Annotated in this window: 48 protein-coding genes, 4 pseudogenes and 1 riboswitch (2 of these 53 only partly in view); of the genes and pseudogenes, 22 read left to right on the top strand and 30 right to left on the bottom strand. The window is 71.4% G+C overall.

Features of this window, described 5'->3' with window-relative positions; genetic code table 11:
• The 5 genes from OJ254_RS17430 to OJ254_RS17410 all read right to left on the bottom strand — a co-directional run.
• A protein-coding gene (locus OJ254_RS17430) for a hypothetical protein (RefSeq protein WP_265363069.1) crosses the window boundary here: on the bottom strand, positions 1-883 show its 5' portion. 506 nt of this gene lie to the left of the window's left edge; only the first 883 of its 1,389 coding nucleotides appear in the window; the start codon lies at positions 881-883; the stop codon falls past the left edge of the window.
• Positions 884-935: 52 nt separating this feature from the next.
• Positions 936-1,982, bottom strand: a complete 1,047-nt coding sequence (locus OJ254_RS17425) for a C40 family peptidase (protein ID WP_265363068.1) — start codon at positions 1,980-1,982, stop codon at positions 936-938.
• A gap of 307 nt (positions 1,983-2,289) precedes the next feature.
• Positions 2,290-3,315, bottom strand: coding sequence for a C40 family peptidase (locus tag OJ254_RS17420; RefSeq protein WP_265363067.1), 1,026 nt, complete (start codon positions 3,313-3,315; stop codon positions 2,290-2,292).
• 311 nt (positions 3,316-3,626) lie between these two features.
• The gene (locus OJ254_RS17415) at positions 3,627-5,000 is read right to left on the bottom strand and encodes an NYN domain-containing protein (protein WP_265363066.1); all 1,374 of its coding nucleotides are present in this window, start codon (positions 4,998-5,000) and stop codon (positions 3,627-3,629) included.
• A gap of 18 nt (positions 5,001-5,018) precedes the next feature.
• A complete protein-coding gene (locus OJ254_RS17410) occupies positions 5,019-5,258 on the bottom strand; it encodes a hypothetical protein (RefSeq protein WP_261951962.1) in 240 nt (79 codons plus the stop codon).
• Positions 5,259-5,597: 339 nt separating this feature from the next.
• On the opposite strand from OJ254_RS17410, the gene OJ254_RS17405 reads away from it, so the two are divergent.
• Both OJ254_RS17405 and OJ254_RS17400 read left to right on the top strand, forming a co-directional pair.
• Positions 5,598-6,278, top strand: a complete 681-nt coding sequence (locus OJ254_RS17405) for a rhomboid family intramembrane serine protease (RefSeq protein ID WP_265365202.1) — start codon at positions 5,598-5,600, stop codon at positions 6,276-6,278.
• Positions 6,275-6,556, top strand: a complete 282-nt coding sequence (locus tag OJ254_RS17400) for an Lrp/AsnC family transcriptional regulator (RefSeq protein ID WP_030415457.1) — start codon at positions 6,275-6,277, stop codon at positions 6,554-6,556. Before OJ254_RS17405 ends, OJ254_RS17400 begins: the two co-directional genes overlap by 4 nt.
• A gap of 491 nt (positions 6,557-7,047) precedes the next feature.
• Here the strand turns inward: OJ254_RS17400 and OJ254_RS17395 are convergent, their stop codons facing one another.
• The 6 genes and pseudogenes from OJ254_RS17395 to ctaE all read right to left on the bottom strand — a co-directional run bounded on the left by OJ254_RS17395 (position 7,048) and on the right by ctaE (position 14,278).
• Entirely contained in the window at positions 7,048-8,475 is a 1,428-nt protein-coding gene (locus OJ254_RS17395) for an aminotransferase class V-fold PLP-dependent enzyme (RefSeq protein ID WP_265363065.1), read from the bottom strand.
• A gap of 192 nt (positions 8,476-8,667) precedes the next feature.
• Positions 8,668-8,785: riboswitch (SAM riboswitch) on the bottom strand.
• Positions 8,786-8,877: 92 nt separating this feature from the next.
• Positions 8,878-9,942, bottom strand: a complete 1,065-nt coding sequence (trpD, locus tag OJ254_RS17390; RefSeq protein ID WP_265363064.1) for an anthranilate phosphoribosyltransferase — start codon at positions 9,940-9,942, stop codon at positions 8,878-8,880.
• Between the two features lie 140 nt (positions 9,943-10,082).
• A complete protein-coding gene (gene qcrB / locus OJ254_RS17385; protein ID WP_265363063.1) occupies positions 10,083-11,717 on the bottom strand; it encodes a cytochrome bc1 complex cytochrome b subunit in 1,635 nt (544 codons plus the stop codon).
• Positions 11,714-12,775 (bottom strand): cytochrome bc1 complex Rieske iron-sulfur subunit, encoded by a 1,062-nt coding sequence (gene qcrA, locus OJ254_RS17380; RefSeq protein WP_265363062.1) that lies wholly within the window; start codon positions 12,773-12,775, stop codon positions 11,714-11,716. Before qcrA ends, qcrB begins: the two co-directional genes overlap by 4 nt.
• Positions 12,772-13,580: pseudogene (gene qcrC / locus OJ254_RS17375) on the bottom strand (cytochrome bc1 complex diheme cytochrome c subunit). The gene qcrA and the pseudogene qcrC overlap by 4 nt, the downstream one beginning before the upstream one ends.
• A gap of 77 nt (positions 13,581-13,657) precedes the next feature.
• Entirely contained in the window at positions 13,658-14,278 is a 621-nt protein-coding gene (gene ctaE, locus OJ254_RS17370) for an aa3-type cytochrome oxidase subunit III (RefSeq protein WP_201801954.1), read from the bottom strand.
• Positions 14,279-14,552: 274 nt separating this feature from the next.
• On the opposite strand from ctaE, the gene OJ254_RS17365 reads away from it, so the two are divergent.
• Positions 14,553-14,954 (top strand): DNA-binding transcriptional response regulator, encoded by a 402-nt coding sequence (locus OJ254_RS17365; protein ID WP_261951956.1) that lies wholly within the window; start codon positions 14,553-14,555, stop codon positions 14,952-14,954.
• A gap of 42 nt (positions 14,955-14,996) precedes the next feature.
• Here the strand turns inward: OJ254_RS17365 and OJ254_RS17360 are convergent, their stop codons facing one another.
• The 4 genes from OJ254_RS17360 to ctaC form a co-directional block, all read right to left on the bottom strand.
• The gene (locus OJ254_RS17360) at positions 14,997-16,268 is read right to left on the bottom strand and encodes a L,D-transpeptidase (RefSeq protein ID WP_265363061.1); all 1,272 of its coding nucleotides are present in this window, start codon (positions 16,266-16,268) and stop codon (positions 14,997-14,999) included.
• 152 nt (positions 16,269-16,420) lie between these two features.
• Positions 16,421-16,819: a cytochrome c oxidase subunit 4 gene (locus OJ254_RS17355; protein ID WP_030083935.1), complete on the bottom strand. Its 399-nt coding sequence runs from the start codon at positions 16,817-16,819 to the stop codon at positions 16,421-16,423.
• Positions 16,816-18,552, bottom strand: coding sequence for an aa3-type cytochrome oxidase subunit I (gene ctaD / locus OJ254_RS17350; RefSeq protein WP_265363060.1), 1,737 nt, complete (start codon positions 18,550-18,552; stop codon positions 16,816-16,818). Before ctaD ends, OJ254_RS17355 begins: the two co-directional genes overlap by 4 nt.
• Complete coding sequence (gene ctaC, locus OJ254_RS17345; protein WP_265363059.1) at positions 18,549-19,511, bottom strand: aa3-type cytochrome oxidase subunit II; 963 nt, start codon at positions 19,509-19,511, stop codon at positions 18,549-18,551. Before ctaC ends, ctaD begins: the two co-directional genes overlap by 4 nt.
• A gap of 329 nt (positions 19,512-19,840) precedes the next feature.
• Between ctaC and OJ254_RS17340 the strand changes: the two genes are divergently transcribed.
• Positions 19,841-21,292 carry a cysteine desulfurase/sulfurtransferase TusA family protein gene (locus OJ254_RS17340; protein ID WP_265363058.1) on the top strand — a complete coding sequence of 484 codons (1,452 nt, stop codon included), beginning with the start codon at positions 19,841-19,843 and terminating at the stop codon, positions 21,290-21,292.
• A gap of 43 nt (positions 21,293-21,335) precedes the next feature.
• Here OJ254_RS17340 and OJ254_RS17335 read toward each other — a convergent pair whose 3' ends face one another.
• Positions 21,336-22,313, bottom strand: a complete 978-nt coding sequence (locus OJ254_RS17335; protein WP_265363057.1) for a carbohydrate kinase family protein — start codon at positions 22,311-22,313, stop codon at positions 21,336-21,338.
• A 255-nt stretch (positions 22,314-22,568) separates the two neighbouring features.
• Here OJ254_RS17335 and OJ254_RS31095 point away from each other — a divergent pair, with 255 nt between their 5' ends.
• Positions 22,569-23,249 carry a hypothetical protein gene (locus tag OJ254_RS31095; protein WP_341483625.1) on the top strand — a complete coding sequence of 227 codons (681 nt, stop codon included), beginning with the start codon at positions 22,569-22,571 and terminating at the stop codon, positions 23,247-23,249.
• Positions 23,207-24,076: a hypothetical protein gene (locus tag OJ254_RS31090; RefSeq protein ID WP_341483624.1), complete on the top strand. Its 870-nt coding sequence runs from the start codon at positions 23,207-23,209 to the stop codon at positions 24,074-24,076. Before OJ254_RS31095 ends, OJ254_RS31090 begins: the two co-directional genes overlap by 43 nt.
• Before the next feature lie 138 nt (positions 24,077-24,214).
• Here the strand turns inward: OJ254_RS31090 and OJ254_RS17325 are convergent, their stop codons facing one another.
• Positions 24,215-24,571 carry a HesB/IscA family protein gene (locus tag OJ254_RS17325; RefSeq protein WP_069568125.1) on the bottom strand — a complete coding sequence of 119 codons (357 nt, stop codon included), beginning with the start codon at positions 24,569-24,571 and terminating at the stop codon, positions 24,215-24,217.
• Positions 24,572-24,859: 288 nt separating this feature from the next.
• Here OJ254_RS17325 and nadA point away from each other — a divergent pair, with 288 nt between their 5' ends.
• Positions 24,860-26,047 (top strand): quinolinate synthase NadA, encoded by a 1,188-nt coding sequence (gene nadA, locus OJ254_RS17320; protein ID WP_261951950.1) that lies wholly within the window; start codon positions 24,860-24,862, stop codon positions 26,045-26,047.
• Positions 26,048-26,098: 51 nt separating this feature from the next.
• On the opposite strand, the gene OJ254_RS17315 is transcribed toward nadA, so the two are convergent.
• Together OJ254_RS17315 and OJ254_RS17310 are read right to left on the bottom strand one after the other, a co-directional pair.
• Positions 26,099-26,611 (bottom strand): hypothetical protein, encoded by a 513-nt coding sequence (locus tag OJ254_RS17315; RefSeq protein WP_265363056.1) that lies wholly within the window; start codon positions 26,609-26,611, stop codon positions 26,099-26,101.
• A 72-nt stretch (positions 26,612-26,683) separates the two neighbouring features.
• Positions 26,684-26,935, bottom strand: coding sequence for a hypothetical protein (locus OJ254_RS17310; protein ID WP_265363055.1), 252 nt, complete (start codon positions 26,933-26,935; stop codon positions 26,684-26,686).
• Between the two features lie 129 nt (positions 26,936-27,064).
• Here OJ254_RS17310 and OJ254_RS17305 point away from each other — a divergent pair, with 129 nt between their 5' ends.
• A complete protein-coding gene (locus OJ254_RS17305) occupies positions 27,065-27,910 on the top strand; it encodes a helix-turn-helix domain-containing protein (RefSeq protein ID WP_265363054.1) in 846 nt (281 codons plus the stop codon).
• Entirely contained in the window at positions 27,889-28,104 is a 216-nt protein-coding gene (locus OJ254_RS17300) for a DUF397 domain-containing protein (RefSeq protein ID WP_265363053.1), read from the top strand. The genes OJ254_RS17305 and OJ254_RS17300 overlap by 22 nt, the downstream gene beginning before the upstream one ends.
• On the opposite strand, the gene OJ254_RS17295 is transcribed toward OJ254_RS17300, so the two are convergent.
• The 8 genes and pseudogenes from OJ254_RS17295 to OJ254_RS17260 all read right to left on the bottom strand — a co-directional run bounded on the left by OJ254_RS17295 (position 28,101) and on the right by OJ254_RS17260 (position 38,856).
• On the bottom strand, positions 28,101-29,273 hold the full coding sequence (locus tag OJ254_RS17295; RefSeq protein WP_265363052.1) for a ferritin-like domain-containing protein: 1,173 nt from the start codon (positions 29,271-29,273) through the stop codon (positions 28,101-28,103). The genes OJ254_RS17300 and OJ254_RS17295 overlap by 4 nt on opposite strands.
• A complete protein-coding gene (locus tag OJ254_RS17290) occupies positions 29,270-30,400 on the bottom strand; it encodes a GMC oxidoreductase (RefSeq protein ID WP_341483781.1) in 1,131 nt (376 codons plus the stop codon). Before OJ254_RS17290 ends, OJ254_RS17295 begins: the two co-directional genes overlap by 4 nt.
• Positions 30,310-31,248, bottom strand: a complete 939-nt coding sequence (locus tag OJ254_RS17285) for an NAD(P)-binding protein (protein ID WP_265363050.1) — start codon at positions 31,246-31,248, stop codon at positions 30,310-30,312. Before OJ254_RS17285 ends, OJ254_RS17290 begins: the two co-directional genes overlap by 91 nt.
• 982 nt (positions 31,249-32,230) lie before the next feature.
• Positions 32,231-35,403: pseudogene (locus tag OJ254_RS17280) on the bottom strand (efflux RND transporter permease subunit).
• 200 nt (positions 35,404-35,603) lie between these two features.
• Positions 35,604-36,290: a response regulator gene (locus tag OJ254_RS17275; protein ID WP_265363049.1), complete on the bottom strand. Its 687-nt coding sequence runs from the start codon at positions 36,288-36,290 to the stop codon at positions 35,604-35,606.
• A complete protein-coding gene (locus OJ254_RS17270; RefSeq protein ID WP_265363048.1) occupies positions 36,287-37,585 on the bottom strand; it encodes a sensor histidine kinase in 1,299 nt (432 codons plus the stop codon). Before OJ254_RS17270 ends, OJ254_RS17275 begins: the two co-directional genes overlap by 4 nt.
• A gap of 127 nt (positions 37,586-37,712) precedes the next feature.
• A complete protein-coding gene (gene pspAA, locus OJ254_RS17265; protein WP_030415434.1) occupies positions 37,713-37,991 on the bottom strand; it encodes a PspA-associated protein PspAA in 279 nt (92 codons plus the stop codon).
• A 64-nt stretch (positions 37,992-38,055) separates the two neighbouring features.
• Positions 38,056-38,856 carry a PspA/IM30 family protein gene (locus OJ254_RS17260; protein WP_279350977.1) on the bottom strand — a complete coding sequence of 267 codons (801 nt, stop codon included), beginning with the start codon at positions 38,854-38,856 and terminating at the stop codon, positions 38,056-38,058.
• A gap of 283 nt (positions 38,857-39,139) precedes the next feature.
• Here OJ254_RS17260 and OJ254_RS17255 point away from each other — a divergent pair.
• Positions 39,140-39,735 (top strand): annotated as a pseudogene (locus OJ254_RS17255) (DUF3043 domain-containing protein).
• A gap of 72 nt (positions 39,736-39,807) precedes the next feature.
• Here the strand turns inward: OJ254_RS17255 and OJ254_RS17250 are convergent.
• The gene (locus OJ254_RS17250; RefSeq protein ID WP_265363047.1) at positions 39,808-40,023 is read right to left on the bottom strand and encodes a hypothetical protein; all 216 of its coding nucleotides are present in this window, start codon (positions 40,021-40,023) and stop codon (positions 39,808-39,810) included.
• Between the two features lie 122 nt (positions 40,024-40,145).
• Between OJ254_RS17250 and OJ254_RS17245 the strand changes: the two genes are divergently transcribed.
• The 5 genes from OJ254_RS17245 to OJ254_RS17225 all read left to right on the top strand — a co-directional run bounded on the left by OJ254_RS17245 (position 40,146) and on the right by OJ254_RS17225 (position 45,761).
• A complete protein-coding gene (locus OJ254_RS17245; RefSeq protein ID WP_265363046.1) occupies positions 40,146-41,423 on the top strand; it encodes a bifunctional adenosylcobinamide kinase/adenosylcobinamide-phosphate guanylyltransferase in 1,278 nt (425 codons plus the stop codon).
• Positions 41,424-41,485: 62 nt separating this feature from the next.
• On the top strand, positions 41,486-42,112 hold the full coding sequence (locus OJ254_RS17240; protein WP_265363045.1) for a class I SAM-dependent methyltransferase: 627 nt from the start codon (positions 41,486-41,488) through the stop codon (positions 42,110-42,112).
• Between the two features lie 10 nt (positions 42,113-42,122).
• Positions 42,123-43,169 carry a nicotinate-nucleotide--dimethylbenzimidazole phosphoribosyltransferase gene (gene cobT / locus OJ254_RS17235; protein WP_265363044.1) on the top strand — a complete coding sequence of 349 codons (1,047 nt, stop codon included), beginning with the start codon at positions 42,123-42,125 and terminating at the stop codon, positions 43,167-43,169.
• Between the two features lie 106 nt (positions 43,170-43,275).
• Positions 43,276-45,036: a phosphatidylglycerol lysyltransferase domain-containing protein gene (locus tag OJ254_RS17230; protein ID WP_265363042.1), complete on the top strand. Its 1,761-nt coding sequence runs from the start codon at positions 43,276-43,278 to the stop codon at positions 45,034-45,036.
• Positions 45,033-45,761, top strand: a complete 729-nt coding sequence (locus OJ254_RS17225) for a hypothetical protein (RefSeq protein WP_265363041.1) — start codon at positions 45,033-45,035, stop codon at positions 45,759-45,761. Before OJ254_RS17230 ends, OJ254_RS17225 begins: the two co-directional genes overlap by 4 nt.
• Here OJ254_RS17225 and OJ254_RS17220 read toward each other — a convergent pair.
• Entirely contained in the window at positions 45,736-46,473 is a 738-nt protein-coding gene (locus OJ254_RS17220) for a hypothetical protein (RefSeq protein WP_265365200.1), read from the bottom strand. The two genes, OJ254_RS17225 and OJ254_RS17220, sit on opposite strands and share 26 nt — an antisense overlap.
• A gap of 74 nt (positions 46,474-46,547) precedes the next feature.
• On the opposite strand from OJ254_RS17220, the gene OJ254_RS17215 reads away from it, so the two are divergent.
• From OJ254_RS17215 to OJ254_RS17185, 7 genes and pseudogenes are all read left to right on the top strand, one after another.
• A complete protein-coding gene (locus OJ254_RS17215) occupies positions 46,548-47,342 on the top strand; it encodes an adenosylcobinamide-GDP ribazoletransferase (protein WP_265363040.1) in 795 nt (264 codons plus the stop codon).
• 188 nt (positions 47,343-47,530) lie between these two features.
• Positions 47,531-49,072 (top strand): leucyl aminopeptidase, encoded by a 1,542-nt coding sequence (locus OJ254_RS17210; protein ID WP_265363039.1) that lies wholly within the window; start codon positions 47,531-47,533, stop codon positions 49,070-49,072.
• Between the two features lie 320 nt (positions 49,073-49,392).
• Positions 49,393-50,781, top strand: coding sequence for a dihydrolipoyl dehydrogenase (gene lpdA, locus OJ254_RS17205; protein WP_261951927.1), 1,389 nt, complete (start codon positions 49,393-49,395; stop codon positions 50,779-50,781).
• 55 nt (positions 50,782-50,836) lie between these two features.
• Positions 50,837-52,588 carry a 2-oxoglutarate dehydrogenase, E2 component, dihydrolipoamide succinyltransferase gene (gene sucB / locus OJ254_RS17200; protein WP_265363038.1) on the top strand — a complete coding sequence of 584 codons (1,752 nt, stop codon included), beginning with the start codon at positions 50,837-50,839 and terminating at the stop codon, positions 52,586-52,588.
• Between the two features lie 155 nt (positions 52,589-52,743).
• Positions 52,744-53,367, top strand: a complete 624-nt coding sequence (locus OJ254_RS17195) for a GntR family transcriptional regulator (RefSeq protein ID WP_030414848.1) — start codon at positions 52,744-52,746, stop codon at positions 53,365-53,367.
• Positions 53,368-53,664: 297 nt separating this feature from the next.
• A pseudogene (aceE, locus tag OJ254_RS17190) lies at positions 53,665-56,350 on the top strand (pyruvate dehydrogenase (acetyl-transferring), homodimeric type).
• Positions 56,351-56,583: 233 nt separating this feature from the next.
• A complete protein-coding gene (locus tag OJ254_RS17185) occupies positions 56,584-57,633 on the top strand; it encodes a helix-turn-helix transcriptional regulator (RefSeq protein WP_265363037.1) in 1,050 nt (349 codons plus the stop codon).
• Here the strand turns inward: OJ254_RS17185 and OJ254_RS17180 are convergent.
• Positions 57,630-57,671, bottom strand: partial view of an SDR family oxidoreductase gene (locus OJ254_RS17180; protein ID WP_265365199.1) — the end only. Its footprint extends 873 nt past the window's final position; 42 of the gene's 915 nt are visible here — the last part of the coding sequence; its start codon lies off the right edge, out of view — the gene reads right to left on this strand; the stop codon is at positions 57,630-57,632. The genes OJ254_RS17185 and OJ254_RS17180 overlap by 4 nt on opposite strands.

Here is a 57,671-nt window from a genome sequence, read left to right as displayed (position 1 = left end):
CCGTACGGGTGGCGACATGGGTGGTCTCGTGGGTGAGGACCACCTTGCGCCCGAGGTCGTTGAGCTCCTCGTAGGCGTCGGGGTTGACGATCACGCGGTCCGCCGGCGCGTTGGTGGTGACCCCCGCCTCGCCGGTGGTGACCGCCGCGATGCCGGTGTAGCCGGACGGGTCGTCGCTGCCCATCAGCTGCGCCATCCGCTCGACCGAGTCCGGCGCCTCCACCACGACCTTCTCGGACCACGTGCCCTTCCAGGCGGCGGAGACCGCGGGCACCGCCCGGTCCACCCGGCGCGCCAGGTCCCGCAGCCGCGCGGGGTGGGAGGCACCGCCCAGCACCACGCTGTGCCGGCCACGGACCACCCGTACCGGCCCCTGGTCCCACAGCTGGCGGTTGCCGCTGCGGCCGGCCGGTGCGCCGTCGCGGTCCGAGGAGATCAGCCAGCGGCCGTCCCGCTCGGTGAGGGTGAGGTACTGGACGGCGTTGACCGGCGCGGTGTCGTAGCCCTTGAGGCGGTAGCGCAGCCGGACCTTGGCGGCCAGCCGCTCGCCGCCGTTGCCGGGCGGCAGCGGGAAGGCGTCGGTGGCGTCGAGGTCGTAGTGCCAGTCGGTCACCGGGACGCCGGAGAGGTTGCCGAAGACGCCGCGCTGGCGGGCGCGGAAGGCGGTGGCCCGCGGGTCGACGGCGGCCAGGAAGCCGGCCTCGTCGCGCTGCTCGACGGCGTGCGCCCGGCTGTCGAGCATCCGCTGGACGTCCGGGAAGCGGGCCGACGACGAGGGTCCGGGGGCGCAGCCGGCCAGCGGGGCGAGCAGCGCGAGGCCGCTCAGGGCGGCGCAGGCCGCCGCCCCGGCCCGTACCGGCCGTTTCGCCCGCTGGTCTGACATGCGGACGATCGTAGAGCGGGCCCGGCCGGGGCAAAAACGCAGGAAGCGGCGTTCAGGGCCGGGTGACCGCCGAGATCGGCATCATCCCGACCGGGTCGTAGCGCACCCGGGCGCCGGGATAGGGCGCGTGCACGACCTGGCCATGGCCGACGTACATCCCGACGTGGCTGCCGTCCGAGCGGTAGATGACCAGGTCCCCGGGCCGGATCCGGCCGAGCGGCACCCGGTGTCCGGCGCCGCGCTGGGCCTGTGACGTACGGGGCAGCGAGACGCCGGCCCGGCGGTAGGCCCATTGGGTGAGTCCGGAGCAGTCGAAGGCGCCGGGGCCGGCGCTCCCCCAGGCGTACGGGGAGCCGACCGCGGCGCGTACCGCGGCGACGGCCGCGGCGGCCCGTCCGGAGACCGGCACCGACCCGGCCGGGTCGCGCACCGCCCCGGCGTGCCCCTCGCTGCGGGCGGCCCGCTCCCAGGCCTCCCGGTCCGCCCGCGGCAGCGCGTTCCGCAGCCGCTGGGCGGTGGCCAGCTTGCGCTGGACGTCCTTCTTGTGGCGGGCGACCTGCTCGCGGCTCGCCTCCAGCTCGGCGAGCTTGGCGGCGGTCTCCCGGCGCTGCTGTTCCAGGGAGCGCTGCGCGGCCCGCAGTTCGTGCAGCCGGCCGGCCTGGTGGCGGCCGAGGCGGTCCAGCGCGGAGGCCTTCTCCAGGTAGCTGTCGGGGCGCTCGGAGAGCATCAGCTTCAGGGCCGGGTCCATGCCGCCGGCACGGTACTGGGCGGCGGCCAGCGCGCCGAGCCGGCCGCGCATCCGGTTGACCCGCTCCTGGGCGCGGGCGGTGCGGTCCTGGAGGTCGGCCACCTCGGCCCGCAGCTTCCTGGTCCGGGCGTCCGCGCCGTCGTACTTCTCGGTGGCCCGCTCCGCCTGCTCGTAGAGGGCGTCGACCCGGGCGGTGGCCGCGCCCCGGCCGGCGGCCGGACGGGCGGCGGGGTCGGCGGACGCCGGCGGTGCCGACAGCGCGGCGGCCGCGGTCGCCAGAGCGGCCGACAGAACGGTGACCCCGGCGAGGGTGGCCGGGCCGTGCTGCGGGATACGGCGGTGGGACACCACGGGAGCCGCACTCCTTCCCCTGTGCAGCCCCTGCCGCCCGGGAGGGCGGTCGGTGACCGGATGCTGCGAGGGCAGACAGTAACGGCGCCGGTCCACACCGGCCAAAGACCCCATTTCGTACGCAAAAAGCCGCCCCGCCGGTGACTGTGCAGGTCACCGGCGGGGCGGCAGGTCAGCCGTGGAGGCCGCAATTCGCCCGTTCGGGCGGCAGGTTGAGAGGGTTGTGAGGCTTTTCAGACCCGTTCACCGGCGCATTGGTCACACCGGTGAACAGCGGCCTCGTACGTTCTCAGAGCCTCGTACGTTCTCAGACGCGCACGCCGAATGCGAACGGCATGTTGTTGATCGACTCGTAGCGCACCGAGGCACCGGGCTTCGGGGCGTGCAGCACCGTGCCGTTGCCGGCGTAGAGGCCGATGTGGTGCAGGTCGCTGTAGAAGAGCACCAGGTCGCCGGGCTTGAGGGCGCTCTCCGAGGCGATCCGGGTACCGGCGTTGGCCTGCTGCTGCGAGGTGCGCGGCAGCGACTGGCCGGCCTGCGCGTAGGCCCAGGAGGTCAGACCGGAGCAGTCGAAGGACGACGGGCCGGTGGCGCCCCAGACGTAGGGCGAACCTATCTTGGACTGGGCGGCGGCGAGGGCGGCCGCCCCGCGCTGCGAAGCCGGCACGTCGTCGCCGAGGTTGACCCGCTCGTTGCTGCGGTTGGCGCGGTCCTCCTTGGCCTGCATGGCCGCCCGCTCCTTGGCGGTCATGGAGTTGAGCAGCGCCTGCGCCTTGGCGAGCTTGCCCTTGATCTCGTCCTTCTTGTCGCCGAGCGCCTTACGGGTGTCGGCGAGGTCCTTGATCTTGGCGGCGGCCTCGGCGCGCTCCTGGGCGAGCTGGCGCTGCTTCTCCGCGATGACCTTGAGCTGCTCGGCCTGCTTGCCGCTCAACTGGTCGAGGGTGGCGGCCTTTTCGAGGTAACTGTCCGGATCGCCGGAGAGGAACAGCTGGACCGAGGGGTCGATGGACCCGCTGCGGTACTGGCCGGAGGCGACCGCACCCACGCTCTTGCGGAGCTGGTTCAGGTCGCCCTGCCCACGGGCCACCTTGTCCTGGAGGTCGTCGACCTCCTTCTGGAGCTTGTCCTGCTGCTCCTTGACGCCGTCGTACTTCTCGGTGGCCTGCTCCGCCTCGTTGTAGAGCTTGTCGACCTCGGACTTGACGTCCTTCTTCGACTGGTGGGGGTCGGCCTGGGCGACCTGGGACGACAGGGCGACGGCCGCCGCGGCGGTGGCGGTGAGCACGGTGACGCGAGTACGGCTCGGCTGCTTGGGTCGACGGTGGGACGCCACGGGGGCGAGCTCCTTCTTCCTCCAGCCGCCTACCGGGTGGGGGGGTGAACCCCGGCTCCGCGGGAACGCTGCGGACTCGGCGGTACCTTCACTGTTCATCCCGGGTGGATGATCACCTTAATGAAGGCTCGGGCCCTGACCTTAGTAACCGAGCTGTGATCGCTTCAAATCCTCAGGGGAAAAAACTGCGCCACCAGCCCCATCCTTTACCAACATCACACAGGCAGTGAGCACCAATTGACGCTCAGATACGGAGTGGTGGCGCAGGTCAAGCGAATTACTTCCGGCCGGAAAGCATTGCCGGCCCGGCGTCACGTACGGGCAAGTCGCTTGAGCAGCAGGGCCGATGCGACCGGGCGGGCGCCGGCCTTGGCCACACCGTCCGCCACTTCGCGGTCCGTGGAGACCACCACGACCGGCCGGCCGGGCGGTTCGGCCCGTACCAGCTGACGAATCAACTCATCGGCCGTTACGCCCGGTTTGCTGAAAAGGACCCGTACGCCCCGCGGTGGTGCGAGCAGCACCGGCGCCGCCAGCTCCGCACCGTCGAAGACACAGGTCATCTCCGCACCGGTCTGCGCCGCCAGCACCGCGAGACCGCCCAGCAGCCGCAGCCGCTGCTTGTCGAGCGGCATGGTCGGATAGCCGGTTTTGGTGACGTTGTAGCCATCCACCACCAAATGCGCCTGGGGCAGCGCCAGAAGCTGGTCCAGCAGGGCGGGGTCCATCTCGGACAGCGCACGCGTCGCGATGTCCTTCGGCGTCATCCGGCCCGGCGCGACCGCCTCGACGGTGTCGGCCGGATGGATGCTGGCGGGCGGCAGGGCCAGCTCGCGGCGCAGCCCCTGGGCGGCGTCGAGCACCGTGTCCAGCAGCAGCCGCAGCCGCATGTCCTCGACGCTGCGCCCCTCGCGGGCGGACCGCCGGCTGGTCTCCAGCGCGGCCTCGGCCTCGGCGATCCGGGCCTTGAGCCGGCGCACCTCGCTGTCCGCCGCGGTCTTCTCCGTCGCCGCCCGGTCCCGCGCGTCGAGCAGCGCGGCCTCCGCCTTGCGGACCGCCGCCTCCCCGCGCTTGACGTCGCTGAGCGCACTGCGCAGCTTGCGGCGCAGCGACTCGTTCTCCCGGCGGGCAGCCTCCAGATCGCCCCGGATCCGCTCGGTCTCCGTACGGGCCTCGCCGCGCGCCTGGGCCAGTTCCTCGCGCAGCCGGGCCAGCTCCCGCTCGGCCTCCGCACCGGCCCGCTCGTCGCGCGCCCGCTGCGCCTCCTCGCCGGCCGCCGCGACCAGCTTCACCCAGCCGTCCGGGCGCAGCACATAGGCGGCCGCGGCGACGTCGAGCGGATCGGCGGCGGCCGGCGGGGTGCCGCTCTCCAGCGCCTCGGCCAGCTCCGGCTGGGCCTCGCGCAGCTTCCCCGCGATCCGCTGCCGGAAGACCGCGTCGCTCTCCAGCGCCGCGGCCATCGCGTTCCCGGCGAACTTCGCCCGGCGAGTCGGGGTGAACCGGGCGTACTGCCGCAGCGGGGCCGGGAGTTCGGCGACGGTCAGCGCGCCGAACGACTCCGCGGTGAGCGCCACGACACGGCGCCGTACGCCCTCGGGCAGCGGTCGGTCGAGCACCTCGTCCGCCGCACCCTCGGGTACGTCATGACGCTCGGCCCCCGGCTCCCCTTCTGGACGGTCCACCACGGCTGCATCGCTCCGATCTCAGGCGCTCGCGCCCGGCCGGTCCACCAATTCGATCTGGTCGACCGCGTTGCACCAGCGGCAGCGCACGGACTCGATGCTCTCACTGAGGACCTCGCGCTCCTCCACCTTGGGCTCGCCGGCCAGATCCAGGTGGATGTACTCCACGACCTTGGCCTGGCGGGTCACATCGAAACGGGTGAGGTTGCCGCACAGCGTGCAGCGCCACCGGGTTTCGGCCGTCGGCAGGGGAACAGCCATCGTGTCGTCCTCTTTCGTGCTCGTCGGTCGTGCTGCTGCTGCGCCGTTCACGCGGTGCGCCGTCGGACTGCGGAAGTACGCAAAGTACTGCCTGCAACCCTACGGCCTGATGGGGGGCGGGTGCGGCGCTGCCCGGGAGCCGGGACGCGGCGAGGCACTCTGTCCCGATTGCCCGCATTACGCCATGATCACTTCATGACGGCGCCGGCTCCCCCACCCCGTTCTCCCCGTTCTTCTCGTCCTTCCCTTCCCCGGCTCTTCTTCCGTACGCCGCGCTCCTCCGGCCCGCTCCCCCGCCCACCGCATCCGGCCCGGTCCCTGGCCGCGGTGTTCTCCCGGCTGACGAACGTGCTGATCGCCCTGTGCTGTGCGGTCTTCGTGCTCGGCCCCGCCTCGGGCCTGAACCGGACGTACGGCACCGGCGACGCACTGCTGCGGGCCCAGACCGCGTACTTCGAGCGGTGGGGCGTGGTCCCCGTGGAGCTGTGGAGCGGTTCCCTGCGGGCGCTGATCACCCCGCTCTCCGCGCTGTTCGTGCACGGCAGCTGGCTGCACCTGCTCGGCAACATGCTGTTTCTCTACGTCTTCGGCGGAATGGCCGAGGCGCGGATGGGCCGGCTGCCGTTCGCCGCCTTCTACCTCATCATCGGCTACCTCGCGCTGCTCGGCTACGCGGCCGCGCACGCCGCCTCGGGCCAGACGTTGGTGGGCGCCTCCGGCTCGATCGCCGGCATCCTCGGCGCCTTCCTGTACCTCTTCCCCCGGGCCCGGGTCACCAGCGTCTTCCCCTTCCTCTTCTTCCTCCCGCTGCGCTTCCCCGCCTGGGTCGTCCTGCTCTTCTGGTTCTTCCTCCAATGGCAGGCCGCCCAGGACGACCCCAACGGCCCCGGCGTCGCGTACCTCGCCCACGTGATCGGCTTCGCCCTGGGCTTCCTCTACGCATGGCTGCGCTACCGGAGGGATAGTGTGGGGTCCACCAGCGGGAACGTCCGGGCGAATGAGGGAGAGAGCCAGCCGTGATCACGTCGATCGTGCTCATCAAGACCAGCGTGGACCAGATCCCGGAGATCGCCGAGAAGATCGCCGCGCTGGAAGGGGTCAGTGAGGTCTACTCCGTCACCGGCGCGCACGACCTGATCGCGATGGTCCGCGTCGCCAAGCACGACGACCTCGCGGACGTCATCCCCGGCCGCATCAGCAAGATCCCCGGCGTCGCCTCCACGGAGACGCACATCGCGTTCCGCACGTACTCGCAGCATGACCTTGAGGCTGCCTTTGCCATTGGGCTGGACGCCTAGCCCCCCACGTACCTGGCTTTCCCGCCGCGGGGCGCTGCGCTTTGCGGCGCCCCGCACGTACCCGTCTTTCCCGCCGCGGGGCGTGTTCGCCGTTGCGCCTGGCGGCGGGCGTGGTGTTGTCGGGTGCGGTGCCGGCCCTCCAGACTTCGTCCTCCGGTCCAGCCCCTCCCGTGAGTGGGAGTTTCTGAGCTGGTCGGGGGCGGACCCGGTCTGCTGCCTGCGGGCGCGTGGGCATTACGTGCACCCCCACCGTCCTTCACTTTCCCTCTCACGGGAGGGGACGGGCCGGAGGGGCCGGTTGTGTGGACGTAAAGCGTCAGCAGTCCACACAACCGGCCCCGGAGGCCCGTCACCGCACCCAACAACCACCCAGCCCGCCGCAGGCGCAACGGCGAACAACAACCGCGGCGCCGCAGAAAGGTACGTGGGAGGCGCCGCAAAGCGCGCAACGGCGAACAACACCCGCGGCGGGAAAGCCAGGTACGTGGGGCTCAAGCCGTTGCCGGTACGCAACGGCCGTCCTCCGTGCGGTAGTTCCAGCGTGCCCCGTCGGAGACGAGTTCCTTGACCGCTCGCAGGAAGCGGTCGACGTGCTCGTCGGGCGTGCCGGCGCCGAAGGAGACGCGGATGGCGTTGAGGGAGCTCTCGCCGGGGGCCGCGTCGGGGGCGCCGCACTCGCCGGGGTCCTGCGGGTCGGTGCCCAGCAGGGTGCGGACGAGCGGGTGCGCGCAGAACAGGCCGTCGCGGACGCCGATGCCGTACTCGGCGGAGAGCGCGGCGGCGAAGTGCGAGCTGTTCCAGCCGTCCACCACGAAGGAGAGCACGCCGACGCGCGGGGCATCGTCGCCGAAGAGGGAGAGGACGCGTACCTCGGGGACCTCGGCCAGCCCCGCGCGGACCCGCGCGATCAGCTCCTGCTCGCGGGCGACGAGCGTGTCGAAGCCCGCCTCGGTGAGCGCCTTGCAGGCGGAGGCGATGGCGTAGGCGCCGATGACGTTGGGCGAGCCGGCCTCGTGGCGGGCGGCCGTCGTGTGCCATTCGACATCGACGCCGCCGTCCGCGCGGCGCGAGACCTTGCGGCTGGCGCCGCCGCCCGCCAGGTACGGGTCGGCGTCCTGCAGCCAGTCCGCACGGCCGGCCAGGACACCCGCGCCGAACGGCGCGTACAGCTTGTGGCCGGAGAAGGCGACCCAGTCGACGTCCAGTTCGGCGAGGTCGACCGGGTGGTGCGGGGCGAGCTGGGCCGCGTCGAGGACGATCCGGGCGCCGTGCGCGTGCGCCGCGGCGGCCAGTTCGCGGACCGGCCACAGCTCACCGGTGACGTTGGAGGCGCCGGTGACGCAGACCAGGGCCGGGCCGTACGGCTCGCGGTCGGCGAGCGCGTGCTCCAGGGTCGCGACGGCCTGCTCCGGGGTGCGCGGGGCGTTGAGGTAGGTGACCGTCAGGTCGGCGCGCTGTTCCCACGGCAGCAGCGACGCGTGGTGCTCGGTCTCGAAGACGAACACCCGGGTGTCCTGCGGGAGTACGGCGGCGAGCAGGTTGAGCGAGTCGGTCGTGGAGCGGGTGAAGACGACCTGGTCTCCCTCCCGTCGCCCATCACCGCCCTTGCCCGACCGGGCTTCGCCCGGGCCCCCTTCGATGCGGCAGCCGAGGAATTCCGCGATCGTGCGGCGGCTGTTCTCGAAGAGGTCGGTGGAGAGCTGCGAGAGGTATCCGGCACCGCGGTGCACGCTGCCGTAGTACGGGGCGTAGGCGGCCACGTCGTCCCAGACCCGCTGCAGTGCCGGGGCGCTGGCGGCGTAGTCCAGCGCGGCGTAGTCGACCTCGCCGCCGGTCACGAGCGGGACCAGGACGTCCCGGCCGAGGACGGGCAGCGGGGCACAGACGGAACGGTCGGCGGCAACGGCGGAAACAGACATGGCGAACTCCCGTAAGGCATAAGCGAATTCGCTGCGGAAGGAGGTGGCGGCGGCGCTGTCCGGGTATGCCGGAGCGCGCGGCGCACTGCGCAGCGTGAAAGGAAAAAGGGTGCGGAAAAAGGGGCCGTTGAGCCCTATCGCATTCGCTGATTCACGGAAGTTCTCCCTCGGGGACCAGGATCCCTGGCGAGGGATCCGCGCTTGCCGCAGACCTCGCTGCCTGCGGCCTGGTCATCACCCGGGGCACCCCGCCACGGAAGGAGGGTTGCCGGACAGCGGGCCGGGGCCTGTGTCGCTGTCACTCGTGACCTGCGCAGCATCATGCCACAAGAGCATTTAGCCGCAAGGGCTCAGTCCACATGACGGACTGAGCCCTGCGTCACACGCTGCGTCACCGCGCGCTCAGGCGTTGCTGGCGGCCACCCAGCGCTCCAGCGCCCGCTTGGCCGCGCCCGAGTCGATCGACGCGGCGGCCTGCTCGATGCCGAGGCGGATGCGGTCGGTCAGCGGGGCGTCCGAGGGCTCCAGCGCGACGAGCGCGGCCGCGGAGTTCAGCAGCACCGCGTCGCGGACCGGGCCGGTCTCGCCGTCCAGCAGCCGACGGGCGACGTCCGCGTTGTACGAGGCGTCCGCACCGCGCAGCGCCTCGACGGGGACGAGGGGGATGCCCACGTCGCGGGGGTCGAAGGACTCCTCGCGGACCGTGCCGTCCCGCACGATCCAGACCCGGGAGGTGGCCGTCGTGGTCAGCTCGTCGAGGCCGTCGTCGCCGCGGAAGACCAGTGCGGAGGAACCCCGCTCGGCGAGCACGCCGGCCAGGATGGGCGCCATGCGGGCATCCGCGACGCCGGTCGCCTGGGCCTTCACCCGGGCGGGGTTGGTCAGCGGGCCGAGCACGTTGAACGTGGTGCGGATGCCGAGCTGGCCGCGGGCGTTGGCGACGTGCCGGAGGGAGGGGTGGAACTTCACCGCGAAGCAGAAGGTGATACCGGCCTCCTGGGCCACCTCGGTGACCCGCTGCGGGGTGAGGTCGAGGTTGACGCCGAGCTTCTCCAGGACGTCGGAGGCGCCGCTGGCGGAGGACGCGGCGCGGTTGCCGTGCTTGACGACCTTGGCGCCGGTGCCGGCCACGACGATCGAGGACATCGTGGAGATGTTGACGGTCTTGGCGCCGTCCCCGCCGGTGCCGACGATGTCGACGCTGGGGCCCGGGACCTCGATCAGCCGGGCGTGCGCGTACATCGTCCGGACCAGGCCGGAGATCTCCGCGACGGTCTCGCCCTTGGCGCGCAGGGCCACCGCGAAGCCGGCGATCTGGGCGTCGCTGGCCTCGCCCCGCATGATCCGGTCCATCGCCCAGGCGGTGTCGTCGGCGGTGAGGTCGCGGCCGTCGAGCAGGGCGTTCAGGATGCCCGGCCAGGTGTGAGCCGCCACGCTGTCGCCGCCAATCGGGGTCACAACGTTCATGGTCCACGCTCCTGGTTTGTTCCTGCTTATGTCGTCACCCTATCGAGAGGGGCCATATGCCGGAGGGCCCCGTCCGATGCTCGGAACGGGGCCCTCTGGGTGGCGTACTACCTACGGTGCGCTACGAGGCGCGCAAGGGATCAGTGGTGGCCGTGGCCGCTGGTGATCTCCTTGTACTCCTCGACCGTGGGCTTGGGGATCACGTTGTCCTCGCCGTAGTAGCCCTTGGAGAGCTTGGCGCGGAGCTTCTGCGTCCGCTTGATCTTGCGGCGGACGCCGTTCTCGTCGACCTCCGGGCCCAGCTCCAGCGGCGCGGGCTGCTCGTGCTGGGTCAGGAAGTGCAGCTGCTCCTGGTCGAGCGGCTCGTGGACCTCGATGAACTCACCGTGCGGCAGGCGCTTGATGATGCCGGACTCGCGGCCGTGCAGCACCTTGTCCTTGTCGCGCCGCTGCAGACCCAGGCAGATCCGCTTGGTGGCGATGAAGCCCAGCACCGGCCCGACGAAGAACGCGATCCGGACGAACCAGGTGATCGAGTTGATCGACAGGTGGAAGTGGGTCGCCCACAGGTCGTTGCCGCCGCCGATCAGCATCACGAAGTACGCGATCAGCCAGGCCACACCGAAGCCGGTGCGGGTGGGCACGTTGCGCGGGCGGTCCAGGATGTGGTGCTCACGCTTGTCACCGCGGACCCAGGACTCGACGAACGGGTAGACCGCGATGGCGACCAGGACGAGCGGGAAGAGGAGGATCGGGATCAGCACACCGAAGTTGATGGTGTGGCCCCAGAAGTTCCACTCCCAGCCCGGCATGACACGGACCAGGCCCTCGGCGAAGCCCATGTACCAGTCCGGCTGCGCACCAGTGGAGACCTGGTCCGGCCGGTACGGCCCTATGGCCCACACGGGGTTGATGCTGGCGACCGCGGCGATCACCGAGATCACACCGAAGACCAGGAAGAAGAAGCCTCCGGCCTTGGCCATGTAGACCGGCAGCAGCGGCATGCCGACGACGTTGGTGTTGGTCTTGCCGGCACCCGGGAACTGCGTGTGCTTGTGGTAGAAGACCAGGATCAGGTGCGCCACCAGCAGGCCGAGCATGATGCCCGGCAGCAGCAGCACGTGGACCGTGAAGAACCGCGGGATGATGTCGTGCCCGGGGAACTCGCCACCGAAGATGAACATCTGCAGGTACGAACCGACCAGCGGCATCGCCAGGATGACGCCCTCGATGAACCGCACGCCGGTGCCGGAGAGCAGGTCGTCGGGGAGCGAGTAGCCGGTGAAGCCGGTGAACATGCCGAGCACCAGCAGCAGGAAGCCGAACAGCCAGTTGACCTCGCGCGGCTTGCGGAAGGCGCCGGTGAAGAACACCCGCATCATGTGGACCATCATCGCGGCCAGGAAGACCAGCGCCGCCCAGTGGTGGATCTGGCGGATGAGCAGACCACCCCGGACGTCGAAGCTGATGTCCAGCGTCGACTCGAAGGCCTGGGTCATCCGGATCCCCTGCATGGGCACGTAGGAACCGTGATAGGTCACCTCGGCCATGCTCGGGTGGAAGAACAGCGTCAGGTAGACACCGGTCAGGATGATGATGATGAAGCTGTAGAGCGCGACCTCGCCCAGCATGAAGGACCAGTGGTCCGGGAAGATCTTGCGCATGTTGGACTTGGCGAGGCTGTAGATGCCCAGCCGGCCGTCCGCCCAGTCGGCGATCCGCTCGCCCCGCGGCGCCTGGCCGCGGCGCGTGGTCGCGCTTGTCTCGTTACTCATCCGCGCTCCCAGAAGCTCGGGCCGACGGGCTCCTCGAAACCGCTGGCGGCCTCCAGGAAGCCGTCCTTCACCGTGATGTGCAGCTGCGGCAGGGCGTGACCGGCCGGACCGAAGATCACCCGACCGCCGTCGGAGAGGTCGAACGTCGACTGGTGGCAGGGGCAGAGCACGTGGTGCGTCTGCTGCTCGTACAGGCTGATCGGGCAACCCACGTGGGTGCAGATCTTCGAGTAGGCCACGATGCCCTCGTGGGACCACGCGAGTTCCTGCTTGTCCTTGATGTTCTGCGGCTGGATCCGCACGAGCATCAGGGCGTCCTTGGCGATCTTCTCGTTGAAGTCCTCCTGGTCCTCCTCCAAGCCCTCGGGCTTGGCGAAGGTCAGGGAGCCGACCGCGATGTCCTCGGGACGCAGCGGGAGGTTGGTGGACTGGTTGACCAGGCGGACGCCCTTCTTCCAGTTCGTCGTGCGCAGCTTCGTCCCGGGCAGCGGCCCGAGGTCACGCAGCAGGACGACACCGGAGAGCGGCACCAGGGCCAGCGCACCGAACATCGTGTTGCGGATCAGCTTGCGGCGGCCGAATCCCGACTCCTCGGCGCCCACCTTGAAGTCCGCCAGGACCTTGGCCTTGACCTCGGGGCTGGCCTCGATCGGGTGGCGGTCGTCGGCGACCTCCACGTCCGACATCAGCGTGCGGGCCCAGTGGACCGCGCCGGCGCCGATGCAGAAGAGGGCGGCACCCAGCGTCAGGCCCAGCGCGAAGTTCAGCGCGCTGATGTGGCCGATCGGCCAGATGTACACGATCTTGTCGATCGGGATGGCCACGTAGGAGGCGATGAAGCCCACCGTGGCGATCATGGACACCAGGAAGAGCAGGGCGACGGTGCGCTCGGAGCGCCTGGCGGCCCGCTCGTCGATGTCCTGGGCGCGGTGCTCGTGGGCCGGCAGACCCGGGTCGGCGAACGGGTCGTCCGCCGGGGTCACCGCTCCTTCGTGAGCCTCCCGCTCACCGGGCAGAAATTCTTCTGGCACGTCTTCGTGTCGTCCAGTCTCGCTCATGACTTCTTGGCCTTCGTAGTCCGGGCTGCGACCCAGATGGCGACCGCGACCAGCGCGCCCAGGCCGAAGATGTAGCCGAAGAGACCCTCACTGACCGGACCGAGACCGCCGAGGTCGAGGCCGCCGGGGCTCTCGGATTCATCGCCGTTGACGGCGCCGAGGTACGCGATGATGTCCTTCTTGTTCTGCTTGCTCAGCGAGCCGTCACCGAAGGAGGGCATGTTCTGCGGGCCGGTTTCCATGGCCTCGTAGATGTGCTTCGGGTCCACGCCCTCGAGCGTCGGTGCGAACTTGCCGTCGGTGAGGGCGCCGCCCTTACCGGTGAAGTTGTGGCACTGCGCGCAGTTGGTGCGGAAGAGCTCGCCGCCCTTGGCGATGTCGGCGCCCTCGGAGTTGTACTGCGACTTCTCCGGGATGGTGGGGCCGGCACCCAGCGACGCGACGTAGGCCGCCAGCTGCTCGCGCTGGGCGTTGTTGTAGATCGGCTTCTTCCGCGGCACCTGGGCGCCGGGCTGCTGAGCCGGCATGCGGCCGGTACCGACCTGGAAGTCGACGGCTGCGGCACCGACACCGACCAGGCTCGGGCCGTCGGTGGTGCCCTGACCACCGGTGCCGTGGCAGCTGGCACAGCCCACGGCGTAGAGCTTCTTGCCCTCCTTGATGGCAAGGGACTGGGCGGTGTCATCGGCCTGAGCCTTGTCCGCCGGCGCGAACGCGGCGTACAGCCCCCGGTGACCGCCAGCGCGAAGAGTAGGACGACGAGCGCCGCCAGCGGATGGCGCCGTCGTGCGGAGAGCTTTTTCACGGATTACCCCGGTGTCAGGATCTTCTGCGTCGATGCTTTGGCTATGTCTGTCTGATCTGTGAGGCCGGTGGGACCGGTCAGCGGATCAGGTAGATCGTGGCGAAGAGGCCGATCCAGACGACATCGACGAAGTGCCAGTAGTAGGACACGACGATGGCCGCGGTGGCCTGCGTGTGGGTGAACCTCTTGGCCGCGTACGTCCTGCCCAGGACCAGCAGGAAGGCGATCAGACCGCCCGTCACATGCAGTCCGTGGAATCCGGTGGTCAGGTAGAACACCGAGCCGTACGGGCCGGACGAGAGCGACAGGCCCTCGTGCTTGACCAGCTCGGTGTACTCGAAGACCTGACCGCCGATGAAGATGGCACCCATGACGAAGGTGACCACGAACCAGGCCCGGAGCTTCTTGACGTCGCCGCGCTCGGCCGCGAAAACGCCGAGCTGGCAGGTCAGCGAGCTGAGCACCAGGATCGTGGTGTTGGTCGCGGAGAACGGAAGGTTCAGCGCGCTGGCGGATTCCTTCCAATAAGCCTCTCCGGTCACGGATCGAAGGGTGAAGTACATCGCGAAGAGGGCCGCGAAGAACATCAGCTCGGAACTCAGCCAGATGATGGTTCCGACGCTGGTGAGGTTCGGCCGATTGACCGACGGGTGCGCGTGCCCGGTTTCTACTGTCGTTGCTGTCGCCACGACCGACATTATGTCGGTCGCTTATCCCGCCCTCACTCCGGGGGGTGCCGTTCGGTGTGTCAAGGACGTATGCCCTGCTCGTACGGCCCATTTCCGGCGTCGCCCGAAGGGGGGAAGGCCGGCCGCCGGTACGGTCCCCCGGCCCGCGCGGGCCCGGCCCTGACGGGCCGTCGGGCAGATCTTCGCCCCTTTCGCCCCCTGCTGCGGGGGCCCGCCGCGGGAGTAGCATCCGGCCCATCAGCCCCACCCGATGCTGTGCCGCTACGAAGAGCGTGGAGGAACGATGCAGGCGACTGCCACGGTGCTGGTCTACAGCGACAACGCGGGCACCCGCGAGCAGGTCCGGCTGGCGGCCGGCCGGCGCCCCGCCGCCGATGCCCCCGAGATCGAGATCCTGGAGTGCGCCACCGCACCGGCGGTCCTCGAGGCCCTGGAGCAGGGCGGCATCGACGTCTGCGTGCTGGACGGCGAGACCGCGCCGGCGGGCGGCATGGGGGTCTGCCGGCAGATCAAGGACGAGATCTTCCGGTGCCCGCCGGTGCTGCTGCTGATCGGCCGCCCGCAGGACGCCTGGCTGGCCACCTGGAGCCGCGCGGACGCGGCGGTGACCCATCCGATCGACCCGGTGGCCTTCGCGGACGCCCTGGCCGGCCTGCTGCGCCGCAAGAACCTCGTACAGGTCTGAGGCGCGGGCCGGCGAGCCGCTGGGTGCCGCGTGGCGGCCCTTTCAGATCTTCGGGCGCAGTCGGGCGTCCGAGCCGGGGTCCTGCTGGCGCTCGGCGGCTCCTGTGGTGCTGGACGCGTTCTTGAGGGCGCTGCCGGCGCGCCATTCCTTCCAGGGCATGTTCCAGTCGCCGAAGCCGTTGTCGAACGGCGTCATGGTGTCGCCGCCGCTGTTGATGACCTTGACGATGTCGCCGACCCGCACGGTGTTGAAGAACCACTGGGCGTTGCCGGTGGACATGCCGGTGCAGCCGTGGCTGACGTTCGCCGCGCCCTGTGAGCCGACGGACCAGGGCGCGGCGTGCACGTACTCCCCGCTCCAGGTCACCCGGGTGGCCCAGTAGACCGGCAGGTCGTAGGAGTCCGAGCTGCCGGCGGCGATGCCGACGGTGGAGCTGCGCATCCGGACGAAGCTCTCCTTGCCCAGGATGACCTTGACGCCGTTGCGGGTGGAGAAGCCGGGCTTGCCGGTGGTGACCGGGATGGTGTTGATGGACGTGCCGTTGCGCAGCACGGTCATCTGGTGCGCGGAGGCGTCGGTGATGGCTTCCAGGCGGTCGCCGGTGGTGAGTCTGACGGGCTTGGAGGGGCCGCCGTAGAGGCCCTTGGCGATCTTCAGGCCGGTCAGGTTGCTGTGCACCGAGATGGTGGCGTGGGCCGGCCAGTAGACCTTCGGGCGGAAGTGCAGCTTCTTGTCGTCCACCCAGTGCCAGGCGCCCTCGACGCGCGGCATGGAGTCGACCTTCAGGGCGCTCTCGACGATGGCCCGGGCCTTGGGGTCCTTGATGGGGCGGCTCAGCTCGGCGGTGACCGGCTGGCCGACGCCGTATTCGCCGCTCTCGGGACCGAAGGTGGCGGTCAACTGGCCGTCCGCGTCGGTGGTGTGCACCACCAGCGTCTTGCGGCCGGGGGTGCCGTCGTCCTCCTCGGTGCTGACCCGCACCGTGTAGCGGCTTCCGGCGGCCAGCGGCACCGTGGTGCGCCAGTGCCTGCCGTCGGCGCTCAGTTCGCCGCGTACGAAGCGGCCGGTGGAATCGGTGGCGGTCACGTCCGTGATCCGCGCGTCGTCATCCTTGACGGAGACCTCGATCGGTTTGTCGGGGTCGGCTTTCTGCTTTCCGTCCGGGGTGTTGGCGGTGATCTGGTCGCCCGCGTCGTAGGGATTGGCGGAGAGCGGTTCCGACGCCGAGCCCCCGCACGCGGCGGTGCTCACCGCGAGGGGCACGAGCAGGAGGCCGCAGCTCAGCACCGTCCGGGTTCGAGGTCTGTGACTCATGCCCCAAAAATATGAAGAATCACCTGCTCCAGCGCGCTGGAGGACTGCAAACGGGTACCCCCCGCTCCCCCGAACGGGGCGGGCCCGGACACCTGTTGAGGTGTCCGGGCCCGCGGTACGGCGTGTTGCCGTGCTTTTGGCGCCTGAAGCGCCTACTGCGTGCGGTTCTCGCCGCGGTAGTACTCGAAGACCCAGCCGAAGAGGCCGACGAGGATCACCGGGAGGGAGAAGTACAGCAGCCACCAGCCGAAGACGACGCCCAGGAAGGCGAGCGCACCACCGACGGCCAGGGACAGCGGCTGCCAGCTGTGCGGGCTGAAGAAGCCCAGCTCACCGGCGTCGTCGGAGACCTCCGCGTTCTCGTTGTCCTGCGCACCCGCGTCGACCCGCCGGGCCGTGAAGGCCAGGTAGTAGCCGACCATGATGCACAGGCCGAAGGCGAGGAACAGTGCGGTGGTACCCGCGGGCTCCTTCGACCAGACGCCATAGACGATCGCCATGGCCAGGACGAAGACGGAGAGCCAGATGAACATCTTGCCCTGGATCTTCACTTGCCCGCCTCCTTGCCACCGGCGATGGCCTTGTCCTCGTCAGTGCCGTGGCCGTTGTGCAGCGCGTCGAGGGCCGCGATCTCCGGGTGGTGCAGGTCGAACGCCGGGGATTCGGAACGAATGCGCGGCAGGGTGAGGAAGTTGTGCCGCGGCGGCGGGCAGGACGTCGCCCATTCGAGCGAACGGCCGTAGCCCCACGGGTCGTCGACCTCGACCTTCTTGCCGAACTTGGCGGTCTTCCAGACGTTGTAGAGGAACGGCAGGATCGACAGGCCCAGCACGAACGAGCTGATCGTCGAGATGGTGTTCAGCGCCGTGAAGCCGTCGGCCGCGAGGTAGTCCGCGTACCGACGCGGCATGCCCTCGGCACCCAGCCAGTGCTGGACGAGGAACGTGCCGTGGAAGCCGATGAACAGCGTCCAGAACGTGATCTTGCCCAGGCGCTCGTCGAGCATCTTGCCGGTGAACTTCGGCCACCAGAAGTGGAAGCCGGAGAACATCGCGAAGACGACCGTTCCGAAGACGACGTAGTGGAAGTGCGCCACGACGAAGTACGAGTCGGAGATGTGGAAGTCCATCGGCGGCGAGGCCAGGATGACGCCGGTCAGACCACCGAAGGTGAAGGTGATCAGGAAGCCGACCGCCCAGAGCATCGGCGTCTCGAAGGACAGCGAGCCCTTCCACATCGTGCCGATCCAGTTGAAGAACTTCACACCGGTCGGAACGGCGATGAGGAACGTCATGAAGGAGAAGAACGGCAGCAGCACGCCACCGGTGACGTACATGTGGTGCGCCCACACCGTGACCGAAAGGCCGGCGATCGAAATCGTCGCCGCGATCAGACCGATGTAACCGAACATCGGCTTCCGGGAGAACACCGGAATGACCTCGGAAATGATGCCGAAGAACGGTAGCGCGATGATGTACACCTCTGGATGTCCGAAGAACCAGAAGAGGTGCTGCCAGAGCAATGCTCCGCCATTTGCGGCGTCGAATACATGGGCACCGAATTTACGGTCCGCCTCCAGGGCGAACAGCGCGGCGGCCAGGACCGGGAAGGCCAGCAGGACCAGCACACCGGTCAGCAGCACGTTCCAGGTGAAGATCGGCATCCGGAACATCGTCATGCCAGGCGCACGCATGCAGATGATCGTGGTGATGAAGTTGACCGAACCGAGGATGGTGCCGAAGCCGGAGAAGGCCAGACCCATGATCCACATGTCGGCGCCGACGCCCGGCGAGCGGACCGCGTCCGACAGCGGGGAGTAGGCGAACCAGCCGAAGTCGGCGGCACCCTGCGGGGTGAGGAAGCCGGCCACCGCGATCAGCGAGCCGAAGAGGTACAGCCAGTACGCGAACATGTTCAGCCGCGGGAACGCCACGTCGGGCGCGCCGATCTGCAGCGGCATGATCCAGTTCGCGAAACCGGCGAACAGCGGCGTCGCGAACATCAGCAGCATGATCGTGCCGTGCATCGTGAACGCCTGGTTGAACTGCTCGTTCGACATGATCTGCGTGCCGGGACGGGCCAGTTCGGCGCGCATGAGGAGCGCCATCAGGCCGCCGATGCAGAAGAACGCGAACGACGTGACCAGGTACATCGTGCCGATGGTCTTGTGGTCAGTGGTCGTCAGCCACTTCACGGCAGCGATACCGGGTTGCTTCTTGCGTACGGGCGGTGCAGCCGGAGCCGTATCGGCGGCGGCACCCTGAGGTTCGTTGAGGATGCTCACTGGTTCTTCGTCTCCGCATTCCTGGCGTGATCCGTCTGCTTGATGCCCGACGGCAGGTATCCGGTCTGGCCCTTCTTCGCCAGGTCCTTCAGGTGCGCCCGGTACCGCTCAGGGGACACGACCTTGACGTTGAAGAGCATCCGGGAGTGGTCGACGCCGCAGAGCTCGGCGCACTTGCCCATGAAGGTGCCCTCCTTGTTGGGGGTCACCTCGAAGACGTTGGTGTGGCCCGGGATGACGTCCTGCTTCATCAGGAACGGCACCACCCAGAAGGAGTGGATGACATCGCGCGAGGTCAGCACGAACTGAACCGTCTCGCCCTTCGGCAGCCACAGGGTCGGGCCCGGGTTGCCGGTCTGCGGGTTGCGCTCGCCCGGGGTGCCGGTGTCGTAGACACCGTCGGCACCGGCCGGTGCGGTCTTCTTCCACTTGTCCGGGATCGCGGAGAGCGCGCTGGAGTTGATGTTGGTGGTCGACTTGTTGCCGTCCACGTTCTCCAGGTAGTTGAACGCCCAGCTCCATTGGAAGCCCACCACGTTGATGACGTGGTCCGGCTTCTTGGAGGTCTTCAGGAGCGCGCTCTCATCACGCGCGGTGAAGTAGAACAACACCGCGATGATGATGAAGGGGACAATCGTGTACAACGCCTCGATCGGCATGTTGTACCGGGTCTGCGCGGGGACCTCCACCTTGGTCCTGCTGCGGCGGTGGAAGATCACGCTCCAAATGATCAGGCCCCACACCAGCACGCCCGTTGCGAGGGCGGCGGCCCAGGAGCCCTGCCAAAGAGAGAGGATCCGCGGCGCCTCGTCGGTGACGGGCGTTGGCATGCCGAGGCGGGGGAAGTCCTTATATGTGCAACCAGTAGCGGTCGCCAGGACCAGGCCCGCAGCAAGCACCTGCGGCAGCTTCCGCCGCATCGGGCGCCGCGACGAGCGGTCGGAGCCGTTGGGACTCACGTAGCGCCTTCCCGAGAGTCTCGCCCGAGCGGTCGGCTGCGGCCTTACTCGCTGGTCGGTCGCCGCCCTGCGTCGGGCAGGGGTTTGGATGTTTATGCGGACCAAACCCTACTGGACGCTATTTGGGGTCGCGCGGGGAGGGTGCCCAACGCGCCGCGCGCCACCCCTAAGGGGTGGCCGGGCCCCTCGTGGACCGCCCTCCGGACACCCGATTACCCGCTCCCACCAGGCATCTGACGGCGTGCCCGGCCCCGGCCCGCAGGCGGGTGGAACGGACCACTCCGGTGGGCCCACCGCCGGCCGCCGCCCGGGGGACTAACGTCGGGTACGTGCCCTACTTCGACGCCGCGTCCGCCGCTCCCCTCCATCCCGTCGCCCGTGAGGCGCTGCTCGCCTCGCTCGACGAGGGCTGGGCCGACCCGGCCCGGCTCTACCGCGAGGGCCGGCGCGGCCGGCTGCTGCTGGACGCCGCCCGGGAGGCCGCGGCCGAGGCCGTCGGCTGCCGCCCGGACGAGCTGGTTTTCACCCCTTCGGGTACCCAGGCGGTGCACACCGGAGTGGCCGGTGCGCTGGCCGGCCGGCGCCGCACCGGCCGCCGGCTGCTGCACTCCGCCGTCGAGCACTCCTCCGTCCTGCACGCCGCCGAGGCCCATGCCGCGGCCGGCGGGACCGTCGCGGAGCTGGCCGTGGACCGTACCGGCCGGGTGGCCGCCGGGGACGTCGCGGCCGCGCTCACCCCGGACACCGCGCTGGTCGCCCTGCAGTCCGCCAATCACGAGGTGGGCACCGAGCAGCCGGTCGAGGAGGTGGCCGAGCTGTGCCAGGAGGCCGGGGTGCCGCTGCTGGTGGACGCCGCGCAGTCACTGGCGTGGGGGCCGGTGCCCGGTGCCTGGTCCCTGCTGGCGGCCAGCGCCCACAAATGGGGCGGCCCGCCCGGCGTCGGGGTGCTCGCGGTCCGCAAGGGGACCCGGTTCGCGCCCCAGGGGCCGCGGGACGAGCGGGAGTCCGGCCGGAGCGCCGGCTTCGAGAACATCCCGGCGGTGGTCGCGGCCGCGGCCGCGCTGCGCGCGCTGCGGTCCGGGCCGGGGACCGACACCGAGGCGGCCCGGCTGCGGGAGCTGGTGGACCGGATCCGCACCCGGCTGCCGGAGCTGGTCCCGGACGTGGAGGTGGTCGGCGATCCGGTGCGCCGCCTCCCCCACCTCGTCACCTTCTCCTGTCTCTATGTCGACGGGGAGACCCTGCTGCACGAGCTCGACCGGGCCGGCTTTTCCGTCTCGTCCGGATCATCCTGTACGTCCAGCACGCTGACGCCGAGCCATGTACTGCGCGCGATGGGCGTGCTGTCCGAGGGGAACGTCCGGGTCTCGCTGCCGTACGGCACGGCCGAGGCGGACGTGGAGCGGTTCCTGGAGGTGCTGCCGGGGGTCGTGCGGTCGGTGCGGGAGCGGCTGGGGGTGGCGGCCGAGGCGCCGGTGGCCGCACCGGGAAGCGCGCCGCGGGAGCCGTCGGCGGCCGTCGCGGAGGAGCCCGCCGGGGCTGCCGCCGAAGAGCCCGAGGGCGTCGTCGTCGATGCGCTCGGACGGCGCTGCCCCATCCCGGTCATCGAGCTGGCCAAGACGATCGGGCAGGTGCCGGTCGGCGGGACGGTGACGGTGCTCTCCGACGACGAGGCCGCCCGGCAGGACATCCCCGCCTGGTGCGGGATGCGCGACCAGGAGTACGTGGGAGAGCGGGCGGCCGAACGCGGCGCCGCGTATGTGGTGCGGCGCCGCGTCTGACGTGCAGGGGGGCCGGGCGTGGGCCCGGCCCGGGCCGGCCGGGTCAGGCAGCGAGGTGCTGCTGGACCTCGGCCGCGGCCTCGTGGCCGTACGCCTTGGTGAAGCGGTCCATGAAGTGGCTGCGGTGCAGCTCGTACTCCTGGGTGCCGACGGTCTCGATGACCAGGGTGGCGAGCATGCAGCCGATCTGGGCGGCGCGCTCCAGGTCGACGCCCCAGGCCAGGCCGGACAGGAAGCCGGCGCGGAAGGCGTCGCCGACGCCGGTGGGGTCGGCCTTGGTCTTCTCCTCGGGGACGCCGACCTCGATGGTGGGCTCGCCGACCCGCTCGATGCGGACGCCGTTGGAGCCGAGGGTGGTGACCCGGGTGCCGACCTTCGCCAGGATCTCGTCGGCGGTCCAGCCGGTCTTGGACTCGATCAGGCCCTTCTCGTATTCGTTGGAGAAGAGGTACGCCGCGCCCTCCATGAGGTTGCGGATGCCCTCGCCGTCCATCCGGGCGATCTGCTGGGAGAAGTCCGCGGCGAACGGGATACCGCGGCTGCGGCACTCCTCGGTGTGCCGGATCATCGCCTCCGGGTCGTCCGCGCCGATCAGGACCAGGTCCAGGCCGCCGACCCGCTCGGCGACGTGCTGCAGCTCGATCAGCCGGGCCTCGCTCATCGCGCCGGTGTAGAAGGAGCCGATCTGGTTGTGGTCGGCGTCGGTGGTGCACACGAAGCGGGCGGTGTGCAGGACCTCGGAGATGCGCACGGAGCGGGTGTCCACGCCGTGGCGGTCGAGCCAGGCGCGGTACTCCTCGAAGTCGGTGCCCGCGGCGCCGACCAGGACCGGGCGGATGCCGAGCTGGCCCATGCCGAAGCAGATGTTGGGGGCGACGCCGCCCCGGCGGACGTCGAGCTGGTCGACCAGGAAGGAGAGGGAGACCGTATGCAGCTGGTCGGCCACGAGCTGGTCGGCGAAGCGGCCGGGGAAGGTCATCAGGTGGTCGGTGGCGATGGAGCCGGTGACTGCGATACGCACGACGGGTCTGCTCCTGTGGGACGGAGTGAGGGGCGGCGGACGGGGAAACGGTACCGGTCGGGAGGGTGACCCGCCGGTCATCCGGGACAGCTGGCAGCCGGGGGCCGCGCAAACCCTCCCATAGTAGATCCGCCCGGCCGGGCCGCCGGCCGGGGGCACCGGGGAACCGGATCCGGCCCGGGTCCGTCCCATCGGCGTCCCCCACAAAGGCGGGCAGGTAGGTCAGAAGTTCAGCGGAGCTGAAGGAGCGATGCGGTGAACGCCGAGGACACCCCTGACACCACCCACCCCGAGGAGCGCACCCGCCGCACCCGGCTCGTGGTGGCCTCGATGGCCGCCGCGGTGCTGCTGGCCGGGGGCGGCGCGGCGTACTGGGCCTCGTCCGCGTCCGGCGACGGCTCCGGGCCGGACTCCGGGCACGGCAATCCGCCACCCCTGGCGCTCGACGGCTATTCGGGCGGCTCCATAGCGGCCGGTGAGCCCAACCCGCAGGGGGCGAAGTACAAGGCCGTGGCGAAGCTGCCCGGCGGTCCGGGTTCCGCCCCGGTGTACCGCCCGAAGGGCGAGGTCGCCCGGGAGGCCGTGGAACGGCTGGCGAAGGCGCTGGATGTGGCCGGAAAGGTCAGGTCGGAGGGCAGCACCTGGAAGGTCGGCGAGGTCACCCCGGACTCCCGTGGGCCGATCCTCCAGGTGAACAAGACCGGCTCGGGTTCCTGGACGTTCTCCAAGTACGGCACCCCGGCGGTACGAACTGCGCGCTGCCCGCCTCCCCCAAGGGCGACACCGGCCAGGGCCGGCCGGGCGGCGGCGGGCCGTCGAGCCGGCCCGGCTGCCCGTCGTACCGCGGTGGTGAGGACAGCGCGACCCGGGACGACGGCAGCGGCGCGGGCGCGGTGTCGGCGGAGAAGGCGAAGCGGGCGGTGCGGCCGGTGCTGACGGCGCTCGGCCAGGAGGACGCCGCGGTCGACGCGAGCGGGCTGTCCGGCGCGGTGCGGATCGTCACCGCGAACCCGGTGCTCGGCGGGCTGCCGACGTACGGCTGGCAGAGCGATCTACAGGTCGGCTCGGACGGTCAAGTGGTCGGCGGCAGCGGGCAGTTGGCGAAGCCGGTCAAGGGCGCGGTGTACCCCGTGCTGAACGCCGACAAGACGCTCGCGCGGCTGAACTCGGGCGACGGCCGCAAGCCCGCCCCCTGCCCCTCGACGCCCGGCCGCAAGGACGGCTCGGACGGCAAGGGCGACCAGATCGCGCCCTGCGAGCCGGCACCCACCAAGGGCCAGCAGCCGGCCGAGGTGACCGGCGCGGTCTTCGGGCTCGCGGTGCAGTACGTGGACGGCGGCCAGGCGCTGGTGCCGTCGTGGCTGTTCAAGGTCCGCCAGCCGGGCACCGGCAACGGCCCGGACGCCACCACGACGACGGTGACGCACCCGGCCGTGGACCCGAAGTACGTGGCCCACAAGGAGCCCACCCCCAAGCCGCCGTCCGGGAAGCCGGGCGTGATGGCGCTGGAGTCGTACGACGTCGGGGACGGCGGCCGGAAGCTGACCGTGCACTTCTGGGGCGGGGTGTGCAGCGTCTACTCGGTGAGCGTCGACGAGTCGGCCACCACCGTGAAGACCAAGGTCACCGCCCGGGACAAGAAGCCGGGGCAGATCTGCGTGAAGATGGCCCGGGAGTTCACCAAGACCGTGGAGCTGCAGAAGCCGCTGGACGGCCGGAAGGTGGTCGACGTGTCGACCGGTGAGTCCGTGCCGAAGCGGTGACGGCGGCCGGCCGGGCCGGTCCGGCCGGATGAGGGAAGACCGGACGAGGAAAGAGCAACGCGAAGGCGGCGCCCCCGAGGGGGACGCCGCCTTCGCGCGCTATTGCCCGTGCTCCTCAGCTGAGGAATGGGCTGAAAATTAGCTGAAGGAGTCGCCGCAGGCGCAGGAGCCCGTGGCGTTCGGGTTGTCGATCGTGAAGCCCTGCTTCTCGATGGTGTCGACGAAGTCGATGGAGGCGCCGCCCAGGTAGGGGGCGCTCATCCGGTCCGTCACGACCTTGACGCCGCCGAAGTCCTTCACGACGTCGCCGTCGAGCGAACGCTCGTCGAAGAAGAGCTGGTAGCGCAGACCGGAGCAGCCACCGGGCTGAACGGCCACCCGCAGCGCGAGGTCGTCCCGGCCCTCCTGCTCCAGCAGGCTCTTGACCTTCGACGCGGCCGCGTCGGACAGGATGATGCCGTCGCTGACGGTGGTCTTCTCGTCCTGCACGCTCATCTACATCTCTCCCGGGTTGTACGGACCGCTTGTCATCGGATGCCACAAGCTGCAACCGGCGACGCCCCGGAATTCATTCCGGCTGGGCGTTATCTCTTCTCATGCTCGCACACCGGCCGCCGGGAACCGGTGGCGTACCGCACACGGCGGGGTGCTGATGCGTCACATCGACACTATGGCCATCGTCAAAGTGACGTGAAGCAGCTATGATAGATAGCGTCAAATAGACGAAAAGGCATGCACCCGGGAAACGGCGCGTGCCTCAGAGCTGTCTGCAGAGAAGAGAGGGTGCGTGTCGTGACCACCGCCCAGCCCCTGGACGTCCAGCCGACCCCGCTCGCGCTGCTCCTCCTCGGCCGCGAGGCCGACCCGAAGAGCGAGCGCGGCGTGGAGTGCCCCGGTGATCTGCCGGCCCCGTCGGACCCCGACCTCGTCGAGCGCGCCCGCGCGGCCAAGGCGAAGCTCGGGGACAAGGTCTTCGTCCTGGGGCACCACTACCAGCGCGACGAGGTCATCGAGTTCGCCGATGTGACCGGCGACTCCTTCAAGCTCGCGCGGGACGCCGCCGCCCGGCCGGACGCCGAGTACATCGTCTTCTGCGGTGTGCACTTCATGGCCGAGTCGGCCGACATCCTCACCGGTGACGACCAGCAGGTCATCCTCCCCGACCTGGCCGCGGGCTGTTCGATGGCCGACATGGCGACCGCCGAGCAGGTCGCCGAGTGCTGGGACGTGCTCACCGAGGCCGGCATCGCCGAGCAGGTCGTGCCGGTCTCGTACATGAACTCCTCGGCGGACATCAAGGCGTTCACCGGCAAGCACGGCGGCACGATCTGCACCTCCTCCAACGCCAAGCGGGCGCTGGACTGGGCCTTCGAGCAGGGCGAGAAGGTGCTCTTCCTGCCCGACCAGCACCTGGGCCGGAACACCGCCGTCCGGGACATGGGCATGTCCCTGGACGACTGCGTGGTCTACAACCCGCACAAGCCGAACGGCGGCCTGACCGTCGAGCAGCTGCGGGACGCGAAGATGATCCTGTGGCGCGGCCACTGCTCGGTGCACGGCCGGTTCTCGCTCGACTCGGTCAACGACGTGCGCGCGCGCATCCCCGGCGTGAACGTGCTGGTCCACCCCGAGTGCAAGCACGAGGTCGTGGCGGCGGCGGACTACGTCGGCTCGACGGAGTACATCATCAAGGCGCTGGAGGCCGCCCCGCGCGGCTCGAAGTGGGCCATCGGCACGGAGCTGAACCTGGTCCGCCGTCTGGCGAACCGTTTCGCCTCCGAGGACAAGGAGATCGTCTTCCTCGACAAGACGGTCTGCTTCTGCTCGACGATGAACCGCATCGACCTCCCCCACCTGGTGTGGGCCCTGGAGTCGCTGGCGGCCGGCAAGGTCGTCAACCGCATCCAGGTCGACAAGGAGACCGAGAGCTTCGCGAAGCTGGCGCTGGAGCGGATGCTGGCGCTTCCGTAGCGTCCGTGGTGGCGACGGCCGGCGGCTCGGGGGCACGCCGGCCCGCCCCGGCTACTCCAGGGACCACTTGACCTTGTCGGTGTCCTTGATCGCGGTGGCGCAGGGACCGGTCGTGATCTTGGTGTCGTTGACGTACGCGGTCCACTTCTTCCCGTTGGCGGCGTCCCCGTGGATGTTGTCGACGACGAAGTCCTTGGCGGTGGCGTCCCAGTGCGCCACCAGGCCGAAGTGGTACTCGTCCTCGGCGTCGACCAGCGCGGTGAACGGGGTGGGGGCGCCGCCGGCCGCCGCGCAGGGGTGCCCGTAGACGGGGTGGCCGGTCGTCCAGATGATCCCGAGGCTGGCGGTGAAGAGCCCGCCGGTGATCGCCACCCGTACGCCGGCGAGCGGTCCGGGGGCCGGGCCGGCCGTCGGACTGGACGTCGGGCTGGCCGCCGGGTGGGCCGCGGCGGGCACGGCGACGGCGCGGGGGGCGACCGCGGGGTCCACCAGCGTGAAGGTGAGCGCACAGGCGAGCCCGGCGGCGGGCACGAGGGCGGCCTTGCCGGTCGGTGCGGAGAGCACGGGCTACCTGCCTTTCGCGTTCTGAGGTCGCTTTACCCTCTTTTCATACCATTACCCAGGGCCGCATTCCCGTCACTCCTCGTATTCCGCGAGCCGGTCGCCCCGGCTCACGGCAATCCGGACGACGTCCCGCAGCGCGAGCCGGAGCACCCGGGATTCCGCCGTGACCTCATCGAGCAGCAGCTCGGCCGCGGCGAGTATCTGCTCCTCGATGTCGTCGGCCAGCATCGACAGCCGGCTCTCCGGGTTGTCGGTGTGCAGATAGCAGGGCTGACCGTCCGGCCCCGTCCACGGCAACAGCCGCCACGGCGAACCATCGAACATATGACCTACTTTCGCTGAGTTGGCCGCCTGATTACGGTGTGTATCGCCATCGTTGCCGTGGGAGACGTGGTCTCAACAGGGGCTCTGCGTCTACCTGTTGAGCGTGGGACGACTGAGAGACGAGACGCCATGAAGTTCACGCCGAAGGAACTGACTCCGTACCTGTCCGCCCGGCACTACTTCGGCTCGGAGCAGCGCCGGCACCGGGACCTGGCCAGGCTGTCCCTGGTGCAGCTGGCGGAGATCGTCAACTTCAGCAAGAGCACGCTGGGGCGGGTGGAGACGGCGGAGTTGCTGCCGCCACCTGAGCTACCGAGCGCCCTGGACGCGGCGTTCGGTACGGGGCAGCACTTCTACGGGCTGTACCAACTGGCCAAGCGGGAGACGCCTCCGGACTATTACCGCCGCCTGATGGACTTCGAGGCGCAGGCGGAGGTGATTGAGGCTTTCGCGACGTACCTCGTGCCCGGACTCTTGCAGACGGAGAGGTACGCCCGTGCTCTGTTGAGCCAGCGGACCGAAGTGGCGCCGGAGCTGATCGAGGAACGTGTGCGGCTTCGCCTCGGTCGCCAAGACCGACTGCGTTCCGCGACACCTCCGCGCTACTGGGCGATCCTCGACGAGGCGATCCTCCGCCGCCCCCTTGGTGGCGCCGAGGTCATGCACGAACAACTCAAGGCGCTACTAGCGCTGGCCGATACGCCGACCACGAAGATTCAAGTGCTCCCGTTCGCGCACGGTGCCTACCAACTGATGGACGGCCCGACGGTGCTCCTGAGGCTTCCGGGCGGCAAGACCGTTGCGTACGACGAATACAGGGAGCGCGGCCACATCATGGAAGATGCGGCAGAGGTCAATCAGCGCTGGGCGAACTACGACGAGCTGCGCGCGTACGCTCTCTCGCCAAGGGACTCTGCAGCCCTGATCCGACAGGCGATGAAGGGATACGAGCCATGCGAACCGGCACCGAACTGAGCAACGCCGATTGGCGCAAGAGCAGTTACAGCAACAACGACGGGGCCGACTGCGTCGAGGTGGCCGACAACATCCCCGGCCTCATCCCCGTCCGGGACAGCAAGAACCCCGGCGGCCCCGCGATATGCGTCGGCGAGGCCGCGTGGGCCGCGTTCGTCGGGATGGTCAAGGACCGGCCGTCCCTGGGCGGTTAGTGGGACGGGACGGGTGAGAGGTCGATCGGCTGGCCGGGCTGGAGGCCGGCCAGCCGTAGGTTCTGCTCGACCGTGGGGCTGACCGTGTCGAACTGCGACTGCTCCAGTTCGAAGGTGGGGCTGGCGTAGAGGCCGCGCGCGGCCAGCTTCGGGTCGGGGTGCGGGTTGCGGTACAACTGCTCGGAGCGGTCGCGGAGTTCCAGCATCGTGGGGATCGCGAGGGCCATCGCGCGCGGGGTGCCGTTGAACGCCGTGTGGAGGTACCGCAGCAGCGCCGCGTAACGGGTATTGAAGGCGACCGCCTGCTCGTAGACCGCGCTGGTCGCCGCGTACTTCCGGTAGTCGGCGATCTTCGAGTCACCGTGGATCGGGTACGCGTCGTCCCAGGTGACGTCGATCAGGGGGCCGCTGGGCGGGTCGGCGGGGGTGTCGTGGGGGCCGTAACTGCGGGCCGTGTAGATCTCGTTGAAGCGGAAGTAGTGGGCCAGCTGGCGCTGTTCGCCGAAGATCAGGTCGTCGCTGTCCCAGATCGTGCCGTCGGTGCCCTCGCCCTGGTCGCTGATCACCCGGATCGCCAGCCGGGCCGATGTCAGGTCGTGGACGGCGAAGACCTCACCGCCGGAGTTGTAGAAGTCGTCCGGGCCGACCTGGCGGGCGGCGGCGCCGGTGAAGACGGCCGCCTCGCCCTGTTCCTTGACCAGGTGCTCCAGGCCCTGGCGGATGCAGTCGTAGAACTGGCCGATCGACGTCCAGCCGTCGCCCGGCTTCGGCTTGGGGGCCAGCTTGCGGGGCGTTTCGATGGTGAGGAACGTCTTCAGGGCCGCGGGCGAGAAGTGCTGGAGGCCGATGAGGGGCAGCCGGTCGCTGCTGAAGGGCAGTTTGGCGGGGTACTTCGCGACGAATTGGGAGTGGCCGACGTCCGGTGTGCCGCCGACCGCGTTGAGCAGGTTGGCGGCCAGCGTCATGTGGAGCATCTCCTCCAGCAGGACGCTGCGGAGGGTGAAGTAGGCGGGGCGGTTGGTGCCGGAGACGATCGAGTACATGCCGGTCATGTAGACGGGGATGGTGAGGTGCTCCACCTCCAGGGCCGCCTGGAGGTAGCGGCGCAGGGTGGGGAGGTCCTGGGGGATGCCGAACCCCTGGGCGTCCAGGGCGAGTGCGGTGATCACGCGGTCACCTTCTCCTTCTCCGGGTTCTCCGGGTTCGCCGGATCCGCGGCGGACCGGACGGTCACCGGGCGGCGGGCCGCGGCGAGGTCGCGGTGGATCCGCGCGGCGCTGCGCAGGGCCAGCGCCATCATCGTGAGCGTGGGGTTGCTGGTGCCGATCGACGGCATGCTGCCGCAGCCGATGGCGTAGAGGTTGGGGTGGTCGTGGGTGCGCTGGTCGGCGTTCACCACGGACGACTTGGGGTCGGTGCCCATGATGTGGGTGCCGGCTCCGTGGCCGGCGCCGCTGTAGGCGAGGTCCAGGGTCTGCTCGTCGACCGTGTGGACGAAATGGCCGAGCGGCGGAACGCCGTCGTGCGGGGCGTGGTCGGTGTAGTCGGTGGCACCGAGCCGTTCGAAGATCTTCTGGGCGACGAGGCGGGCGGCGAACAGGCCGGTGCGGACGTGCTCGTCGAGGTTGTAGGTGAGGATCGGGCGGGGGTTGCCCATCGCGTCGCGGTGGCGGGCGGGGTCGATGGTGACGCGGTTGCCGGGGTCGGCGGACTGCTCGACGGCGATCTGCAGTTGCAGCTGGCGGCCGATGGAGCTGCCGAGCAGCCGGCGCAGTTCGGGGCCGAAGACGCCGTCCGGCCGGACGTTGCCGTCCTTGTCGCCGCCGATGCCGAGCGCGGTGGCGACGTTGCTCATGGGGGCGCCGGTGGCCCAGCCCCAGCCCCAGTTGCCGATCTCGATGCGGAACGGGGCGCGGACCTGGCGCCCGGGGCCGCCGCGGAAGACCTCCCAGCCGGAGGTGTGGCCGGGGCCGCGGAACGGGCCGACCGGCCCGCCGGTCTCGGGGGCGAGCGCCCAGTTGAGGAGCGTGGGGTGGTCCATCAGGTTGCGGCCGACCTGCCCGCTGGTGTTGGCGAGGCCGGAGAACAGCAGCAGCCGGGCGTTCTCGATGGCGTGCGCGGCGAGCACCACCACGTCCGCCTCGGCCAGGTAGGAGCGGCTGACCGGGGAGGCGGGGTCGGTGTAGGTGCGGTACTCCACGCCGGTCACGGTGCCGGCCGAGGTGGCCCGGACGCGGCTGACCACGCACCGGGTGGCCAGGGTGACGGAGGACGGCCAGGCGGCCTGGAGGCGCAGCGGATGGGATTTGGCCTGGACGGGACAGATGGGGACGCAGCTGGCGTTGCCCACACAGCGCTCGCCGTAGTTGGGCAGGCCGACGGCGCCCTGGATGCGGTACGGGGCCGGTAGGCGGGGTTGGGTGTGGAGTTGCGTGCCTGGGGCAGGCCGAAAGTCCGCAGGGTGTACGGAAGTTGGGCGACCGTGTCGTCGATGACCGCGTCCCCCAGGCGGTGGTCGCAGTACTGGTCGATATAGCTCTGCGGGATGTGGTGCATCGGGTACTCGTAGGCGGGGTCGGTGACCACGCCGAGCTCCTTCTGCTCCTGGGCGTGGCCGGCGACGCCCAGTTCCGCCTCGGCCTCGGCGTACCAGGGCTGGAGGTCCTCGGCGGTGAGCGGCCAGTCCAGGCCGTAGGAGTAGGTGCTGCGGGTGGCGAAGTCGTCCGGGAGCATCCGGGGGACGGCGCCGAGCCAGTGCATGGCGGCACCGCCCAGCTCCCGCAAGTAGTCGGTGCCGTACGGGAGTTGACCGTTCTGGACGAAGTAGCCGTGCGCGGTGAACTCGGGCTCGCCGGGTTGTGGGTTGGGTACCGGGGCGAGGTCGAGGACGTTCGGGGAGGGGGCGGCCTTGTTGGGGCGGTAGGCGGCGTTGGGGACCTTGGCCACGGCCGAGTAGAAGGTGGACAGCGAGTCGAGGTAGCCGGGCCAGGTCTCGGTGCCGCCGTTGCCGGCCTCCAGGACGAGGACCTGCCAGCCCTGGGCGCCCAGGCGCTTGGCGAGGACGGAGCCGGCCCAGCCGCCGCCGACGATGATCGCGTCGTAGCGGCGGCGGGCGGCGCCCTCCGCGGAGACGGTCTCGGTCATGACGTGCGCTCCTCAGGGGTGGCGGGGGACTCCGGAGTGGCGGGGCCTCCGGGGTGGCGGGGGCCTCCGGAGTGGCCGCGGTGGGGACGGCGGACGGCGGGATGTCGCGGCTGAGGCGCTGGCCGGGAAGCAGATGGGCGGGGATGTCCTCCGGGGAGACCTCGCCGGCCAGGCCGGTGCGGTACGGGACGTCCGCGAGGCCGAGGCGGTCGCGGAGCTCCGCGACCCCGGGCGGGTCGGGCGGGCGCACCGCCCAGGTGCCGAAGCCCGGCGGTTTGGCGCCCGCCGGGTGGCCGTGGAAGGTGCGCCAGACCAGGCCCTCCACGTAGGCGCTGGGGGCGGGGACGAACTCGGTGTTGGCGCTCTCCCGGCGGAGATCGGCGTGCGCGGCCGGGGCGAGGCGGGGCCAGGCGCCGGTGTACCAGAGGTAGATCAGGGCCCGGGCCACCTCGCGGTGGGTGGGGGTGAGCGCCTCGGGGCCGTGGCCTTCCGCGAGGGCACCTTTCCAGGCGGTCCAGAACGCGGCGAAGCGGTCCTCGCCGACCTGGCGGCGGGCGGTGTCGAGGTAGAGGCGGGCCGTGCCGGTGGCGTGCAGGTCGAACGCGGCGAAGCCGGTGAGCGGGACGCAGTGGGTGATGAAGTCGGTCAGTTCGTCGGGGAGTTGGGCGGCGAGCGGGCCCGGTGGATCTTCTGGCAGGTCGTGCGGCTCGTCGTCGGCGGCCGATGCGGGGACGGTCATCGTTCTCCTCCCGGAGCGGCATATGCGGCATATACCGCTGGCCATGCTTCTCAACTCCGGTCCACACATGCGGACATGCGGCGATAAACCACTGAAAGGCGTATGACGGGAGGTCAGTTGGCGAAGGGGAAGCCCCCGGCGCACGGCCGGGGGCGCACTGCGGGGCCGGGGGTGCGGCCACGAAGGAGCCCCCGCGGCCGGATGCGGCTGCGGGGGCTCGGTTCGGGAGGCCGGGGGGGGCGGTCAGACGCCCGCGGGCTCCGGGGTGGGCTCGTTCTGCTCGGTGGGCGTGCCGGACTTCTCGGCCCGCTTGGCGGCCTTCTTCTTCGCCCGGCGCTCCTTGCGGAGTTCGATCATCGCGTAGAGCGTCGGGACGAGGAGGAGGGTGAGCAGGGTGGAGCTGATCAGACCGCCGATCACGACCACGGCCAGCGGCTGGGAGATGAAGCCGCCGTCACCGGTGATGGACGCGGCCATCGGCAGCAGCGCCATGATCGTGGCCAGGGCGGTCATCAGGATCGGGCGGAGCCGGTGCCGGCCGCCCTCGATGACCGCCTCGACGACGCCGTAGCCCTGGGCCCGGTACTGGTTGATCAGGTCGATCAGCACGATGGCGTTGGTGACCACGATGCCGATCAGCATCAGCATGCCGATCATCGCCGGGACGCCCAGCGGGGTGCCGGTGGCGATGAGCAGGCCGACCGCGCCGGTGGCGGCGAACGGGATGGAGACCAGCAGGATCAGCGGCTGGATCAGCGACCGGAAGGTGCCGACCAGCAGCATGAAGACGATGGCGATGGCGGCCAGCATGGCCAGGCCGAGCGAGGAGAACGCGTCGGACTGGTCCTGGGAGACGCCGCCGATGGTGGCGGTGGCGCCGTCCGGCAGCTTCAGGCCGTTGATCTCGCTCTGCAGCTTGGCGCTGACCGCGCCGGTGTTGTCACCGGTCGGCTTGGCGGTGATGGTCGCCGAGCGGGCCCCGTCGATCCGGGTCATCTGGACCGGTCCGGGCATGGTCTTGACGGTGGCGAGGGTGCCGAGCGGTGCCGGGCCGGCCGGGGTCGGGATCGCCAGCTTCTTCAACTGGGCCTCGGTGGTGGCCGGGTGGGCCGCCTTGATGACGATGTCCCGCTCGGTGTTGTCCAGGACGGCCGTGCCGGTGGTGGTGCCGCGGACCGCCTGGGCGACGGCGCCGCCGAGCGTGGTCTGGTTGTAACCGGCAGCGGCGGCCTTGGCGTTGGGCGTGACGGAGATCCGCGGCACGCTCTGCGCGAGGTCGCTCTGGACGTCGGTGACGTGGTCGAGCCCGGCGACGGCCTTGCGGACCTGCTCGCTGGCCTTCTTCAGCACGTCGGCGTCGGCGGCCTTCACGACCACGCTGAGGTCCTGGTTGCCGAAGCCGCCGCCCGCGGTGATCGTCGTGTCGCCGATGGCCGGGCCGAGCTTGTCGAGCTCCGCGCGCAGGTGGTCGGTGACCTTGCCGGAGTCCCCCGAGTCCTTCAGCTTGACCTGGTAGGACGCCTGGTTGGCGCCGGTGCCGCCGCCGAAGGCCGCCATGAAGCCGGAGGAGCCGACGGTGACCTGGTAGTCGGCGATGTCGTCGTCGGCCGCGAGCAGCTTCTCGACCTTCTTCGCCTGGGCGTCGGACGCGTCGAGGCTGGTGCCGGGCTTGAGCTCCTGCTTGACGGTCAGGGTGTCCTGGTCGCCCTGGTCGAAGAAGTTGGTCTTCAGCAGGGGGCCCATGGCGAACGTGCCGATGAGCACGACGACCGCGATGACCAGGCTGGTGACCCGGCGGCGGGTGGCGAAGCGCAGGACCGGGACGTAGAGGCGCTGCAGGGCGCTGCGGGTCTCCTTCTCCTCGGCCTGGCGGCGCAGTTCGTCCACGGTGGTGCCCTCGGGGATCTGCGGGGCGCGCAGGAACCAGTAGGACAGGACCGGCACGACGGTGAGGGAGACGATCAGCGAGGAGAGCAGGGCGACGGTCACGGTCAGCGAGAACGAGCCGAAGAGCGCGCCGACCATGCCGCCGACCACGCCGATCGGGAGGAACACCGCGACGGTGGTGAGGGTCGAGGAGGTGATCGCGCCGGAGACCTCCTTGACGGCGGAGAGGATGGCCTCGCGGCGCTCCTCGCCGTAGCCCAGGTGCCGCTTGATGTTCTCCAGGACGACGATGGAGTCGTCGACGACCCGGCCGATCGCGATGGTGAGCGCGCCCAGGGTGAGCATGTTCAGGGACAGGTCACCGGTCCACAGCACGATCAGCGTGATGACGACCGAGAGCGGGATGGAGACCGCGGTGACCAGCGTCGAACGCAGGCTGAGCAGGAAGACCAGGATGACGATGACGGCCATGGCCAGGCCGAGCATGCCCTCGGTGGTCAGCGACTCGATGGACCTGGAGACGGCCGGGCCCTGGTCGGAGACGACCGTGACGGCCGCGCCCTTGCCGAGGTCCTGACGGATCTTGGGGAGCTTGTCCTTGACCGCGTCGGAGATCGCGACCGCGCTGCCGTCCTGGTCCATCGTCACCATGACGGCGAGGCTGGGCTTGCCGTTGGTGCGGGTGAGGGAGGTCGGCGCGGCCGGCTGCTCCTTGACGGTGGCGACGTCGCCGAGCCGGACCGCCTTGCCCGCGGACGGGCCGCCCGCGGCACCACCGGCCCCCGCGGCCGGCGGGACGGTCAGGTCCTTGATCTGCGCGACGGAGGTGAAGCCGGTGCCGACCTGGACGGTCTTGCTCTGGCCGTGCTCGGCGAACGAACCGGCCGGCACGGACGTGCCGCCGGCCTCCAGCGCCTGGCCGAGCGCCTGCGCGGTCAGCCCGGCGGCGGCGAGCTTCTTGTCGTCGGGGGTGACCGCGACGATCCGGTCCTGGACGCCGCTGACGGTGACCTGGCTGACCCCGTCGATGTTCTTCAGGTCCGGGACGACGCCGCGGTTGAGCTGGTCGGCGAGGGTCTGCTGGTCCTTCGTGGAGGAGGAGACGGCGAGGACGACGGTGGGATGTCGTCCGTCGAGCCGGCCACCACCTGCGGGTCGACGTCCTTGGGCAGCTTGGCCCGGGCCCGGTTGACGGCCTGCTGGACGTCGGCGACCAGGCGCTTGGAGTCGTTGCCGTAGTCGAACTGGGCCATGATCACGCCCGAGCCCTCGCTGGACGTCGAGGTGACGCTCTTGATGCCGTCGACCGCCTGGACACCGTCCTCCAGCGGCTCGATCACCTGCTTCTCGACGACATCGGGCGAGGCACCCTGGTACGGCGCGAGCACGGAGACCATCGGGAGTTCGATGGAGGGCAGGAGCTGCTGCTTGAGCTGGGGTATCGCGATGGCGCCGAAGGCGATCGCGACGATCGACATCAGCGCTATCAGGCCCCGTTGTACGAGGCTGAGCCGGGACAGCCAGGACATGGGTGGGGTCTCTCTTCTGTTCTGAAGGCGGGACGGTCGGCGGGGCCGGGGGGCGGGCAGGCGCCCTCATCAGGCCCGACGGCAGGGGCCCGGCGCGGGCCCACTTACACCTTCGGCCATGACCAGGCCGGTTTTCCTCGCTCGCAGGTCGGTTTCCGTCCCGGGCCCGTACCGCGTTCGGAGTACGGGCCGCTCCACCTCTACTGCACCCGTGGGCGTACGAGGCCCGATTCGTAGGCGATGACGACCAGCTGGGCGCGGTCGCGCGCCCCGAGCTTGGCCATCGCGCGGTTCACGTGCGTCTTGACCGTGAGCGGGCTGACCGCGAGCTGTTCGCCGATCTCGTCGTTGGACAGTCCGCCGGCCACCAGGACGAGCACCTCGCGCTCCCGGCCGGTGAGCGTCGCCAGCCGCTCCGCGCCCGGGCCGTCGGGCCCGTCGTCGCCCGGACCGCTGCCCTGGGCGAGGAACTTGGCGATCAGGCCCTTGGTCGCCGCGGGCGACAGCAGCGCCTCGCCGCCCGCCGCGATCCGGATCGCGCCGAGCATCTCGTCCGGTTCGGCGCCCTTGCCGAGGAAGCCGCTGGCGCCGTTGCGCAGCGACTGGACCACGTAGTCGTCGACCTCGAAGGTGGTCAGGATGACCACCCGGACGTCGGTGAGGTCCGGGTCCTCGCTGATCATGCGGGTGGCGGCCAGCCCGTCCACGCCGGGCATCCGGATGTCCATCAGGACGACGTCCGGGCGCTCGGCCTTGGTCAGTTCGTACGCCTGCGCGCCGTCGGAGGCCTCCCCCACCACCCGCATGTCCGGTTCGGAATCCACCAGCACCTTGAACGCGCTGCGCAGCAGCGCCTGGTCGTCGGCGAGCAGCACCTTGATCGTCATGACGTCTCCCCCGTACGGACGTTCTGCAGTGGAAGGGTGACCCGCACCTGGAAGCCGCCGGCCGCGCGGGGGCCGGTCACGATCGTGCCGCCCAGCGCGTAGACCCGCTCGCGCATCCCGATCAGGCCGTGGCCGCCGCCGTTCTCCTCCGGCCCGTCGGTGCCGCCGGGCGGCGGACCGGACCGGTCGGCCCGCTGGCGCGGCACCCCGGCATGGCCCCCGCCGTCGTCGAGGACGGTCACGGTCAGCGCGGAGGCGTGGTACGCGATCCGGATGGTGGCGCGGGCGCCCTCCCCGGCGTGCTTGTGGACGTTGGTGAGCGCCTCCTGGACCACGCGGTAGGCGGTGAGGTCGACGGAGGCGGGCAGCGGGCCGGGCGCCTCGGGCACCTCCAGGTCCACCGGGAGCCCGGCGCGAACGAACCCGTCGACGAGCTGGTCGAGCACGCCGAGCCCCGGCGCGGGCTCGGTCGGCGCCTTCGGGTCGTCGGACTGCCGCAACAGGCCGACCGTGGCGCGGAGTTCCTCCAGCGCCGAACGGGACGCCTCGCGGACGTGCGCGAGGGCCTGCTTGGCCTGGTCGGGGCGGTTGTCCATGACGTGCGAGGCGACCCCGGCCTGGACGTTGACCAGGGCGATGTGGTGGGCCACGACGTCGTGCAGCTCCCGGGCGATGCGCAGCCGCTCCTCGGCGACCCGGCGGCGGGCCTCCTCCTCGCGGGTGCGCTCGGCCCGTTCGGCCCGTTCCCGGATGGCGTCGACGAAGGCGCGGCGGCTGCGGACCGCGTCACCCGCGGCGGCCGCCATACCGGTCCAGGCGAAGATCCCCAGATTCTCCTGGGCGTACCAGGGGCGCGGGCCGTAGAGCATCGCGGAGGCGGTCAGGACGACGACGGTGAGGGCGCCGATCCGCCAGGTCGTGGGGCGGTCGGTGCGCGAGGCGACGGTGTAGAGGGCGATCACCGCGGCGACCGCCACCGGGGCGCGCGGGGTGCTCGCGCTGGCGATCAGTTCGACGAGGGTGAGGGTGCCGGTGGCGGCCAGGACGGAACGCGGCAGCCGGCGGCGCAGGACGAGCGGGGCGCAGGCCAGCGCGGCCAGCACCACGGTGGTGATGGTCAGCTCGTCGGGGGCGATGCGCGGTCCGTGGAGGCGGTGCGGGTCGGCCACCGCGCCGAACAGGATGCAGACGAAGACGGCCACCGCCAGGGCGGCGTCGAACGCGAACGGATGCGTCCGGTACCAGGCGAAGCGGCCGGCGCGGGCCGCGTCCGGGCGGGGGTCGAGGAGACTCACAACAGCAAACGGTAGCGCCCCGGTCCGCGGGGGACCGGGGCGCCGGGTGCCGGTGCACTGGAGAGGGGCGGCCGGTGGCGGCCGGCCGCGCGGGCGCGGACGGCCGGGTGGCCGTCCGCGGGCGGGCTCAGCCCGGGATCAGGCCGTCGTCGCTGAGCATCTCCCGGACCTCGGCGAGCGTGGCGTCGGGGGACGGCAGGATCAGTTCGGACGGTTCGAGGGCGTCGTCGGGGAGCGGGGTGCCCATACGGCGCACCGCGTCCAGGAGAGCGCCGAGCGTGCGCCGGAAGCCGGCCTCGTCACCGCTCTCCATCTCTTCGAGCAGTTCGTCGTCCAGCTTGTTGAGCTCGATGAAGTGGGCATCGTCCAGCTTCACCTGGCCCTCCCCCATGATCCGTACGATCACGACGGTCTCCCTTGGTCCGCTCCGACGGTCTCGCGATCCCTGCGAGGCTAACCGCCGCCGGTCGTCACTGCTTGTCGAAACGCGGCTGGTCCTGCTGCGGGGTGGGCCGGCCCTGGCCGCCCTGACCGCTCTCGATGGCCTGCTGACCGGCCGACGAGCCGCCCGCCAGCTCGGCCTTCATCCGCTGCAGCTCCAGCTCGACGTCGCTGCCGCCGGAGAGCCGGTCCAGCTCGGCGGTGATGTCGTCCTTGGCCATGCCGGACGGGTCGTCCAGCGCGCCGGACGCCATCAGCTCGTCGATCGCGCCGGCCCGGGCCTGCAGCTGCGCGGTCTTGTCCTCCGCGCGCTGGATGGCCAGACCGACGTCGCCCATCTCCTCGGAGATGCCGGAGAACGCCTCGCCGATCCGGGTCTGCGCCTGGGCCGCCGTGTACGTGGCCTTGATCGTCTCCTTCTTCGTGCGGAAGGCGTCGACCTTGGCCTGCAGCCGCTGCGCGGCGAGCGTGAGCTTCTCCTCCTCACCCTGCAGCGTCTGGTGCTGCGTCTCCAGGTCCGTGACCTGCTGCTGCAGCGCGCTGCGCCGGGTCAGCGCCTCGCGGGCCAGGTCCTCACGGCCGAGCGCCAGCGCCTTGCGGCCCTGGTCCTCCAGCTTGGCGGACTGGCCCTGGAGCTGGTTGAGCTGCAGCTCCAGGCGCTTGCGGGAGGTCGCCACGTCGGCGACGCCGCGGCGTACCTTCTGCAGCAACTCCAGCTGCTTCTGGTACGAGTAGTCGAGGGTCTCGCGCGGGTCTTCGGCCCGGTCCAGGGCCTTGTTGGCCTTCGCGCGGAAGATCATCCCCATCCGCTTCATGACACCATCGCTCATGGGCCTCGCGCGCCCCCTTCTGACCGACTTGCATCGGGCTTAGGCTCCAGCACATCTACAGACCCCACAGTACGGGCCCTGGTTCCATTACCGCACTGTTCGCGCCCGGATGCGCTCCTCCTCCAGGACGATCGGGACGGCCTTTCCTCCCGCGCAAGGAGTAGGGAAGGGGTTGCGGGGCGTCGCCGGACGGGGGTCGCGGGCGGCCTTCCGGGGGTCCCGTTGCCGGATCGTGCCCGTCGGCCCCTGGTCCCCGGGCGGCGACCACGTACTCTTGGGTGTTGTGTTCCGAAGCCGTTCGAAGGATGAGCAGGCCGCGACCGCCAAGGTGACCGCGGACCAGCCCCAGCAGCCCCGCGACCCGCAGGCCCCAAGGGCCGCCCGACGCCCAAGCGCAGCGACTCCCAGTCGCAGCGCCGGGCCCGTGCGCACACCCCCACCAACCGCAAGGACGCGGCGAAGGCCCAGCGTGAGGCCCGCCGTACCGATCTCGCCCGGCAGCGCGAGGCGCTGGCCAACGGCGACGAGCGGTACCTGCCGGTGCGGGACAAGGGACCGGTGCGCCGGTTCGCCCGGGACTACGTCGACTCGCGCTGGTGCGTCGCGGAGTTCTTCCTGCCGATGGCCGTGGTGATCCTGGTGCTGACCATGATCCGGGTGCCGTCGATCCAGAGCATCGCGCTGCTGCTGTGGCTCGTGATCATCGTGCTGATCGTGCTGGACTCGATCCTGATCTGGTTCCGCCTGAGCAAGCGGCTGCAGGAGAAGTTCCCGAACGAGAACCTCAAGGGCGTGAAGGCCTACGCGGTCATGCGCACGCTCCAGATGCGGCGGCTGCGGCTGCCCAAGCCGCAGGTCAAGCGCGGCCAGCGGCCGTAAGCGCGGCATGACGAAGGGCCGGGTCCGCCGGGGGGCGGGTCCGGCCCTTCGTGCTGTTCCGGGCGGGCTGCTTCAGTCTTCCTCGGCCGCGTGCAGGCTCATCGGGGCCGCGTAGATCTCCTGGCCGTCCTCGAAGAGACGGACCTGGTCGACGCCGCCTTCGAGGAGGGCCTTCCACTCCTCGCCGATCCAGGACTCCGCGTCGCCCTGCGTCGTGAACTCCTCCGGTTCCACGGCGGGGACCGCCTCCGCACCGTCCGTCTTCTCGAAACGCCACGTCCACGCCATGTCCGCCTCCTGGATCCCACCGGGTACGTGAAGTCGTGCTTCCGTGCTGATCGAGAGCCTAACGGCCGTGTCGAGTCCGCCCCCGCCGCGCTCACCGGGAGCGGACGCGAGAAACTCGCGGTGTGGATGTGACTCTCCTCGGTACCGGGGCCCCGCTCGGGCTGCCGCGCCCCGACTGCCCGTGTGCCGCCTGTGCGACCGCCGTCGGCGACGAGGCGCGGGCGGCGACCGCGCTGCTGGTCGACGGCGCGCTGCTGATCGACCTGACGCCGGGTCCGGCCTTCGCGGCCGCCCGCGCCGGGCAGTCGCTGGCCGGCGTACGGCAGGTGCTGCTGTCGCATCCGCACGAGGGGCCGGCGATGGAGGTGCCGGCCGGGCTGCCGACCCCGGGCCGGGTCGCCGACGGCCGGGAACTGGCACTGCTCGACGGGCACCGGATCCGGGCCCTGGCGGTGGACATCCCGGGCACCGCGTACGAGATCTCCGGGCCGGCCGGCGAGCGCCTCTTGTATCTGCCGCCGGGTGCGGCACCGGCCGGGCTGGTGGACGGGAACGGGGTCGCCGGCGGCGGCTACGACGGCGCCGGCGGCAACGGCCCGTACGACCTGGTGCTGCTCGACGTCCTGGGGCGGCCGGACGCGCTGGCGCGGCTGCGGGCGAGCGGGGCGGTGGACGCGGCGACGGACGTGGTCGCGGTGCACCTCGACCACGACGTGCCGCCGGGACCCGAACTGCACCGCAGGCTGGCGGCGGTGGGCGCGCGGGCGGTGCCGGACGGCAGTGCGCTGGTGGTCGGCGAGTACCACGCGGTGCCGGACCTGCCGCGGCGGACGCTGGTGCTGGGCGGGGCGCGCAGCGGGAAGTCGGTGGAGGCGGAGCGGCGGCTGGCGGCGTTCCCGGACGTGCTGTACGTGGCCACCGGCGGCGGCCGGGACGGCGACGCGGACTGGGCGGCGCGGATCTCGCTGCACCGGGAGCGGCGGCCCAGCAGCTGGCGGACCGTCGAGACCTGCGACCTGGTCCCGTTGCTGGCGGCGGACGGGCCGGACGGCGGTGCGGAGGCGACGGACCGGCCGGTGGGTTCGCCGCTGCTCATCGACTGTCTGGCGCTGTGGCTGACGCACGTGATGGACGAGGTCGGGGCGTGGGACGACGAGACCTGGGAGGGCGGTGGCCGGAAGGCCCTGCGGGAGCGGACCGACGCGCTGGTGGCCGCGGTGCGGGCGACGCGGCGGCCGGTGGTGGCGGTCAGCAACGAGGTCGGCTCGGGGGTGGTGCCGGCGACCCCGGCGGGCCGCCGGTTCCGGGACGAACTGGGGCGGCTGAACGCGTCGTTCGGCGCGGAGTGCGAGCAGGTGCTGCTGGTCGTCGCGGGCCAGGCGCTTGCGCTGCGCGGATGACACCGGCCCGGACGCGCCCGTGTCCGCTTGCCCGGGGGCGCGGCGCCGGGTGGTCTTGATGCGTGACCGGATACGGGCTGACCGAGTGCGTCGACGCGGCCGTGCGTGCCTATCTGGCCGAGCGCCCGGAGGCGACCGTGGTCGCACTGGACGAGGGCCTCGGCACCGGCTTCTGGCGGCTGGACAACGGCCGGCTGCACTGGCTGTCGGTGCTGCCGGAGGAGGCCGCCGCGGTGCGCCGGATGCTGCTGCCGGACACCGCCCGGCGGCACACCCTCGCCCGGGAGCCGGCCGGCCGGGAGTGGCCGGCGGCGGTGCCCGGGACGTCCCGCGGGGTCGTGGTCGTCGCGGCGGGGGTGCTGCGGCGGCTGCCGCTGCCGGCCGGGCGGGCGCTGCTGGCGGTGTGCGCGGCGCGGTTCCCCGGTGGTGCACTGGTCTTCGACGCGCTGCCGCGGCGCGCGGCCGCCCTGGTCGCGGGGCGTCCGGGCCTGGTACCGGGGCACGTGTGCCGGCCGTCGGCGGGGCGGCGCGGGCTGCCGGTCCCGCGGGCGCTGCGGCCGCGGGTGTACGAGGTCCGCTTCGCGGCCGGGCCCGCTGCCGTACCGGAGGGCGAGCGGCCGCGGCGGGGCGGGAGCGGGGCCGGCGACGGCGGCCGCAACCCCGCCGCACGCCGAACGCATTGCCGGTAATCTGCGCCCAATGAGCGCCCTGAACCTCGATGACTTCGCCCATCTGATCGAGCGCCCCGATGGCGGGGTGCGCCGCGACGCCGAGGAGCGGCGGGCGCGGCTGGCCGTACCGCCGGGCGCGCTCGGCCGCCTCGACGAGCTGGGCGAGTGGCTGGCCGGTGCGCAGGCGCAGGTGCCGGTGCGGCCGATCCGGCAGGCCCGGCTGGTGCTGTTCGCCGGCGATCACGGTGTGGCCGAGCTGGGCGTCTCGGCCCGGCCGGCCGGCGGGACGAAGGACCTGGTCCGGGCGGTGCTGGACGGCGCGAGCCCGGCCGCGGTGCTGGCCCGGGGCGCCGGGACACAGCTGCGCGTGGTGGACATGGCGGTGGACTGCGACCCCGGGGAGCTGCCCGAGGAGGTCACCCGGCACCGGGTGCGGCGCGGCAGCGGCCGGATCGACGTCGAGGACGCGCTGACCGCCGAGGAGGCCGAGGCGGCGTTCCGGGCCGGGATGGCGGTCGCGGACGAGGAGGCGGACGCCGGTACGGACCTGGTGGTGCTGGGCGATCTGAGCGTCGGCGGCACGACCGCGGCGAGCACCCTGGTGGCCGCGCTGTGCGGCACCGACGCCTCGGTGGTCACCGGGCGCGGCGGGGCGCGGATCGACGACCTGGCGTGGATGCGCAAGTGCGCGGCGATCCGGGACGCGCTGCGGCGGGCCCGGCCGGTGCTCGGCGACCAGCTGGAGCTGCTGGCCGCGGTCGGCGGCGCGGACCTGACCGCGATCACCGGGTTCCTGCTGCAGAGCGCGGTGCGCCGGACGCCGGTGATCCTGGACGGGGTGGTCTCGGCGGCCTGTGCGCTGGTGGCGCAGCGGGTGGCGTTCCGGGCGCCGGACTGGTGGCTGGCGGGTCAGGCCAGCGGTGAGCCGGCGCAGGCCAAGGCGCTGGACCGGATCGCACTCAACCCTCTGCTCGACCACGGCGTCACTGCGGGCGAGGGGACGGGGGCGCTGCTGGCCCTGCCACTGGTGCAGGCGGCCGCGGCCCTGGCGGCAGAACTTCCCGTACGCGACTGAGGCGCGCGCCGCCCCGGCCGGGGCGGCGCTCCTTCCCGCCCGTACCGGACCACCGGCGACGCCCCATAAGATCTCGGCTTTACACGTTTTTTATGGGAGACATCGCTTGAGTCCGGACGAAGACCGCCGCGAGCAGCGCGGCGGCACCTGGTCACAGCGCGGTGCCGGGTTCGGCATCTGGTACCTGCGCACGGTCACGTTCATCAATCTGCTGAGCGCGGTGTGGGTGTCGTTCGGCAACGACATCCGCCGGCACAACGTCGAGGAGTACTTCACCCCGTACCTGCTGACCGCCGGGTTCGCCTCGGGGGCCTTCTCGCTGTTCCTGTCGGTGACCCTGCGGCGCCGCAAGCGGGCCGCGTGGATCCTGAACCTGGTGCTGTCGGGGCTGCTGGTGGGGCTGTTCGGCTTCGCGCTGGCGGCGGCGCCGGAGTTCCGCGGGCATCCGCAGAACTGGGTGTCGCTGGTGCTGACGGCGGTGTTCGCGGTCGCGCTGGTGGTCGGCCGGCGGGAGTTCTACGCCAAGGGCGACCGGGCGAACCCGAAGCTGGCGGCGGCGGTCGCGATCGGCGGGCTGCTGGTCACCTCGCTGCTGGCGGCGCTGCTGGTGACCGTCACCAACACCGCCCACGACGCGTCCTCGACGTTCGTCACGCGCTGGCGCTACGGCCTGATGCGCCTGGTGTCGCTGGCCGCCGACGACCACGGCTTCCCCGGGATCGACACCCCGAACTGGGTCAACGTCACCATCAACGTGCTGAGCACGCTGCTGCTGGTGGCCGTGCTGTGGGCGGCGTTCCGTTCGGTCCGCAGCACCGAGGCGCTCACCGAGGACGACGAGGAACGGCTGCGCGCCCTGCTGGACCGGCACGGCGACCGGGACTCGCTGGGCTACTTCGCGCTGCGCCGCGACAAGAGCGTGCTGTTCTCGCCCAGCGGCAAGGCGGCGGTCACCTACCGCGTGGTGGGCGGGGTGTCGCTGGCCTCCGGCGATCCGCTGGGCGACCCCGAGGCGTGGCCCGGGGCGATCGAGGTGTGGCTGGCCGAGGCCCGGGCGCACGGCTGGGCGCCGGCCGTGATGGGCGCCAGCGAGGAGGGCGGCACGATCTACGCCCGGCACGGCCTGGACGCGCTGGAGCTGGGCGACGAAGCGATCGTGGAGACCGCGGAGTTCACCCTCGGCGGCCGCGCGATGCGCACCGTGCGGCAGGCGTACAACCGCATCGAGCGGGCCGGCTACACCGTCCGCATCCGGCGGCACGAGGACATTCCGGCCGAGGAGATGGCGCGGCTGCTGGAGCTGGCCGACGACTGGCGGGACGGGGAGACCGAGCGGGGCTTCTCGATGGCGCTGGGCCGGCTCGGCGATCCGGCGGACGGCCGCTGCGTGATGCTGGAGTGCTCCGACGGGCAGGGCGAACTGCGGGCGCTGCTCAGCTTCGTGCCGTGGGGTGCGAAGGGCCTGTCGCTGGATCTGATGCGGCGGGACCGCGGGTCGGAGAACGGGCTGATGGAGTTCATGGTCCTGGAGCTGATCCAGCGCGCGAAAGAGGTGGAGATCACTCAGCTCTCGCTGAACTTCGCGATGTTCCGCTCCGTCTTCGAACGCGGTTCGCGGCTCGGCGCGGGCCCGGTGCTGCGCCTGTGGCGCTCGCTGCTGAGCTTCTTCTCCAGGTGGTGGCAGATCGAATCGCTCTATCGCGCGAATGCGAAATACCGGCCCATCTGGGAACCGCGGTACATGCTCTTCGAGAAGAGCACCGATCTCCTGCGGATCGGCCTGGCCGCCGCCCGGGCGGAAGGCTTCCTGGAAGCACCTGGTCTGCCGAAGTGGCTGAACCGCAAGCACCTGGAGAACGTGAGATGAGTGTGGCCCGTGCGGGGCGGCGGGACATAGCCGTTCTGCGCCGGGCGGCGCGGGCCGAGTGGGGACCGCTGCTGCGGACGGTGCGGTCGGAGCTGATCACGGCCAGGCTGCGGGCGATCCCGGTGACCCTCGCCGCGGTCTGCCTGACACTGGTCTTCCAGTTCGTGCAGAACCAGGCGTGGGGCTACCACGCCATCCAGGACATCGGCTCGGTCCAGGCGTACGAGCACCTGTGGATCGCGCTGCTGCGCACCCCGTTGTCGCTGTTCGTGCCCGCGCTGGACCTCCCGGTGTGGGGCGCGCTGGCGCAGATCCTGGTGGTCTTCGGCATCGCCGAGACCTGCCTGGGCTGGCGCAGGACGCTGCTGGTCGCGTACGTGGCCACGCTCGCCGGGACGATGTACGCCCGGATCGGGATCTGGATGGGCCCGCAGAGCCCGCTGGGCCTGCCCGACTCGGACAAGTACGTCATCGACACCGGTCCCTCGGCGGCCGTGGTGGGCCTGGCGGTGTTCGTGTGCTGGCGCTACCGGGCGTGGTTCACCGGTGCGTTGGTGGTGGGCTCGATGGTCTTCGAGGTGCTGTTCATCAAGAACAACCTGGCCGGCAAGGAGCACCTCGCGGCGATCCTCGGGGTGCTGGTGGTGTGCGGACTGTGGGAGGCCTGGCGGCCGGTGAAGCCGCGGGACGCGCAGCGGGTCACTGGTCGGGGGCACCCCCGATGAGGTGCTCCACCTTGCGGCGCAGGCCCGACCAGCGGCGGTCGTGCCGGTAGGCGCGGACCCTCGCCCGGGCCAGCGCCTTGGGGCGGTTGCGGTAGCAGCGCCTGGCCCACGGTGAGTGGGGCCGGGCCAGCCGCACCGCGCCGAACAGCGCGACGAACGGCACGAACACCCCGACGACCGCCAGCCGCGCCTTCCCCTTCAGCAGCGCGAGCAGCGCGAAGACGAAGTTCACCGCGACCGTCCGGACGACGGTGAGGCGGTCGGCGGTCTCGTCCGGGGTGAGTTCGTTGACGCCGAACGGCAGGAAACCGCCGAGGACCAGCGCGACCAGGGCGACGGTGAGGATGACGACCTCGACGCTCTTGGTGCCCTCCTCGGTCCAGTACACGTCGTCCAGGTGCAGGATCAGCGCGAACTCGTCCAGGACGAGGCCCACGCCGATCCCGAAGAGCACCGCCGCGGCCCCGGACCCGAAGCCGCGCCGGTCGCCGGCGATCGCGATGAAACCGCCGACGACCATCAGCACCACGCCGGGCACCACGTGGTGGACGTGCAGCCCACCGGGCGAGATGTTGCGGAACGGTCCCTTCCCGGCCCGGATCAGCCGGGTGATGGCCCGGGTGACGAGGAACGCCAGCACGAAGGAGGCCAGGGCGAGCAGCAGCGGCAGCTTCCCCGGCTCGACGATGTTGCGGTACCACCAGTGACCCATGGGCACCATTAGGCCCTCTCCTCACGGCCGGGGGCGGCAGGCGGGCACGGCGGACGCCCGGATAGCCTGCCGCGATGACCGAGACCCCCGCTCCCCGGGCCCGTACGGACGCCCTGCGCTTCGCGTTCGGCACGCTGACCGTGCTGCCGGTACGGGTGCACCGCTGGGACCGGGCGGCGGCCCGCGGCGGGATGCTCTGCGCGCCGCTGGCCGGCCTGGTCGTCGGGGGCGCCGCGGCCGCGCTCGGCGGGGCACTGCTGCTGCTCGGCGGCGGCCCGCTGCTGGCCGCGGTCGGCACCGCCGCGGTGCCCGCCGTCCTCACCCGCGGACTGCATCTGGACGGGCTCGCCGACACCGCCGACGGGCTGGGCAGCGGCAAACCCGCCGAGGACGCGCTGCGCATCATGAAGCAGTCCGACATCGGCCCGTTCGGCGTCCTCACGCTGCTGTTCACACTGCTGGCCCAGGTGGCGGCGCTGGCCGGGCTGTACGCGGCGGGCTGGGCGTACGGCGCGCTGGGGGCCGCACTGGCCGCGGTCACCGGCCGGTGCGCGCTGACCCTGGCCTCCCGTACAGGGGTGCCGGCGGCCCGCCCGGAGGGGCTGGGCGCGGCGGTGGCGGGAGCGGTGCCGGTGCGTGCGGCGCTGCTGTGCGCCGCGCTGGTGGTCGCGGGCTGTGCGGCGGCGGGCGCGCTGTGGGGCCCGTACGGCGCGGTGCACGCGGGGCTGGCGGCGGTACTCGGGCTGGCGGCCGGCGAACTGCTGCTGGGGCACTGCCGGCGGCGGTTCGGCGGGGTGACCGGGGACGTGTTCGGCGCGCTCGCGGAGACCGCGGGGCTGACCGCGCTGCTGGCGCTGACCCTCGGATGATCCGGCGGTTTCGCCAACTCCCTTGTATCGTCCATGAGTTGGCCGAGATCGGTACGACCTGCCGCGCAACGGTCCGCGCCGGTACGGCAGCAGGCCGGGCCTCGCGGCGCCGCCGAGCGTAGGCTCGGCCGCAGCAGCGCGCCAAGGCGCGACAACGGATTCCCGGACGGAACAGGACTCTCATCACCGTGACTGCACTGACCCTCAGTACTTCCTCCGCCGCAACGGTGCGCGCGGATGCCGTCGTCGTCGGCGTGGCCAAGGGCGCCAAGGGCGTCGTCGTGGCTCCCGGCGCCGAGGCCGTGGACAAGGCGTTCGGCGGCAAGCTCGCCGGTGTGCTGGAGACCCTCGGCGCGAGTGGTGCCGAGGGCGAGGTGACCAAGCTGCCCGCGGCGGACGGTCTCAAGACGCCGGTCGTGCTGGCGGTCGGCCTCGGCGACGCACCGGCCAAGGGCGACGGCTACGCCCACGAGGCACTGCGGCGCGCCGCGGGCAGTGCCGCCCGGGCGCTGGCCGGCAGCAAGAAGGCCGGCTTCGCGCTGCCGGTCGAGGACGCCGAGGCGGCCGCCGCGGTGGGCGAGGGCGCGCTGCTCGGCGCGTACGCCTTCACCGCCTTCCGCAGCAACGGCGCCGGCAACGGCAAGAACGGCAAGAAGAACGACGCCAAGTCGGCGCCGCTGGCCGAGGTCGCGATCCTCGGCGGCAAGCCGCGCGACAAGGAGTTCAAGGCCGCCACCGAGCGCGCGCAGGCGCTGGCCGCGGAGATCAACCGCGCCCGCGACCTGATCAACACCCCCTCCAACGCCCTGGACCCGAAGTCCTTCGCGGCCGAGGCGCAGGCCGCGGCCAAGGAGTTCGGCCTCAAGGTCGAGGTGCTGGACGAGAAGGCGCTCAAGAAGGGCGGCTACGGCGGTCTGCTGGGCGTCGGCCAGGGTTCGGAGGCCCCGCCGCGGCTGGTGCGGATCGCGCACACCCACCCCAAGGCGGACAAGACCCTGGCCCTGGTCGGCAAGGGCATCACCTACGACTCGGGCGGCATCTCGCTCAAGCCGGCCGGCCACAACGAGACCATGAAGTGCGACATGAGCGGCGCCGCCGCGGTGTTCGCCGCCGTCGTGACCGCGGCCCGGCTGGGCCTGGAGGTGAACGTCACCGGCTGGCTGGCGCTCGCCGAGAACATGCCGTCCGGCTCCGCCACCCGCCCGGGTGACGTGCTGACCATGTACAGCGGCAAGACCGTCGAGGTGCTCAACACCGACGCCGAGGGCCGGCTGGTCCTGGCCGACGCGCTGACCCGGGCCTCGGAGGAGGAGCCGGACGCGATCGTGGACGTCGCCACGCTGACCGGTGCGATGGTGCTGGCGCTCGGCCACCGCCACTTCGGGATCATGGCCAACGACGACGCCTTCCGCACCTCGATCCACGAGATCGCGGAGGAGGTCGGCGAGCAGTCCTGGCCGATGCCGATGCCCGAGCACCTCCGCAAGGGCATGGACTCACCGGTTGCCGACATCGCCAACATGGGTGAGCGGATGGGCGGCGGCCTGGTCGCCGGTCTCTTCCTGAAGGAGTTCATCGGCGAGGGCATCCCGTGGGCCCACCTCGACATCGCCGGCCCGGCCTTCCACGAGGGCTCGCCCTGGGGCTACACCCCCAAGGGCGGCACCGGCTCCGCGGTCCGCACCCTGGTGCGGCTGGCCGAGCGCACCGCCGCGGGCGACCTCGGCTGACGCCGGCCCGTCTGGTCTGATTTGTCCGTACGGCCCCGAGCTCACAGCCCGGGGCCGTCGGTGTGCGTACGGGATGTGTTCGCCCTCAACGAAATCCGTACGTGCATACGCACGGGTAACCCGTTGCCGACCCGCTCTGGGCGGCCGATCGGCCGCCCAGAGCCCGGCCCGCCGTCCCGGCTTCGTTGAACAAGTGCGAAGATGGGTTCTCGGCAGGACAGGGCCCCCCTTACCCAGGGCCGAAATTAAAGCGGCCGAACAACAGCCGCGGTCCGGTCATCGCAGACCGGTCCGGCGCATCCATGCATGGAGGACGTGACGTGGCGAACGACGCCAGCACCGTTTTCGACCTAGTGATCCTCGGCGGTGGTAGCGGTGGTTACGCCGCGGCGCTGCGCGGAGCCCAGCTGGGCCTGGACGTCGCCCTGATCGAGAAGGGCAAGGTCGGCGGTACCTGCCTGCACAACGGCTGCATCCCCACGAAGGCTCTGCTGCACGCCGGTGAGATCGCCGACCAGGCTCGCGAGAGCGAGCAGTTCGGTGTCAAGGCCACTTTCGAGGGCATTGACATGGCGGCGGTCCACAAGTACAAGGACGACGTCATCTCGGGCCTGTACAAGGGCCTGCAGGGTCTGATCGCCTCCCGCAAGGTGACGTACATCGAGGGTGAGGGCCGTCTGTCCTCGCCGACCTCCGTGGACGTGAACGGCCAGCGCGTCCAGGGCCGCCACGTCCTGCTGGCGACCGGCTCCGTGCCGAAGTCCCTGCCGGGCCTGGAGATCGACGGCGACCGCATCATCTCCTCGGACCACGCGCTGAAGCTGGACCGCGTGCCGAAGTCCGCGATCGTCCTGGGCGGCGGCGTGATCGGCGTCGAGTTCGCCTCGGCGTGGAAGTCCTTCGGCACCGACGTCACCATCGTCGAGGGCCTCAAGCACCTCGTCCCGGTCGAGGACGAGAACAGCTCCAAGCTGCTGGAGCGGGCCTTCCGCAAGCGGGGCATCAAGTTCAACCTCGGGACCTTCTTCGACAAGGCCGAGTACACCGCCGACGGCGTCAAGGTCACCCTCGCCGACGGCAAGACCTTCGAGGCCGAGGTGCTCCTGGTCGCGATCGGCCGCGGGCCGGTCTCGGCGGGCCTGGGCTACGAGGAGCAGGGCGTCGCGATGGACCGCGGCTACGTCCTCGTCGACGAGTACATGCAGACCAACGTGCCGACCATCTCGGCCGTCGGTGACCTCGTCCCCACCCTCCAGCTCGCGCACGTCGGCTTCGCCGAGGGCATGCTGGTGGCGGAGCGGCTGGCCGGTCTGAACGTCGTCCCGATCGACTACGACGGCGTGCCGCGGGTGACGTACTGCCACCCCGAGGTCGCTTCGGTGGGCATCTCCGAGGCGAAGGCCAAGGAGCTGTACGGCTCCGACAAGGTCGTCGCCCTGAAGTACAACCTCGCGGGCAACGGCAAGAGCAAGATCCTCAAGACCGCGGGCGAGATCAAGCTCGTCCAGGTCAAGGACGGTGCCGTGGTCGGCGTCCACATGGTCGGTGACCGTATGGGCGAGCAGGTCGGCGAGGCCCAGCTGGTCTACAACTGGGAGGCCCTGCCGGCCGAGGTCGCGCAGCTGGTGCACGCGCACCCGACGCAGAACGAGGCGCTCGGCGAGGCCCACCTGGCCCTGGCCGGCAAGCCCCTCCACTCCCACGACTGACCCAAGTCCGGGCGCGACGACCACATCCCGCAATTCGTAAGGAGCAACCGAAACCATGGCGGTTTCCGTAACCCTTCCGGCGCTCGGCGAGAGCGTCACCGAGGGCACCGTCACCCGCTGGCTGAAGGCCGAGGGTGAGCGCGTAGAGGCCGACGAGCCTCTGCTGGAGGTGTCGACCGACAAGGTCGACACCGAGATCCCGGCCCCCTCCGCCGGCGTCCTGACCTCCATCAAGGTCGCCGAGGACGAGACCGTCGAGGTCGGCGCCGAGCTGGCCGTCATCGACGACGGCACCGGTGCCGCCGCGGCCGCCCCGGCCCCGGCCGCCGCCGAGGCGCCCGCCCCGGCCGCCCCGGCCGCGCAGCCCGAGCCGGCCCCGGCCCCGGCCGCCGAGGCCCCGGCCCCCGCCGCCGCCCCCGCCGGCGGTGCCGAGGGCACCGACGTCGTCCTCCCCGCGCTCGGCGAGAGCGTCACCGAGGGCACCGTCACCCGCTGGCTGAAGGAGGTCGGCGAGGAGGTCCAGGCCGACGAGCCGCTGCTGGAGGTCTCCACCGACAAGGTCGACACCGAGATCCCGGCGCCGGCCTCCGGCACCCTGCTGGAGATCGTGGTCGGCGAGGACGAGACCGCCGAGGTCGGCGCCAAGCTCGCCATCATCGGCGCCAAGGGCGCGGCCCCGGCTGCCCCGGCTCCGGCCGCCCCGGCTCCCGCCGCCGAGCCCACCCCGGCTCCGGCGCCCGCCCCGGCCGCTCCGGCGCCGGCCGCTGCCGCCCCGGCCGCGCCCGCCGCCCCGGCCGCCCCCGCGGCTCCGGCCCCCGCGCCGGCTCCGGCTCCCGCCGCCCCGGCTCCAGTCAGCCCGGCTCCGGCCGCCGGTGAGGGCGAGGGCGCCTACGTCACCCCGCTGGTGCGCAAGCTCGCCGCGGAGAGCGGCGTCGACCTCGCCACGGTCAAGGGCACCGGTGTCGGTGGCCGGATCCGCAAGCAGGACGTCATCGCCGCCGCCGAGGCCGCCAAGGCCGCCGCGCCGGCCGCTGCCGCCCCGGCCGCCGCGCCGTCGAAGGCCCCGGCGCTGGAGGTCTCCCCGCTGCGCGGCCAGACCGTCAAGATGCCGCGGATGCGCAAGGTCATCGGCGACAACATGATGAAGGCCCTGCACAGCCAGGCGCAGCTGACCACCGTGGTCGAGGTGGACATCACCGCGATCATGCGGATGCGCAACAAGGCCAAGGACGCCTTCGCGCAGCGTGAGGGCGTCAAGCTCTCCCCGATGCCGTTCTTCGTCAAGGCCGCTGTCCAGGCGCTGAAGGCCCACCCGGTCGTCAACGCCCGGATCAACGAGGACGACGGCACCATCACCTACTTCGACACCGAGAACGTCGGTATCGCGGTGGACGCGGAGAAGGGCCTGATGACCCCGGTCATCAAGGGTGCGGGCGACCTCAACATCGCCGGTATCGCCCGCAAGACCGCGGAGCTGGCGGGCAAGGTCCGGGGCAACAAGATCACCCCGGACGAGCTCTCCGGTGCGACCTTCACCATCTCCAACACCGGGTCGCGCGGCGCGCTGTTCGACACCGTGATCGTGCCCCCGAACCAGGTCGGTATCCTGGGCATCGGCGCGACCGTCAAGCGTCCGGTGGTCATCAACCACCCGGATCTGGGCGAGACCATCGCGGTGCGCGACATGACCTACCTCGCGCTCTCCTACGACCACCGTCTGGTGGACGGCGCCGACGCCGCCCGCTACCTGACCACGGTCAAGCAGATCCTGGAGGCCGCCGAGTTCGAGACCGAGATCGGTCTCTGAGCTCCGGCAGCCACCCGGTAGGCGTGTGACAAGGGGCCGGCCCCGGTCCGTACGGCATCCGTGCGGACCGGGGCCGGCCCTTCCGCATGCCGCCGTCCCGGATAATGGCCCCCTCGCCACCCGCCGCGTCACCACCCGCTCTGAAGGAGCACCTCATGACCCCGCCCGTCGTCCATTCGCTCCGCGAGCAGATCCGCGAGCACATCCTGGAGGGGATCGTCAGCGGCCGCTGGCAGCCGGGCGAGCGGATCGTCGAGCGGCGGATCGCGGTGGAGCTGGAGGTCAGCCAGACGCCCGTGCGGGAGGCGCTGCGCGAGCTGGAGTCGCTGCGGCTGATCGAGTCGGCGCCCAACAAGGGCGTACGGGTGCGGAACCTGACCGCGGCCGACCTCAAGGAGAGTTACCCGGTGCGGGCCGGGCTGGAGCAGGTCGCGGCGGAGCTGGCCGCCGGGCGGCTGGCGGAGGACACCGCGGCGCTGGAGCGGGAGGTGGCGGCGCTGCGCGAGGCGGACCTGGCGGGTGACGGGGAGGCGCAGGTGCGGCACACCGTGGCGTTCCACCGGGAGATCGTGCGGGCCGCCGGGAACGCCGTGCTGCTGCACACCTGGGAGTCGCTGGGCATCGAGGTCTGGACGGCGCTGTCGATCCGGTGGTTCAGCCCGGAGCAGCGCTCGCACGCCCAGGACCACCAGGAGATCGTGGACGCCTTCCGGCGGCGCGACCCGAAGATCGGCACGCTGCTCAAGACACACGTGCTGAGCTGCGCACCGAGGGTCTGAGCGGGTGCGCCGGACGGGTCCGAGGGGCCCCGGCACGGCATAGCGGAGGATCCCTCCGGGGCTGGCACCGAGTGCCCAAAATCGCGGCACCCCGTGCCGACCTGCGGTTTTTCGCTCGCGGAGCGTTGATCGATCATCGATCAGGGGCGTATCGTCTTCCGACGGGGCGCGACACCCTGCCTGCCGAAACTGCCGAACTCGCATCCGGGTGCCGTCGAGATCCCGCCGCAGCCCACGGGCGCGGCCCGGTCCCGACGGCACCCCCGAGCTTCCCTCCCGTCCGGAAAGGGGCCACCCATGCCCGACCCCGTGCGCCTGCCGTACAGCCAGCTCGACCAGCTCCCGGACCGCGACCCCGAGGAGACGGCCGAGTGGCGCGAGTCGCTCGACGCCGTCACCAAGGCGGCGGGCCCGCATCGCGCCGCCTACCTGATGCGCCGCACCCTGGAGCAGTCGGGGCTCGCGCTCCCCCAGCTCCTGGAGAGCGACTACCTCAACACCATCCCCACCGCCGCCGAGCCCGCCGTACCGGGCGACGAGGCGATGGAAGCCCGGATCGCCGCCTGGAACCGCTGGAACGCGGCCGCGATGGTCTCCCGCGGCGCCAAGTACGGCGTCGGCGGCCACATCGCGACCTTCGCGTCCGCGGCCTGGCTCTACGAGACCGGCTTCAACCACTTCTTCCGCGGCAAGGAGGGCGACGGCAGCGGCGACCAGCTCTACATCCAGGGCCACGCCGCGCCCGGCATCTACGCCCGCGCCTTCCTCGACGGCCGCCTCACCGAGGAGCACCTCGACCACTTCCGCCGCGAGTCCGGCGGCAAGGGCCTGCCGTCCTACCCGCACCCGCGGCGGCTGCCCTGGCTGTGGGAATTCCCGACGGTCTCGATGGGCCTCGGCCCACTGTCGGCCATCTACCAGGCGCGCTTCAACCGCTACCTGACCAACCGCGGCATCAAGGACGTCTCCGACTCGCACGTCTGGGCCTTCCTGGGCGACGGCGAGATGGACGAGCCGGAGTCGACCGCGGCACTCGCGCTCGCCTCCCGTGAGGGCCTGGACAACCTCACCTTCGTCATCAACTGCAACCTGCAGCGCCTGGACGGTCCGGTCCGCGCCAACTTCAAGATCGTGCAGGAGCTGGAGGCCCAGTTCCGCGGCGCCGGCTGGAACGTCGTCAAGACGCTGTGGGGCACCGCCTGGGACGAGCTCTTCCGGCTCGACACCACCGGCGCACTGGCCCGCCGGCTGCGCGAGGTCCCGGACGCCCAGTTCCAGACCTACGCGACCCGCGACGCGGCCTACATACGCGACCACTTCTTCGGCGCCGAGCCCGCCCTCGTCGAGATGGCCAAGCTGCTCTCCGACGACAAGATCCTGGAGTGCTTCCACCTCTCGCGCGGCGGCCACGAGGCACGCAAGGTGTACGCGGCGTACAAGGCGGCCGTGGAGCACAAGGGCGCCCCGACCGTGATCCTCGCGCAGACGGTCAAGGGCTTCACCCTCGGCAAGGGTTTCGAGTCCAAGAACGCCAACCACCAGATGAAGAAGCTGACCGTGGACGAGTTCAAGGTCATGCGCGACCTGCTCGAACTCCCCATCTCCGACAGCGACTTCACCGACGGCCAGGTCCCCTACGGCCACCCGGGCGCCGACTCCCCCGAGGTCCGCTACCTCCAGGAGCGCCGCGCGGAGCTGGGCGGCCCGGCCCCGGCCCGCCGCTCCCACCCGCTCGCGCCGCTGCCGGCCCCCGCCGACAAGGCCTTCGCCGCCTTCGACAAGGGCTCCGGCAACCAGTCCGTGGCCACGACCATGGCCTTCGTCCGCCTGGTCAAGGACCTCATCCGCGACAAGCAGACCGGCAAGCGCTGGGTGCCGATCGTCCCCGACGAGGCCCGCACCTTCGGCATGGAGTCGCTCTTCCCGTCGCTCGGGATCTACTCCCCAAGGGCCAGACGTACGAGCCGGTCGACCGCGACCAGCTGATGTACTACAAGGAAGCCAAGGACGGCCAGATCCTCAACGAGGGCATCACCGAGGCCGGTTCGATGGCGGACTTCATCGCCGCCGCCACCGCGTACGCCACGCACGGCGAGACGATGATCCCCTTCTACATCTTCTACTCGATGTTCGGCTGGCAGCGCACGGCCGACCAGATGTGGCAGCTCGGCGACCAGCTCGGCAAGGGCTTCCTGGTCGGCGCCACGGCCGGCCGCACCACGCTGACCGGTGAGGGCCTGCAGCACGCGGACGGCCACTCCCCGATGATCGCGTCGACGAACCCGGCGGCGCTGACGTACGACCCGGCGTTCGCGTACGAGGTCGCGGCGATCGTCAAGGACGGCCTGCGCCGCATGTACGGCGAGACCGCCCCCGGCGAGGACCCGAACGTCTTCTACTACCTCACGGTCTACAACGAGCCGATGCCGCAGCCGGCCAAGCCGGCGGGCGTCGACGAGGGCATCGTCCGCGGCCTGTACCGCTTCAACACCGCGGCCACGGCGGGCGTTCCGGTGCCCGCCGACGCCCCGGGGATCCAGCTGCTGGCCTCCGGCACCGCGATCCACTGGGCGCTCAAGGCCCAGCAGTTGCTCGCCGAGGAGTGGGGCGTGGCCGCCGACGTGTGGTCCGCGACCTCCTGGACGGAGCTGCGGCGCGACGCGCTGGCGGCCGACGAGGCCACCCTGCGCGGCGAGCAGCGCACGCCGTACGTCCGCGAGGCGCTCAGCGGCGTCGAGACGCCGGTCCTGGCCGTCAGCGACTACATGCGCCAGGTCCCGGACCAGATCGCGCAGTGGGTCGAGCAGGACTGGTCCTCCCTCGGGGCGGACGGCTTCGGCCTGTCCGACACGCGTGAGGCGGCCCGCCGCCACTTCGGCGTCGACGCCGAGTCGCTCGTGGTCGCGGCACTGGCCCAGCTCGCCCGCCGCGGCGACGTCCCGGCCTCCGCGGTCAAGGAGGCCGGGAGCGGTACGGCTTCTGACCCGCCCGCGGGCGGCGGCACCCCGGCCGACACCGGACCGCCACCGCCCGCGGCGCGCCCCCACCGGGGCGCACCACCGCCCCTTTCGGGGCACCCACGCTCCCGTGCGGAGGTCACCCACCCGCGCCCGGAACCTCCGCACGGGAACCCACGGCCCGGCCGGTCATGCCCTGACAACGGCCGGGCCTTCCTCCGTCCCCGGCGTTGTCAGTGGCCCCCGGCATCATGAGGGCATGCGTGCTGCACGGCTGATCAAGATGGTGCTGCTGCTCCAGTCGCGCCCGGCGATGACCGGCGCCGAGCTGGCGCGGGAGCTGGAGGTCTCCGAGCGCACGGTCGCGCGGGACGTGCTCTCCCTCTCCGAGGCCGGGGTGCCCGTCTACGCCGACCGCGGCCGGGTCGGCGGGTACCGCCTGATCGGCGGCTACCGCACCCGCCTGACCGGCCTCGGCCGCAGCGAGGCGGAGGCCCTCTTCCTGTCCGGAGTGCCCTCCGCGCTGCGCGAGATGGGCCTCGCGGACGCCGCCTCGGCCGCCCGTCTGAAGGTCTCCGCCGCGCTGCTGCCGGAGCTGCGGGACGCCGCAGCCGGCGCCGCCCAGCGCTTCCACCTCGACGCCCCCGCCTGGTACAAGGAGCCCGAAACGCCCGGTCCGCTGCCCGCGATCGCCGAGGCGGTGTGGTCCGACCGCCGGATCGCCGCCCGCTACCTGCGGAAGGCGAAGGGGGACGAACGCACCGAGATACGACGGGAGTTGGAGCCGTACGGCCTCGTGCTGAAGGCGGGCGTGTGGTATCTGGCGGCGCGGGCGCAGGGGGACTTCCGGGTGTACCGGGTCGACCGGTTCACCGCCGTCGACGTGCTCGACGACGGGCCCGGTGGCTTCGCGCGGGACGCGGCGTTCGACCTGCCGGCGTTCTGGGCCGAGCGGGCCGCGGAGTTCGCCCGCTCGATCCTCCGTACCGAGGTGGTGCTGCGGCTCTCCGAGCACGGGGCGCGGATCCTGCCGCACGTCACCGAGCCCGCGGCGGCCCGCGAGGCGCTCGACGCCGCCCGGGCCGCCGGCGGACCGGACGCGCACGGCCGGCTGACCGTCACCCTCCGCGTGGAGTCCGACGAGGTCGCCTACTCCCAGCTGCTGGCCCTCGGCCCGGAGGGCGAGGTCCTCGCCCCCGCCGCGCTGCGCGACCGCCTCGCGGCGGCCGCCCGGCGCACGGCCGCGCTGTACGGGAGCGACCGGGACGGCCAGGGCCTTCCCGGCCCTGACCCCTCGGACCGGCCCTAGCGGTAGTCCGCCGCGGTCGCGTCCTTCCCGCCGAAGAC

This window comes from Streptomyces endophytica (assembly GCF_026153355.1).
GTDB lineage: Bacteria > Actinomycetota > Actinomycetes > Streptomycetales > Streptomycetaceae > Streptomyces > Streptomyces endophytica.
This window is presented reverse-complemented; position numbering and strand designations above follow the sequence as displayed.

Bases quoted from the DNA above. Each gene is read 5' to 3' on its own strand.
- OJ254_RS17225 (WP_265363041.1), top strand. From the start codon at position 45,033: ATGAGTGTGGCCCGTGCGGGGCGGCGGGACATAGCCGTTCTGCGCCGG.
- OJ254_RS17260 (WP_279350977.1), bottom strand. From the start codon at position 38,856: ATGAGCGATGGTGTCATGAAGCGGATGGGGATGATCTTCCGCGCGAAG.
- OJ254_RS17275 (WP_265363049.1), bottom strand. From the start codon at position 36,290: ATGACGATCAAGGTGCTGCTCGCCGACGACCAGGCGCTGCTGCGCAGC.
- OJ254_RS17310 (WP_265363055.1), bottom strand. From the start codon at position 26,935: ATGTTCGATGGTTCGCCGTGGCGGCTGTTGCCGTGGACGGGGCCGGAC.
- OJ254_RS17215 (WP_265363040.1), top strand. From the start codon at position 46,548: ATGACCGAGACCCCCGCTCCCCGGGCCCGTACGGACGCCCTGCGCTTC.
- OJ254_RS17305 (WP_265363054.1), top strand. From the start codon at position 27,065: ATGAAGTTCACGCCGAAGGAACTGACTCCGTACCTGTCCGCCCGGCAC.
- sucB (WP_265363038.1), top strand. From the start codon at position 50,837: ATGGCGGTTTCCGTAACCCTTCCGGCGCTCGGCGAGAGCGTCACCGAG.
- qcrA (WP_265363062.1), bottom strand. From the start codon at position 12,775: ATGAGCGAGACTGGACGACACGAAGACGTGCCAGAAGAATTTCTGCCC.
- OJ254_RS17300 (WP_265363053.1), top strand. From the start codon at position 27,889: ATGCGAACCGGCACCGAACTGAGCAACGCCGATTGGCGCAAGAGCAGT.
- OJ254_RS17360 (WP_265363061.1), bottom strand. From the start codon at position 16,268: ATGAGTCACAGACCTCGAACCCGGACGGTGCTGAGCTGCGGCCTCCTG.
- OJ254_RS17220 (WP_265365200.1), bottom strand. From the start codon at position 46,473: ATGGGTCACTGGTGGTACCGCAACATCGTCGAGCCGGGGAAGCTGCCG.
- ctaE (WP_201801954.1), bottom strand. From the start codon at position 14,278: ATGTCGGTCGTGGCGACAGCAACGACAGTAGAAACCGGGCACGCGCAC.
- OJ254_RS17185 (WP_265363037.1), top strand. From the start codon at position 56,584: ATGCGTGCTGCACGGCTGATCAAGATGGTGCTGCTGCTCCAGTCGCGC.
- OJ254_RS17195 (WP_030414848.1), top strand. From the start codon at position 52,744: ATGACCCCGCCCGTCGTCCATTCGCTCCGCGAGCAGATCCGCGAGCAC.
- OJ254_RS17250 (WP_265363047.1), bottom strand. From the start codon at position 40,023: ATGGCGTGGACGTGGCGTTTCGAGAAGACGGACGGTGCGGAGGCGGTC.
- qcrB (WP_265363063.1), bottom strand. From the start codon at position 11,717: ATGAGTAACGAGACAAGCGCGACCACGCGCCGCGGCCAGGCGCCGCGG.
- OJ254_RS17395 (WP_265363065.1), bottom strand. From the start codon at position 8,475: ATGTCTGTTTCCGCCGTTGCCGCCGACCGTTCCGTCTGTGCCCCGCTG.
- cobT (WP_265363044.1), top strand. From the start codon at position 42,123: ATGAGCGCCCTGAACCTCGATGACTTCGCCCATCTGATCGAGCGCCCC.
- trpD (WP_265363064.1), bottom strand. From the start codon at position 9,942: ATGAACGTTGTGACCCCGATTGGCGGCGACAGCGTGGCGGCTCACACC.
- OJ254_RS17285 (WP_265363050.1), bottom strand. From the start codon at position 31,248: ATGACCGAGACCGTCTCCGCGGAGGGCGCCGCCCGCCGCCGCTACGAC.
- OJ254_RS17365 (WP_261951956.1), top strand. From the start codon at position 14,553: ATGCAGGCGACTGCCACGGTGCTGGTCTACAGCGACAACGCGGGCACC.
- OJ254_RS17325 (WP_069568125.1), bottom strand. From the start codon at position 24,571: ATGAGCGTGCAGGACGAGAAGACCACCGTCAGCGACGGCATCATCCTG.
- OJ254_RS17410 (WP_261951962.1), bottom strand. From the start codon at position 5,258: ATGGCTGTTCCCCTGCCGACGGCCGAAACCCGGTGGCGCTGCACGCTG.